This is a genomic window from Stutzerimonas chloritidismutans AW-1, from assembly GCF_000495915.1.
Lineage (GTDB): Bacteria > Pseudomonadota > Gammaproteobacteria > Pseudomonadales > Pseudomonadaceae > Stutzerimonas > Stutzerimonas chloritidismutans.
The window spans coordinates 1-43,722 of the sequence record NZ_AOFQ01000015.1 but is presented as its reverse complement, the minus strand read 5'-3'; the positions used below and the strand labels follow the sequence as shown (position 1 = coordinate 43,722).

General features: G+C 64.2%; 47 protein-coding genes, 4 tRNA genes, 1 pseudogene and 1 riboswitch. Of the genes and pseudogenes, 43 read left to right on the top strand and 9 right to left on the bottom strand.

The genetic code is table 11. The features are described 5' to 3' along the window. Both F753_RS30200 and F753_RS30195 read right to left on the bottom strand, forming a co-directional pair. Positions 1-385, bottom strand: a 385-nt coding sequence (locus tag F753_RS30200) for a Yip1 family protein (protein ID WP_023444387.1), incomplete at its 3' end; no start/stop codon positions are given. Between the two features lie 138 nt (positions 386-523). Then, positions 524-1,117: a DNA-J related domain-containing protein gene (locus F753_RS30195; RefSeq protein WP_023443855.1), complete on the bottom strand. Its 594-nt coding sequence runs from the start codon at positions 1,115-1,117 to the stop codon at positions 524-526. A gap of 134 nt (positions 1,118-1,251) precedes the next feature. On the opposite strand from F753_RS30195, the gene ttcA reads away from it, so the two are divergent. From ttcA to nhaD, 15 genes and pseudogenes are all read left to right on the top strand, one after another. Continuing rightward, entirely contained in the window at positions 1,252-2,076 is an 825-nt protein-coding gene (gene ttcA, locus F753_RS30190) for a tRNA 2-thiocytidine(32) synthetase TtcA (protein ID WP_015277775.1), read from the top strand. 98 nt (positions 2,077-2,174) lie between these two features. Further along, on the top strand, positions 2,175-2,303 hold the full coding sequence (locus F753_RS50155; RefSeq protein WP_023443854.1) for a hypothetical protein: 129 nt from the start codon (positions 2,175-2,177) through the stop codon (positions 2,301-2,303). A gap of 265 nt (positions 2,304-2,568) precedes the next feature. Beyond that, on the top strand, positions 2,569-3,645 hold the full coding sequence (locus F753_RS30185; RefSeq protein ID WP_023443852.1) for a 3-deoxy-7-phosphoheptulonate synthase: 1,077 nt from the start codon (positions 2,569-2,571) through the stop codon (positions 3,643-3,645). Between the two features lie 309 nt (positions 3,646-3,954). Next, on the top strand, positions 3,955-4,626 hold the full coding sequence (locus tag F753_RS30180; protein ID WP_023443851.1) for a DNA-3-methyladenine glycosylase I: 672 nt from the start codon (positions 3,955-3,957) through the stop codon (positions 4,624-4,626). A gap of 58 nt (positions 4,627-4,684) precedes the next feature. Continuing rightward, entirely contained in the window at positions 4,685-5,053 is a 369-nt protein-coding gene (locus F753_RS30175) for a DUF2946 domain-containing protein (RefSeq protein WP_023443850.1), read from the top strand. Positions 5,054-5,158: 105 nt separating this feature from the next. After that, positions 5,159-5,713: a putative natural product biosynthesis protein gene (locus tag F753_RS30170; protein ID WP_023443849.1), complete on the top strand. Its 555-nt coding sequence runs from the start codon at positions 5,159-5,161 to the stop codon at positions 5,711-5,713. Positions 5,714-6,034: 321 nt separating this feature from the next. Next, the gene (gene cydP, locus F753_RS30165; RefSeq protein WP_003283920.1) at positions 6,035-6,214 is read left to right on the top strand and encodes a cytochrome oxidase putative small subunit CydP; all 180 of its coding nucleotides are present in this window, start codon (positions 6,035-6,037) and stop codon (positions 6,212-6,214) included. After that, entirely contained in the window at positions 6,211-7,824 is a 1,614-nt protein-coding gene (locus F753_RS30160) for a cytochrome ubiquinol oxidase subunit I (protein WP_023443848.1), read from the top strand. Before cydP ends, F753_RS30160 begins: the two co-directional genes overlap by 4 nt. 12 nt (positions 7,825-7,836) lie before the next feature. Beyond that, positions 7,837-8,979 carry a cytochrome d ubiquinol oxidase subunit II gene (gene cydB / locus F753_RS30155; RefSeq protein ID WP_014819714.1) on the top strand — a complete coding sequence of 381 codons (1,143 nt, stop codon included), beginning with the start codon at positions 7,837-7,839 and terminating at the stop codon, positions 8,977-8,979. 45 nt (positions 8,980-9,024) lie between these two features. Further along, a complete protein-coding gene (gene cydX, locus F753_RS48930) occupies positions 9,025-9,129 on the top strand; it encodes a cytochrome bd-I oxidase subunit CydX (RefSeq protein WP_003297956.1) in 105 nt (34 codons plus the stop codon). Further along, on the top strand, positions 9,126-9,422 hold the full coding sequence (locus F753_RS30145; protein ID WP_023444386.1) for a cyd operon YbgE family protein: 297 nt from the start codon (positions 9,126-9,128) through the stop codon (positions 9,420-9,422). The genes cydX and F753_RS30145 overlap by 4 nt, the downstream gene beginning before the upstream one ends. 122 nt (positions 9,423-9,544) lie before the next feature. Further along, positions 9,545-10,317: pseudogene (locus F753_RS30140) on the top strand (NAD-dependent protein deacylase). Between the two features lie 67 nt (positions 10,318-10,384). Beyond that, positions 10,385-11,017 carry a C40 family peptidase gene (locus tag F753_RS30135; RefSeq protein ID WP_023444383.1) on the top strand — a complete coding sequence of 211 codons (633 nt, stop codon included), beginning with the start codon at positions 10,385-10,387 and terminating at the stop codon, positions 11,015-11,017. A gap of 76 nt (positions 11,018-11,093) precedes the next feature. After that, positions 11,094-11,618, top strand: a complete 525-nt coding sequence (locus tag F753_RS30130) for a C40 family peptidase (RefSeq protein ID WP_023444382.1) — start codon at positions 11,094-11,096, stop codon at positions 11,616-11,618. Between the two features lie 192 nt (positions 11,619-11,810). Then, entirely contained in the window at positions 11,811-13,064 is a 1,254-nt protein-coding gene (nhaD, locus tag F753_RS30125) for a sodium:proton antiporter NhaD (protein WP_023444381.1), read from the top strand. A gap of 24 nt (positions 13,065-13,088) precedes the next feature. Here nhaD and F753_RS30120 read toward each other — a convergent pair whose 3' ends face one another. After that, positions 13,089-13,892: a metallophosphoesterase family protein gene (locus F753_RS30120; RefSeq protein ID WP_003297948.1), complete on the bottom strand. Its 804-nt coding sequence runs from the start codon at positions 13,890-13,892 to the stop codon at positions 13,089-13,091. Between the two features lie 145 nt (positions 13,893-14,037). After that, positions 14,038-14,253, top strand: a riboswitch (cobalamin riboswitch). A 118-nt stretch (positions 14,254-14,371) separates the two neighbouring features. On the opposite strand from F753_RS30120, the gene btuB reads away from it, so the two are divergent. From btuB to F753_RS30055, 13 genes are all read left to right on the top strand, one after another. After that, complete coding sequence (gene btuB, locus F753_RS30115; RefSeq protein WP_023444380.1) at positions 14,372-16,225, top strand: TonB-dependent vitamin B12 receptor; 1,854 nt, start codon at positions 14,372-14,374, stop codon at positions 16,223-16,225. A 46-nt stretch (positions 16,226-16,271) separates the two neighbouring features. Then, on the top strand, positions 16,272-16,841 hold the full coding sequence (locus tag F753_RS30110; protein ID WP_023444379.1) for a hypothetical protein: 570 nt from the start codon (positions 16,272-16,274) through the stop codon (positions 16,839-16,841). Next, positions 16,838-17,449, top strand: a complete 612-nt coding sequence (gene cobO / locus F753_RS30105; protein ID WP_015277758.1) for a cob(I)yrinic acid a,c-diamide adenosyltransferase — start codon at positions 16,838-16,840, stop codon at positions 17,447-17,449. The genes F753_RS30110 and cobO overlap by 4 nt, the downstream gene beginning before the upstream one ends. Before the next feature lie 124 nt (positions 17,450-17,573). Next, positions 17,574-18,866, top strand: a complete 1,293-nt coding sequence (locus F753_RS30100) for a cobyrinic acid a,c-diamide synthase CobB (RefSeq protein WP_023444378.1) — start codon at positions 17,574-17,576, stop codon at positions 18,864-18,866. After that, positions 18,863-19,510: a 5,6-dimethylbenzimidazole synthase gene (gene bluB / locus F753_RS30095; protein ID WP_023444377.1), complete on the top strand. Its 648-nt coding sequence runs from the start codon at positions 18,863-18,865 to the stop codon at positions 19,508-19,510. Before F753_RS30100 ends, bluB begins: the two co-directional genes overlap by 4 nt. Continuing rightward, a complete protein-coding gene (locus tag F753_RS30090) occupies positions 19,507-20,307 on the top strand; it encodes a cobalamin-binding protein (protein ID WP_023444376.1) in 801 nt (266 codons plus the stop codon). The genes bluB and F753_RS30090 overlap by 4 nt, the downstream gene beginning before the upstream one ends. Then, on the top strand, positions 20,304-21,215 hold the full coding sequence (gene cbiB / locus F753_RS30085) for an adenosylcobinamide-phosphate synthase CbiB (RefSeq protein WP_023444375.1): 912 nt from the start codon (positions 20,304-20,306) through the stop codon (positions 21,213-21,215). Before F753_RS30090 ends, cbiB begins: the two co-directional genes overlap by 4 nt. Beyond that, positions 21,208-22,197, top strand: coding sequence for a threonine-phosphate decarboxylase CobD (cobD, locus tag F753_RS30080; RefSeq protein ID WP_023444374.1), 990 nt, complete (start codon positions 21,208-21,210; stop codon positions 22,195-22,197). The genes cbiB and cobD overlap by 8 nt, the downstream gene beginning before the upstream one ends. Further along, positions 22,194-23,651: a cobyric acid synthase gene (locus F753_RS30075; RefSeq protein ID WP_023444373.1), complete on the top strand. Its 1,458-nt coding sequence runs from the start codon at positions 22,194-22,196 to the stop codon at positions 23,649-23,651. Before cobD ends, F753_RS30075 begins: the two co-directional genes overlap by 4 nt. A 2-nt stretch (positions 23,652-23,653) precedes the next feature. Beyond that, a complete protein-coding gene (cobU, locus tag F753_RS30070; protein ID WP_023444372.1) occupies positions 23,654-24,172 on the top strand; it encodes a bifunctional adenosylcobinamide kinase/adenosylcobinamide-phosphate guanylyltransferase in 519 nt (172 codons plus the stop codon). Between the two features lie 13 nt (positions 24,173-24,185). Continuing rightward, entirely contained in the window at positions 24,186-25,235 is a 1,050-nt protein-coding gene (gene cobT, locus F753_RS30065) for a nicotinate-nucleotide--dimethylbenzimidazole phosphoribosyltransferase (RefSeq protein WP_023444371.1), read from the top strand. Beyond that, on the top strand, positions 25,232-25,810 hold the full coding sequence (cobC, locus tag F753_RS30060) for an alpha-ribazole phosphatase family protein (protein ID WP_023444370.1): 579 nt from the start codon (positions 25,232-25,234) through the stop codon (positions 25,808-25,810). The genes cobT and cobC overlap by 4 nt, the downstream gene beginning before the upstream one ends. Before the next feature lie 9 nt (positions 25,811-25,819). Then, positions 25,820-26,551, top strand: a complete 732-nt coding sequence (locus F753_RS30055; protein ID WP_023444369.1) for an adenosylcobinamide-GDP ribazoletransferase — start codon at positions 25,820-25,822, stop codon at positions 26,549-26,551. Here F753_RS30055 and F753_RS30050 read toward each other — a convergent pair. After that, positions 26,548-27,483 (bottom strand): LysR family transcriptional regulator, encoded by a 936-nt coding sequence (locus F753_RS30050; RefSeq protein ID WP_023444368.1) that lies wholly within the window; start codon positions 27,481-27,483, stop codon positions 26,548-26,550. The two genes, F753_RS30055 and F753_RS30050, sit on opposite strands and share 4 nt — an antisense overlap. Positions 27,484-27,614: 131 nt before the next feature. Here F753_RS30050 and F753_RS30045 point away from each other — a divergent pair, with 131 nt between their 5' ends. Continuing rightward, positions 27,615-28,019: a RidA family protein gene (locus F753_RS30045; RefSeq protein ID WP_023444367.1), complete on the top strand. Its 405-nt coding sequence runs from the start codon at positions 27,615-27,617 to the stop codon at positions 28,017-28,019. A 6-nt stretch (positions 28,020-28,025) separates the two neighbouring features. Here the strand turns inward: F753_RS30045 and modC are convergent, their stop codons facing one another. From modC to modA, 3 genes are read right to left on the bottom strand one after another with little or no spacing between them, the layout of a single operon-like run. After that, positions 28,026-29,123: a molybdenum ABC transporter ATP-binding protein gene (modC, locus tag F753_RS30040; protein ID WP_023444366.1), complete on the bottom strand. Its 1,098-nt coding sequence runs from the start codon at positions 29,121-29,123 to the stop codon at positions 28,026-28,028. Beyond that, a complete protein-coding gene (modB, locus tag F753_RS30035) occupies positions 29,120-29,824 on the bottom strand; it encodes a molybdate ABC transporter permease subunit (RefSeq protein ID WP_209320143.1) in 705 nt (234 codons plus the stop codon). Before modB ends, modC begins: the two co-directional genes overlap by 4 nt. Further along, positions 29,805-30,563 carry a molybdate ABC transporter substrate-binding protein gene (modA, locus tag F753_RS30030; protein WP_031297313.1) on the bottom strand — a complete coding sequence of 253 codons (759 nt, stop codon included), beginning with the start codon at positions 30,561-30,563 and terminating at the stop codon, positions 29,805-29,807. The genes modB and modA overlap by 20 nt, the downstream gene beginning before the upstream one ends. 148 nt (positions 30,564-30,711) lie before the next feature. Between modA and F753_RS30025 the strand changes: the two genes are divergently transcribed. Beyond that, entirely contained in the window at positions 30,712-31,260 is a 549-nt protein-coding gene (locus F753_RS30025) for a glutathione peroxidase (RefSeq protein ID WP_023444363.1), read from the top strand. Between the two features lie 48 nt (positions 31,261-31,308). On the opposite strand, the gene F753_RS30020 is transcribed toward F753_RS30025, so the two are convergent. Together F753_RS30020 and F753_RS30015 are read right to left on the bottom strand one after the other, a co-directional pair. Then, positions 31,309-32,568 carry an OmpP1/FadL family transporter gene (locus F753_RS30020; protein ID WP_031297312.1) on the bottom strand — a complete coding sequence of 420 codons (1,260 nt, stop codon included), beginning with the start codon at positions 32,566-32,568 and terminating at the stop codon, positions 31,309-31,311. A 197-nt stretch (positions 32,569-32,765) separates the two neighbouring features. Further along, the gene (locus F753_RS30015; RefSeq protein ID WP_023444361.1) at positions 32,766-33,611 is read right to left on the bottom strand and encodes a sulfurtransferase; all 846 of its coding nucleotides are present in this window, start codon (positions 33,609-33,611) and stop codon (positions 32,766-32,768) included. A gap of 141 nt (positions 33,612-33,752) precedes the next feature. Between F753_RS30015 and rnd the strand changes: the two genes are divergently transcribed. From rnd to F753_RS29950, 13 genes are all read left to right on the top strand, one after another. Continuing rightward, complete coding sequence (gene rnd / locus F753_RS30010) at positions 33,753-34,877, top strand: ribonuclease D (protein ID WP_023444360.1); 1,125 nt, start codon at positions 33,753-33,755, stop codon at positions 34,875-34,877. Beyond that, positions 34,874-35,167 (top strand): YcgL domain-containing protein, encoded by a 294-nt coding sequence (locus tag F753_RS30005; protein ID WP_023444359.1) that lies wholly within the window; start codon positions 34,874-34,876, stop codon positions 35,165-35,167. Before rnd ends, F753_RS30005 begins: the two co-directional genes overlap by 4 nt. A gap of 87 nt (positions 35,168-35,254) precedes the next feature. Further along, positions 35,255-35,656 carry a hypothetical protein gene (locus tag F753_RS30000; protein ID WP_014819738.1) on the top strand — a complete coding sequence of 134 codons (402 nt, stop codon included), beginning with the start codon at positions 35,255-35,257 and terminating at the stop codon, positions 35,654-35,656. A 105-nt stretch (positions 35,657-35,761) separates the two neighbouring features. Continuing rightward, complete coding sequence (locus F753_RS29995) at positions 35,762-36,211, top strand: YcgN family cysteine cluster protein (protein ID WP_023444358.1); 450 nt, start codon at positions 35,762-35,764, stop codon at positions 36,209-36,211. A 68-nt stretch (positions 36,212-36,279) separates the two neighbouring features. Beyond that, entirely contained in the window at positions 36,280-37,500 is a 1,221-nt protein-coding gene (locus tag F753_RS29990; RefSeq protein WP_023444357.1) for a M61 metallopeptidase family protein, read from the top strand. A 50-nt stretch (positions 37,501-37,550) separates the two neighbouring features. Then, complete coding sequence (gene ltaE / locus F753_RS29985; protein WP_031297309.1) at positions 37,551-38,567, top strand: low-specificity L-threonine aldolase; 1,017 nt, start codon at positions 37,551-37,553, stop codon at positions 38,565-38,567. Positions 38,568-38,737: 170 nt separating this feature from the next. Further along, positions 38,738-41,362, top strand: a complete 2,625-nt coding sequence (alaS, locus tag F753_RS29980) for an alanine--tRNA ligase (RefSeq protein ID WP_023444355.1) — start codon at positions 38,738-38,740, stop codon at positions 41,360-41,362. Between the two features lie 119 nt (positions 41,363-41,481). Continuing rightward, the gene (locus tag F753_RS29975) at positions 41,482-42,720 is read left to right on the top strand and encodes an aspartate kinase (protein WP_003301319.1); all 1,239 of its coding nucleotides are present in this window, start codon (positions 41,482-41,484) and stop codon (positions 42,718-42,720) included. Positions 42,721-42,899: 179 nt separating this feature from the next. Beyond that, positions 42,900-43,085, top strand: a complete 186-nt coding sequence (gene csrA, locus F753_RS29970; protein WP_003283978.1) for a carbon storage regulator CsrA — start codon at positions 42,900-42,902, stop codon at positions 43,083-43,085. Positions 43,086-43,147: 62 nt separating this feature from the next. Then, positions 43,148-43,238 (top strand) — tRNA-Ser (locus F753_RS29965). A 111-nt stretch (positions 43,239-43,349) separates the two neighbouring features. Continuing rightward, a tRNA-Arg gene (locus F753_RS29960) sits at positions 43,350-43,426 on the top strand. A gap of 71 nt (positions 43,427-43,497) precedes the next feature. Continuing rightward, positions 43,498-43,574, top strand: a tRNA-Arg gene (locus tag F753_RS29955). A 71-nt stretch (positions 43,575-43,645) separates the two neighbouring features. Beyond that, positions 43,646-43,722: transfer RNA gene (locus F753_RS29950), tRNA-Arg, on the top strand.

Sequence of the window (43,722 nt, the reverse complement as noted above, 5' to 3'; positions counted from 1 at the left end):
GGGGATAGAGCCCCGCCAGCCCGCCGATGAACAGCGGCGTTGCGGTATAGGCGGCGAAAACGATGCATTGGGTAAGGGTTGGGGTAGCGTCGTAGGTACGTGCCATCCAGTGAATGAAGCCGCCCATCACGGCGACGCCGGCCAGCATGGCGAAGTAGGAAAGTATCGCCAGCTGCATGCAACTGGCCTGGGTCAGTTTGACCGGCTCTCCACCGCCGATGCTCCAGCCCACCTGGGTCGCGCCGATGTAGGCCGATACCGCCGGTATCGCGGCGAGCAGCAGCACATGCGTGAGGTACATGTGGCTGACGGTTTCTTCCTCGCCGCGGATTTCATTCCACTCCTGACCGGGGTGGGTGAACAAACCCCAAACGTGATTGATCATGCCAGCGTCTCCTCAGTTTATGGAGGTCGCCTCGCCTGGCGGTCGTCATCGAGGACGGCGCGTGCGACCTTACGTCGCAGTATAGAAATGCCAATCGGCAATGCATCAGCGGGGTTAGAGCGTTTCGAAGCTATGCCGTCAGCGGTAATAGCGCTCGAGTATTTCCATCGCCAGATTGATTGACTGCAGGCGCTGCGTACTGCCACCTCGATCCGGATGGTGCAGGCCGACCAGCTGACGGTAGCGGCGCTTGATCAGCTCCAGGGTGAGGGGCTGTGAGGCGCCGTCCAGTTCGAACAGTTCGAGTGCCGCGCGTTTCTCGTCGCTGCCCTGCATGCGCGTCCAGAAGCTCGCCAGCAGGCGTTCGACATCGTCTTCGTCGGTATCCCGCAGGTTGGAGAGATCCAGGTAATACGCGCGCAGGGCGTCCTGCTCGGCGAGGCCCGCGTTGGCGCCGGCATATGGCAGCAACTGGACGTGCAAGGGGCTGATCTGCAGATGGCCGCTGCCCTCGGCCCAGAGTCGGTCGCGCAGCAGATAAAGCGCGTTGAACACCAGAAAGTGCGTGCGGAACAGCACCAGCTTGTCGGTCAGCGGCAGGTTGGGCACATGCGTGCTATGCCGGCGCTTGAGCTGTTGAATCAGCTCGTACTCGCTGCAGCCTTCGGGTCTTTCCTGCAGCAGTACGAGCAGGTGGTCTGGCAGATCCAGTGCGGGGGAGAGGTCGTCCATCTGGCGAGACTAGCACAGCACTGCGGGTGTTCATTCAGTGCTGGTTCACATCGGAGCAGGCGGCGAACGGGCTGCGGTGAGGCTTGCTTTGCGCGTAAAATGCGCGCCTTTCGCATCTCACCCGGACACCTGACATGGGCAACCTCTCGGTCAACCAGAACAAACTGCAGAAGCGCCTGCGCCGCCTGGCCGGCGAGGCCGTCACCGACTTCAACATGATCGAGGACGGCGACAAGGTCATGGTCTGCCTGTCCGGCGGCAAGGACAGCTACACCATGCTCGATGTGCTGCTGTATCTGCAGAAGGTCGCGCCGATCAAGTTCGAGATCGTTGCCGTGAACATGGACCAGAAGCAGCCAGGCTTCCCCGAGCACGTGCTGCCCGAGTACCTGAAGTCCATCGGCGTGGAGTACCACATCATCGAGAAGGACACCTACTCGGTGGTGAAGGAGAAGATTCCGGAAGGCAAGACCACCTGCTCGCTGTGCTCACGTCTGCGCCGCGGCACGCTGTACACCTTCGCCGACGAGATCGGCGCGACCAAGATGGCGCTCGGGCATCATCGCGACGACATCCTGGAAACGTTCTTCCTCAACATGTTCTATGGCGGCACGCTGAAGGCCATGCCGCCCAAGCTGCTCTCCGACGATGGACGCAACGTGGTGATTCGCCCGCTGGCCTACTGCAACGAGGCGGACATCGAGGCGTACTCGAAGATGAAGGAGTTTCCGATCATCCCGTGCAACCTCTGTGGCTCGCAGGAGAACCTGCAGCGTCAGGTGGTCAAGGAAATGCTGCAGGAGTGGGAGCGCAAGTCGCCAGGGCGCACCGAAATCATGTTCCGCGCGCTGCAGAACGTGGTGCCTTCGCAGCTGGCCGACCGCAACCTGTTCGATTTCAAGAGCCTGCGTATCGACGACAGCGCCACGCCGCGCTTCGTCGATGTGATGAGCCTGTAATCGGGCGCACCCGGCCTAGCCAGCCACTTTCTTTTGCCGTGCCGGTTGAAAGCCGCAGTCCCGGCAGAGTATGGTTCGGTCATCTTCTGGAGATCAGCATGTCCCTGAACCCTGTAGCCCTGAACGTTGTCGATGCCGGTGCCATTCGCGCCGTGGTCGTTCGTGGGCAGCAGGTTGCAGCCGCTGGTTATTACTTTGGGTATTGGTTTAGCCGCAGGCGCGCCTGATACCCCACAGGCGCCCTAGCAAGCAGGGTCGCCACCAGAGCAGTTTTCGAACCCCCGGTCGGCCACCCGACCGGGGGTTTTGTTTTTTCGGCCACGCGATGGCCCAACGCAACGAGGAACATGCAATGACCACTTACCGCACCGACCGTTATTACCGCTACGACTGGCGATTTAGCCACTTCGACGCCGAACACAAAGCACGCGAACGAACACCCGACTAGCGCCGCCGCGGACCACCCGCGCCGGCAGAAGGAACCGCCAGATCATGAATGCATCCGCCACCGTACTTGCCAAACAACCCGTCGCCACCGCTGAAGCCTCCATTGCTCGCCGCAGCGCACAGCCGCTGCCCAGCCCCGCCGTACTGCGCCAGCGTCTACCCTTGAGCGGCGCCCTTGCTGCACGCATCCACAGCGACCGCAACGCCATCCGCGCGGTGCTCGACGGCCGCGATACGCGCCTACTGGTCGTCGTCGGGCCCTGTTCCCTGCACGATCCTGTCGCCGCGCTCGAGTACGCCGAGCGTCTCGCCGCGCTTGCACCTGACGTCAGCGATCAGCTGCTGCTGGTGATGCGCGCTTATGTGGAAAAACCGCGCACGACCGTCGGCTGGAAAGGCCTGGTCTACGACCCGCATCTGGACGGCAGCGGCAACATGGCCGAGGGGCTGCACCTGTCGCGCCGCCTGATGCTGGATATTCTCGAAACCGGTCTGCCGATCGCCACCGAGCTGCTGCAGCCGCTGGCTGCCGGGTACTTCGACGATCTGCTGGGCTGGGCCGCGATTGGCGCGCGCACCAGCGAGTCGCAGATCCATCGCGAGCTGGTCAGCGGGCTGGGCCTGCCGGTGGGCTTCAAGAATGGCACCGACGGCGGCCTGGGCATCGCTTGCGACGCCATGCGTTCAGCGGAACATCCACACCAGCACTTCGGCATCGACGATCTCGGCCATCCGGCACTGCTGCAGACGTGCGGCAATCCGGATACCCATCTGGTCCTGCGCGGCGGCCACGGCGCACCCAACTACGACGCGGCCAGTGTCGCTACTGCCCGTCGCGCGCTGGAAAAGCAGGGGATTGCCCCGCGCATCATGGTCGATTGCAGCCACGCCAACAGTGGCAAGGACCCACTGCGCCAGCCCGCGGTGCTGGAGTCGGTGATCGAGCAGCGCCTGGCTGGCGACATGAGTCTGCGTGGCGTCATGCTGGAGAGCCATCTGCTCGATGGTTGCCAGCCGCTGTCCGGCGAGCTGCGCTACGGCGTGTCGATCACCGACGGCTGCCTGGGTTGGACGGCGACCGAGGAAATGCTGCGTCAGGCGGCGCAGCGGCTGCGCGGCTGATACCGGGAGCCCGCTGCACGTCTGAGCCGGCTCGCACGCAGAACGACGTTCTGCTCGTAGGGTGGCAACGCGAAGCTTGTCCACCGTCTGCGCGCCTGGTGTCAGGGCAATGGGACGCGTACCACGTGGTGTCACCCGGCTTGCACCGGCTTCACAGTGGAAGCGGGCTTGCCCGCGAACATTCGTTCAGATCAGCCTGCGCGAGCGCCACCTGACCGCTGCCGCCCAGCTGCGTTGATGGCGGCGGACTTGCGAGGCCGGCTCGTCACCGGCACCCTGTGCCGCTGCCGTCACCATCGGATCCGAACCATGCAAGACTACAAATGGCTGCACGAATACTGCCTCAACCGCTTCGGCTCGGCCGCGGCGCTGGAGGCCCGCCTGCCGCAGCCCCACAGCGCCGACCAACTGCGCAGCGTTTCGGATGACCGCTACCTCTCGCTGATCAGCCTGCGCATCTTCCGCGCCGGCCTCAAGCACAGCTTGGTGGATGCCAAGTGGCCGGCCTTCGAGCAGGCGTTCTTCGGTTTCGACCCGGAGAAAGTCGTACTGATGGGCGGCGAGCACATCGAGCGACTGATGCAGGACACCCGACTGATCCGTCATCTCGGCAAGCTCAAGAGCGTGCCGCGCAACGCGCAGTTCGTGCTCGACGTGGCCAAGGAAAGGGGCAGCTTCGGCAACCTGCTGGCCGATTGGCCGAGCAGCGACATCGTCGGCCTGTGGCGTTACTTGACCAGGCACGGCAGCCAGCTCGGTGGCCTGTCGGCGCCGCGCCTGTTGCGTATGGCCGGCAAAGACACCTTCGTCCCCAGCAATGACGTGGTAGCCGCGCTCAAGGCGCAGGAAATCGTCGACAAGGTGCCGAGCAGTCAGCGCGATCAGGCCGCGGTGCAGGCCGCATTCAACCAGTGGCAGGCGGAAAGCGGCCGTCCGCTGTGTCAGCTCTCGGCGATGCTGGCGTTCACCGTCAACCACTGACGAGGCTGCGACGCTTTAGCGCAGCGCCGTGCTCAGGCGCGCGGTGTAAAGTCGAAACATGACCATCGTCAAAGACAAGCGTGCGCAGATCGTATGGGTGCTCTTCACCTGCATCCTGCTCAATGCCTTTGTCTGCAGTCTGAACCACGCCACCCATGTGGGCTTCGGACTGGCCATGGGGCAGGACGCGTTCTGCGTCACCGGCGACGATGGCGGCACCGGTCTCGGCGCGCTTTCCTCCGATTTACATGGCCTGTCGCAGCATGCCCTCGACTGCCCACTGTGCAGTTCGGTTTTCCTCGCCATCGTTGCACTGTTCGCCTTGGCCTGGCTGGGGCAGCGCACGACAGGGGCGACTCCGCTACCACCGATTGAGCGTCATGGCCCGCGCCACCACTGGCCGGCACTGAATCCGCGCGCGCCCTGAGATTTCCTGATTGACGTGATTCGCCGTCCTTCCGCCCGTAGCAGCGGACGAGACGGCTACCTGTCGGAGCTTTCCGACGGCCCAGTCGATTCAGGGGATTTCACCATGACCATGATGGAACGATTCACCCGCGCCGATAGCCGCGTGAGCTATCGGCTGCCTTTTCCCGACTACCCCAGCAACGCCCGCAGCTTCGTGCATCTGGATGCCAAGTTGCTGCCGTACTGGCATGCGCTGTTCGATGTCTGCCCGCGGCTGCTCAAACTTGACCCGCCAGAGGGACTGGAGATCTTTCGTCAGTTCATGACCTGGGCCTACGGCTGCCAGCTGGCGCTGGACTGGACCTTCCACCTCGGCGTCTGCCGCTGGTTGCTGGCCTCCGACTACCGCGAGCTGGTCGAGCCGGAGCATATCGAGGCCATGATGCTCGCCGCCGCAGCGCGTTGGGTCGCCAGCGATGACAGCCCGGCAATCGGCATCGTGCTCGGCTGGCGAGGCGACAGCGAGCATGTATCCGACTGGAAGCCACGGGTGCGCCAGGGCGGCCGCCCGCTCGCCGCCGAGGCGGAGGAGCTGCCGCCGGCGCCCTGGGACTTCGCCTGGAGCCCGCTCTCGAGCACGGCCGGCAACGGATTTCGCCGCTGGCTGCGTGTGCCATGACTGCGACAGGGCGCCGCAGTGTGGCGATCGCGTCGCGCCTGACCCGGCGTCGCTCGCCGGTGTCACTGCTTGTTTGGAGCGCAGCGCCGCTCTGGCACAGATTGCCGCGAGTGGGTGGGCAGGCTGTCGCAGTTGTCCGCTTGCAGGGTGCGCCGGACACTTTGTCTGCCTCGAACCAGAGCAGCTTCCACGGGTGGTTCGGGGCACCGCGATTGAGTCCAGGCGTCGCGCCCGGATGCCGGCCCCCACCCCAAGGGGGCCTTCAATCGCAACATGCTGCCGGAGCGCCAGGCGCTCGGGCGGTCACGCAAGGAGGTAGGCATGTTCAAGTCATCGCTCAGGCGAGACGTCGTGCTGGTAGTGCTGGCCAAGGTCGCGATCCTCATGATCATAAAAAACGTCTGGTTCGATGCCCCCAGCATTCCCGAGAACGGTTCGGTGCGCGTTGCCGACCATTTGCTTGATTCGCGGGGTTCGATCCCCGAGGGAGGGCCGAGATGATCTCGGAAAGCGTTGTCGATCTATCACGCCTGCAGTTCGCCATGACGGCGATGTATCACTTTCTCTTCGTGCCGTTGACCCTGGGGCTGGCGTTCCTGCTGGCGATCATGGAATCGGTCTACGTGATGACCGGCAAGCAGGTCTATCAGGACATGACCAAGTTCTGGGGCAAGCTGTTCGGCATCAACTTCGCCCTGGGGGTCACCACCGGACTGACCATGGAATTCCAGTTCGGTACCAACTGGGCCTACTACAGCCACTACGTCGGCGACATCTTCGGCGCGCCGCTGGCCATCGAGGGGTTGATGGCGTTCTTCCTCGAATCCACCTTCATCGGCCTGTTCTTCTTCGGCTGGGACCGGCTCTCCAAGGTGCAGCATCTGGCGGTCACCTGGCTGGTGGCGCTGGGCTCGAATCTCTCGGCGCTCTGGATCCTCATCGCTAATGGCTGGATGCAGAACCCGGTTGGCTCTGAGTTCAACTTCGAGACCATGCGCATGGAGCTGGTGGATTTCGGCGCGCTGCTGTTCAACCCGGTGGCGCAGGTCAAGTTCGTCCACACCGTGTCCGCGGGCTACGTCACCGGGGCGATCTTTGTGCTGGCGATTTCTTCCTTCTATCTATTGAAGAAGCGCGACCTGGGCTTCGCCCGTCGTTCGTTCGCCATCGCCGCAGTGTTCGGTCTGGCTTCTACCATCTCGGTGATCATCCTCGGCGACGAGTCCGGCTATGAGATTGGCGATGTGCAGAAGGTCAAGCTGGCCGCCATCGAGGCTGAGTGGGAAACCCACCCGGCACCTGCGGGCTTCACACTGTTCGGCCTGCCCAATCAGCAGGAGATGCGCACCGATTACGAAGTGAAGATCCCCTACGTGCTGGGGCTGATCGCCACCCGCTCGGTGGACGAGGAGGTCAGGGGCATCAAGGACTTGATCGCCGAACACGAGCTGCGCATCCGCAACGGCATGCTCGCCTACGAGCGGCTGCAGGTGCTGCGTAGCGGCGACAAGTCGGCCGAAGCCATCGCCGCGTTCAATGAGGTCAAGCAGGACTTGGGCTACGGGCTGTTGCTGAAGAAGTACACCGCCGATGTGGTCGATGCCAGCGAGGAGCAGGTCAAGCTCGCCGCTCTGGACACCATACCCAACGTGTTCAGCCTGTTCTGGACCTTTCGCGTGATGGTCGCCGCCGGCTTTCTGATGTTGCTGCTGTTTGCCCTGGCGAGCTGGGCATCGATCAAGCGCAATGCCGAGACCAAGCCCTGGCTGCTGAAGTTTGCGCTGTTCAGCCTGCCGCTGCCGTGGATCGCCGCGCAGACCGGCTGGTACGTCGCCGAGCATGGCCGTCAGCCATGGTCGATCGCCGAGGTACTGCCGACCCATCTGTCCACCTCGACGCTGGCGGCCGGCGATATCTGGGGCTCGCTGATCGCCCTGGTGGCCTTCTACAGCCTGCTGCTGGTGATCGAGATGTTCCTGATGATCCGCTTCGCACGGCTTGGGCCGAGCAGTCTGCACACCGGTCGTTATCACTTCGAACGGGACGTACGTGAAGCACGGGTGGCGTCGGCGCAGCCGAGCGGCCTGTCTTCCCAACCTGGCAGCGTCTGAGGGAGATACGAGATGTTCGATTACGAAGTGCTCAAGCTCATCTGGTGGGTGCTGATCGGCGTGTTGCTGATCGGCTTCGCCCTGACCGATGGCTTCGACATGGGCGCCATGGCACTGATGCCCTTCGTCGGCAAGACCGACAACGAGCGACGCGTGGCGATCAACACCATCGCGCCACACTGGGATGGCAACCAGGTGTGGTTCATCACCGCCGGTGGTGCGCTGTTCGCTGCCTGGCCGATGGTCTATGCGGTGGCATTTTCCGGCCTGTACTGGGCGATGCTGCTGGTGCTGTTCGCGCTGTTCTGCCGCCCGGTGGGCTTCGACTATCGCAGCAAGGTGGAAGACCCGCGCTGGCGCAGCGCCTGGGACTGGGCGTTGTTCGTCGGCGGTGCTGTGCCGGCGCTGGTGTTCGGCGTGGCCTTCGGCAACCTGTTCCTCGGCCTGCCGTTCCAGCTGGACGAGCTGATGCGCTCGACCTATCAGGGCTCGTTCTTCGCGCTGCTCAACCCGTTCGCGCTGCTCTGCGGCATCGTCAGCCTGAGCATGCTCAGCGCCCACGGTGGCGCCTGGCTGATGCTGCGCACCGACGGCGCGCTGGCTGAGCGCTCGCGGCAGGCCACGCGCCTGTGCGTGCTGGTGTTCCTGTTCGGCTTCGTCGCGGCGGGTGTCTGGCTGGCGCTGGGCATTCAGGGCTTCAGCCAGCTGTCGGTCAGCGATCCGGGCGCCGCGCTCAATCCGCTCCTGGACAAGCAGGTGGCCCAGGACAATATCGGCTGGCTGGCCAACTACGGCCTCTATCCGGTCACCCTGATCGCGCCGGCCGCGGGCATCCTCGGGGCGTTGCTGGCGCTGCTCGGTTCCAGTCGCAACAGCGGCGGGGTGAGCTTCGTCGGAACCAGTCTGATGATCGTCGGCAGCATCTGTACCGCGGGCTTTGCGCTGTTTCCCTTCGTCTTCCCGTCGAGCCTCGATCCGGCCTCGAGCCTGACCATCTGGGATGCGGTCTCAAGTCAGAAGACGCTGGGCATCATGTTCGTTGTGGCCTGCATCTTCGTGCCGCTGATCCTCTGCTACACGCTGTGGAGCTACGTGCGCATGTGGGGCCGGCTCACCCAGAAAACCATCGAAGCCAACCCCCACGGGCTGTACTGACCGCGCGGGCGGGCCGCCGCGCCCGCCCGCCAAGGAGAGACGACTATGTGGTACTTCACCTGGATTCTCGGCGTGCTGCTGGCCAGCAGCTTCGGCATCATCAATGCGCTGTGGCTGGAAGCCACTCAGGACCTGGACGCCGAGCCGTGAGCAGTCGCGCGCAGGGGCGCTGCTACGGCGCGTTCGGTCGCGTACTTTCTCTAGTGCTGGCCGCGCCGCTGGCGCTGGTCCTGCTGATCCATCCGGCGGCGATGCTGGACGGGCAGGGAGGCTACAGTCACCCGCAGCTGATGCTGGTGATGTGGGGTATTTCCGCCGGCTTCGTGCATGGCGTCGGCTTCGTGCCGCAATGGTGGGGCTGGCGCTGGCTGCTCGGCCCGCTGCCGGCCTGGCTGTTGTGTGCTTTGGGCTACGCGGTGCTTTTTCAGGCCCAGCTGGACTGAGCGGGGGCGAATGCCTTTGCAGGCAGGCGCGGCGATTCGTAGGCTGATGGCCGTGGTCGCGACGCGGCCATCGGTTCCCCGCACGATCGGGGGAGTGCCACCGAAACGGGTTCGCGACATTCATGGATATCGACAAGGCCGCCCAGGCGCTGAGCGGCGCCGAACGCATTCTGATCATCACCGGGGCCGGGCTGTCGGCCGACTCCGGGTTGCCCACCTACCGCGGCCTCGGCGGCCTCTATAACGGCGAAACCGAAGACGGCCTGCCGATCGAGGTGGCGCTATCCGGGCCGACGCTGCGGTGTGATCCGGCGTTGTGCTGGAAGTACCTGGCCGAAATCGGCCGGGCGGCGGGCCCTGCCTGCAGGCCGAGCCCAATGCCGGCCACGTCGCCATCGCCGAGCTGCAGCGGCGCAAACCCGGGGCCTGGGTGCTCACGCAGAACATCGATGGCTTCCACCGCCGAGCCGGCAGTCCGCCTGATCGCTTGATCGAGATTCACGGTCAGCTTTCGCCGCTGTCGTGCATGGGCTGCGGTAAGGTCGACGAACGTCCACTGCCTTCGCTGCTGGATCAGCCATTGCCGCCGCGCTGCCTGACTTGCGACGGGGTGTTGCGTCCTGCCGTGGTGCTGTTCGAGGAGATGCTGCCGGAATCCGCCCTGGCTGCATTGCAGAAACAGGTGCAGCTCGGCTTCGACGCCGTGCTGGTGGTTGGAACCACGGCGAGCTTCGGCTACATCCTCGAGCCGGTATGGCGGGTGCGTCAGGCCGGCGGCTCCGTCGTCGAGGTGAATCTGCAACCCACCGAGATCAGCCCGCTGGCGGACGTGCTTCTGCAGGGAAGGGCCGCAGACGTTTTGTCGCAGCTGGTTCGTCACATTTCGTCCGATTGAATTTGATCATCGAAGCGATAGAGGGCATAGTCGCCGGCACTTTGGAATCAATGACACGGCCGTGCCCATGCGCCAACGCTTCGCACCCCTCGTGCCTCTCGCACTCATCGCCCTGCTGACGGCCTGCGCCGGCCAGCCTGTACAGACCGAGCAGCAGATCGAATCGCCTCGGCTGTCGCACAATCATCCTCTTGCAGACTTCGACTTCGCTGCCCTCGACAAGAGTGAAGAGCAGTCGTTGGCCGAACTGACCGACGAACACGACTACCAGCTGCCGCAGCTGGCCGACAGCATCCTCGAGCGCGGCTTCACCCTGGTCGGTACCCCGTATCGCTACGGTGGCAGCTCGGTGAAGAGCGGTTTCGACTGCAGCGGCTTCGTCGGTTTCCTGTTCCGCAAGGAAGCCGGGCTCGAGCTGCCGCGTTCCACCCGCGAGCTGATCAACCTCGACGCACCGGTGGTCAAGCGCAGTGAGCTCGAGCCGGGCGACGTGGTGTTCTTCAACAACCGCGGCCGTGGCCGAGTCAGCCACGCCGGTATCTACATCGGCGACGACCAGTTCATCCACGCCTCCAGCAGCCGCAGCGGCGGTGTGCGCGTCGACAGCCTGGACGACAAGTACTGGCGCGCCAGTTACATGGAAGCCAAGCGTGTGCTCGCCCTGGCTTCGGACCTGGTTCCGCACACGGTCCATCACTGATCCCGCGACCTGCGGGGGTTGCGTCTTCCCGTACATGCCGGCAGAGTGATGGCTCATTTGCCTGGACCGCTCTGCCATGCACTATCCGGCTCGTCTCACGCTCGTTGTTCTGACTGCGCTGCTGACCGCCTGTGCCGGGAAGGCGCCCACGCCGCCACTCGTGCAGACGCCCAAGGCCCATCAGGCCGTACCCGGCGCCGCTGAAGACGTGCTGTTCAGCGCGATTGGCCTGGTCGGTACGCCCTATCGCTGGGGCGGCAACACGCCGGATAGCGGTTTCGACTGCAGTGGCCTGATCGGCTACGTCTACCGCGGCGCAGCCGGCATCCAGCTCCCTCGCACCACTCAAGCCATGAGCAATCTACGCGGCCCGTCGGTACGGCGCGACGCACTGCAGCCCGGCGATCTGGTGTTCTTCGCGACCAGCGGTGGGCGCCGGGTCAGCCACGCAGGCATCTACGTTGGCGAAGACCGCTTCGTTCACGCGCCATCATCCGGCGGCACGGTACGCCTGGACAGTCTTACTGCCGGCTACTGGCAGAAGAGTTATCTGGGTGCCAAGCGCGTGCTCGACCAGGAGCAACTGGCCCGCAACCCCTGAGCCTCATCCGTATAGAACCCCCGTCGTAGACAGCCTGTCTTTAGTCGCATTCATATGCTGAAACATTCTCCGTTTGACATGCGGTGATTCCGCTCGTCTGGCGCTTTGGCTAACATGCGCATCCCCAATTCCTCCCCGTGCGTCGTTCCGTCGCGCACAGACCCTTTTTCCCCACTTCCCATTAGGTGAGATATGCCTGAATTGCTGACGTACGTGCTGATCGCACTGGCGGTTGCGGCGCTGCTTGGCGTCGTGCTCGAAGAAATTACCCACGTGAACAAGGCCAAGGTGACGCTGTTCTTCGGCACCCTGGCCTGGCTGCTCTTGTTCATCTTCACACCGGCGGGCGAGGCGCGGGAAACCGTGCTGGAAAGCCTCAACGAGAACATCGCCGAGATCGCCGGGCTGTGGATCTTCCTGGTGGCGGCCATGACCTTCGTTGCCTACCTGAACAAGAAGGGCATGATCGAGAACCTGATCTATCTGGTGTTGCCCAAGCGGATCAGCGAGCGGGCCTTGCTGTTTCTCACAGCGACCTTCTGCTTCGTGTTCTCGTCGCTCGCCGACAACATCACCGCGACGCTGGTCTCCATCACCCTGATTCTCTCGCTGCAGCTGGATCGGGCGAAGACCATCAAGTTCGCTACCTTGGTGGTTTTCTCCGTTAACTCCGGTGGGGTCGCGCTGATTACCGGCGACGTCACCACGCTGATGATCTTCCTCGCTGGCAAGGTGGCTATCCTCCAGCTGCTGGCACTGGCCGTGCCGGCATTCGTCGCGGTGATGGTGCTGGCCGCCATGCTGTCGATCGGCATGAAGGGCGAGGTGGTGGTGCAGGGCCAGCGCAACGATGTGCGCGGTGTCGACGTGGCGATTGCACTGATCTTCCTGTGCACCATCCTCAGCACCATTGTCGGCAACTTCCTGTTCCAGATCCCGCCGGTGCTGACCTTCCTCGCCGGCCTCTCGGTGATGTTCCTGGTTGCGCGCTTCTTCAGCGACGACAACGACTCCGATCCGATTCTCGAATACGTGCGCCAGGTGGAGTTCGAGACGCTGTTCTTCTTCCTCGGCATCCTCCTGCTGGTAGGCATGCTCAAGGAGATTCGCGTGCTCGACGGGCTGGTGCACATCTATGACCAGGTGCCTGCAGTGATGGCCAACTACCTGATGGGTGTGATGTCGGCGGCCATCGACAACGTGCCGCTGACCGCAGCGCTGCTGAAATCAGGGCTGGAAATGGGTGTCGCCGAATGGATGGTGCTGACCTATGCGGTCGGTGTCGGCGGCTCGCTGCTGGTGATTGGTTCGGCGTCGGGCATCGTCGCCATGAGCAAGGTGCCGGGGCTGACCTTCGGCAGCTACCTGCGCTACATGCTCTACCTGTTCATCGCCTTCAACATCGGCTTCGCCGGTGTCTATCTGGTCGGCCTGTCGGTGGGCTGACCGCGGTTCGCGTGCGAGCGCGGGTCACCAGCTCAGGTTGAAGTGCGATCCCAGCACGAAGCGACCGTCGAGCAGGTCCCAGCGCTCGACGCAGACCTTCTTCTGTTCGCCGGGATGCAGCTTCAACCGGTTGAAGGAGTTTGGCGAGGTGCCACGCAGGCGGGTCGAGAGCGTGGTGCCGGCCTGCACCATCCAGATCTCCCGCGCGAGACCGCTGTACTGCTTGGACAACGGCAGCACGTAGGGCAGATGGATGTGCCCGCCCATGACCAGGTCCAGCCCGTGCTCGGCCCAGCGCTGCAGCGCGGGTTCGGCGCCGTGCTGCAGGTTGCTCAGATCGCTCGGCACCATCGCGCCGAATGGCTGGTGGGCGACCACGATGCGAATCTTGTGCGGGTTGCCATCGGCCAGCCGCTGCGCCACACGCTCCACTTGTCGCCCCGTCACCACGCCGTCCTTGTGCCGGCGCGGATGGGTGGTATTGAGCCCGATCACCAGCATGTCGTCGTTCTCGAATACCGGCTCCAGCTCATCGCCGAAGTGTCGCCGGTAGTTGCCGTATGGCGTGAACAGGCGGGCGAAGAGGTTGTACAGCGGGATGTCGTGATTGCCCGGAATCACCAGCGTCTCACCGACGCCATCGGCCTGCACGCGGCGCACGAAAGCGGCGGCACTGGCGAACTGCCCGCGACGGGCGCGCTGGGTGATGTCACCGGAGAACACCAGCAGGTCGGCCCGGTGTTCGCGTACATGGTCCTCCAGGGCCTGGACCACGGAAGGTTGTTCGGTACCGAAATGGGTGTCGGAAATCTGCACGATGCTGGTCATGGGCGTCGGATATGGGTCCTGGCTGATTGCTGGCATTGTTGCATTCGAAGCCTTTTGGCGTCCGCCGTTCCGAGCGCCGAGATGCAAGCGGAAATTGCAGGGCGCTGCGGCAACCCCGTGGTTGCGCCAAGCCCGGCCTTGGACTAACCTCCGCGTCGCCTCAGGTGCCCCCTCTTCAGCGAGGGGGTGAAACAGGGAAGCCGGTCCATTCTCACGAAGATTCCGGCGCTGCCCCCGCAACGGTAGGCGAGTCGAGAAACCCTAATAGCCACTGTGCTCAACGCATGGGAAGGCGCGGTTTCGGGACGCCGCAAGGCGTACGCTCGCAAGCCCGGAGACCGGCCTGTCGCATTTCACTGACAGTGCGGCGGGCGCTGGGCGGGTGCATATCCCTCGCGGTATTCACTTCCTTTTGCGGTTCCTCCGTCTGTCTTCGTCGACTTTCAGTCGTGCGGGTGGGCACGACGGAGACCTGTACCTTGACTTGCAAGCCCCGTTTCAAGCCAGCGGCCTATGTGCTGTTCGGCAGTTTTCCCCTTTCCATTGGCCAGCTGGCCGCAGCCCCGCTGGATCTCCAGCAGCAGGTGGTGACCGCCACCCGCACCGCGCAGACGGCTCAGCAGAGCCTGGCCGCGGTGACCGTGATCGACCGCGAGCGGATCGAACGCAGCCAGGCGAGTTCGCTGCCCGAGCTGCTCAAGCAGGTGCCTGGCGTATCGCTGGCCAACAACGGCGGCCCCGGCAAGTCCACCTCGCTGTTCATGCGCGGCACCGAATCCGATCACGTGCTGGTGATGATCGACGGCATCAAGATCGGATCGGTCTCGGGCGGCGGCGCGGCCCTGCAGGATCTGCCGCTGGAGCTGATCGAGCGCATCGAGGTGGTCCGCGGTCCGCGCTCCAGCCTGTACGGCTCGGAAGCCATCGGCGGGGTGATCCAGATCTTCACCCGCAAGGGCCAGGGGCAGGGCGTCAAGCCGTTCTTCTCGGTCGGTTACGGCACCCATGACACCTACACGGGCAGCGTCGGCGTTTCCGGTGGTGACGGTCGTGGCTGGTACAGCCTGGGCGTCAGTGGCTCGGACACCGACGGCATCAACGTCAAGTCGGCGGACACCAGCGGCTACGAACGTGATGCTGATGGCTATCGCAACCTGTCCGCGACGCTGAGCGCCGGCTACCGCTTCGACAACGGCCTGGAGCTGGACGCCAACCTGCTGCAGGCCAAATCCCATAACGATTACGACAGCGTAAACCGGGCCCGCACGTCCGGTTTCGGCGCCAATGCCGATGGTGAGTCGAGGGTCTTCGGCACCCGTGCGCGCTTCAGTCCGCTGGAACCCTGGCTGGTGACGCTGCAGGCCGGGCGCAGCGAAGACAAATCGGATGCCTATCAGGACGGGCAGTTCTATTCACGCTTCGACAGCCGTCGCGACACGCTCAGCTGGCAGAACGATATCCAGCTGGCCGCCGGGCATACGCTGATCCTGGGTGCCGACCACCAGCGCGACGAGGTTAACGGCACCACGCTGTATGCCGAGGACTCCCGGGACAACGACGGCTATTTCGCTCAGTACCTGGGCGAGGTCGGCCGCCATGACTGGCAGCTGTCGCTGCGACGTGACGATAACGAGCAGTTCGGCCAGCACGACACCGGCAACATCGGCTACGGCTATGCGCTGACCGACTGGTTGCGCGGCACCATCAGCTATGGCACGGCATTCAAGGCGCCGACCTTCAACGAGCTGTATTTCCCCGACTACGGCAATCCCGAGCTGGATGCGGAAACCTCCGAGAGCCTCGAAGTCGGCCTTGCCGGGCAGCATGGCTGGGGCCACTGGGCGGTGAATGCCTATCGCACCGTGGTCGATGACCTCATCGCCTATGACGCCAGCATTTCCGCGCCGGCCAACGTGCAGGAAGCGCGTATCCGCGGGGTCGAGCTGGTGCTCGGCAGCCAATTGTTCGGTTGGGACTGGAACGCCAACTACAGCCTGCTGGAGCCGGAGAACCGCTCCGCCGGGGCCAACCGCGGCAACGAGCTGGCGCGCCGGGCCAAGCAGCTGTTCAACCTTGACCTCGACCGCCGGCTCGGTGCCTTCAGCATTGGCGCCAGCCTGCACGCCGAAGGGCAGCGTTACGACGACCTGGCCAACACCCGCGAGCTGTCCGGCTACGCCACCCTCGACCTGCGTGGCGAATACCGCATCACCCCGGAGTGGCGCCTGCAGGCGCGCGTCGCCAACCTGCTGGACGCCGACTTTGAGACCGCCGAGGGCTACAACCAGCCCGGCCAGGCCGCTTACCTGACCGTGCGCTACCAGGCGCTGTAAGACCGCGGCGCGGGCATGTCGCCCGCGCCCACAGAAGGAGACTGCAATGATCAAGCTTGCCCCGAGATACCAGCTGCTGGTCGGCCTCGCGCTTGCCGCGCTGCTGGCCATGACCCGCGGACAGCACTTCGCCAGCGTGAACCTGCCCAGCGCGTCCTGGGCGGTGTTCTTCCTCGCCGGCGTGCTGGTGCGGCCGAAGTGGGTGTTTCCGGCACTGTTTCTCGAGGCTTCGCTGCTGGATTTCGCCGCCATCCAGTGGGCCGGTGTCAGCGACTGGTGCATGTCGCCGGCGTACTGGATGCTGGTGCCGGCATACGGTTTGCTGTGGCTGGGCGGTCGACTCTACGCACGTCTGCATCGTGACCATTTCAGCAGCCTGGCGACCCTGGCGCTGTGCGTGATGGCGAGCGCCTTCGTTTGCTACCTGTTCTCCGGCGGCGGCTTCCTCTATTTCTCCGGGCGCTATCCCGAGCCGACCCTGGCGCTGCTGGCCGAGCGCATCGCCACCTATTACCCGCGCTACCTGTCGACCCTGGCGCTGTATGTCGGCGTCGCTGCGCTGCTGTTCGTCGGCCTGCGCGCCTGGGCCGGGCAGCGTGACGAGGCCCGCGCATGAGCGAGTCCAGCGAACGCGACGATCGCCACAAGGCACGCATGCAGCGCAAGAAGGCGCTGATCGACGAGAAGATTGCCGAGGCGCAGGACGAGTACGGCTTGCTGCTGGTGCACACCGGTAATGGCAAGGGCAAGAGCAGTTCGGCTTTCGGCATGGTGGCGCGTGCGCTCGGCCATGGCATCAAGGTCGGCGTGGTGCAATTCATCAAGGGCGCGGCCAGCACCGGCGAGGAGGCATTCTTCCGGCGCTTCCCGGACGAGGTGCGCTACCACGTGATGGGCGAGGGCTTCACCTGGGAAACCCAGGATCGCCAGCGAGACATCGCCAAGGCCCGCGAAGCCTGGGCGGTTGCGGCCGAGCTGCTGGCCGATCCCGAGATCGGCCTGGTGGTGCTCGACGAACTGAACATCGCCCTGAAGTACGGCTACCTGGAGCTGGCCCCGGTGCTTGCCGACATCGAGTCGCGGCCGCTGCTGCAGCACGTGGTGGTCACCGGCCGCGGCGCCCCGCCGGGTCTGGTCGAGGCGGCGGACACCGTCACCGAGATGGCGTTGGTCAAGCATGCGTTCAAGGCCGGCGTTAAGGCGCAAAAAGGCGTCGAATTTTGATGCCGGCGCTCAAAACATTCACGGGCCGTTGCATAGGGTGGATGACGTCTGTTTCATCCACCATCGGCGTGGTCGGTGGATGGGTGAAGCGTCATCCACCCTACGATGCTGATGAGAGACCGCGATGACCAGTAGAAACTGCCCGGCACTGTTGATCGCCGCACCTGCTTCCGGCCAGGGCAAGACCACCGTCACTGCCGCTCTGGCGCGGCTGCATGCGCGGCAGGGTAGGCGCGTGCGGGTGTTCAAATGCGGGCCGGACTTTCTCGACCCGATGATCCTGGCGCGTGCCAGCGGCAAGCCGGTCTATCAGCTCGATCTGTGGATGGTCGGCGAAGAGGAGTCGCGGCGCCTGCTCTGGGAGGCGGCGGGCGAGGCCGACCTGATCCTGATCGAAGGGGTGATGGGCCTGTTCGATGGTTCGCCCTCGGCGGCTGATCTGGCGCGGCGCTTCGGCGTGCCGGTGCTGGCAGTCATTGATGGCTCGGCCATGGCGCAGACCTTCGGCGCCATGGCGCACGGGCTGAGCAGCTTCCAGCCGGACCTGCCGTTCGATGGCGTGCTGGCCAATCGGGTCGGCAGTGCCCGGCATGGCGAGATTCTGCGCGACAGCCTGCCGGAGTCGATCCGCTGGTACGGCGCCTTGTCGCGCAGTGTCGAGGTGGAGTTGCCAAGCCGGCACCTGGGCCTGGTGCAGGCCGAGGAACTGGTTGATCTGGACGCCCGTCTGGATGCCGCGGCCGATGCGCTGGCGCTCAGTGCGGACACCGAGTTGCCTGCCCCGGTCAGCTTCGCCGCGCCGGCCAGTGCGCCGCTCGAACCGCTGCTGGCGGGTGTACGCATCGGCGTTGCACGCGATGCGGCCTTTGCCTTCCTCTACCAGGCCAATCTCGACTTGCTGCAGGCGTTGGGCGCCGAGTTGCTGTTTTTCTCGCCGCTGCGCTTCGCCCGCTTGCCGGCCGTGGACAGCCTGTACCTGCCCGGCGGCTATCCCGAGCTGCATCTGCGCGCGTTGTCGCGCAATGGGCCAATGGCCGAGGCGATCCGTGCGCATCATGCGGCTGGCAAACCGATCCTCGCTGAGTGCGGCGGCATGCTCTATCTGCTCGACGGGCTGACCGACCGCGGCGATGAGCGCGCGCAGATGCTTGGTCTGCTGCCCGGGGAGGCGCGCATGCAGAAGCGTCTGACTGCGCTGGCGTTGCAGGAAGTTGAACTGCCGGAAGGGCGGCTGCGCGGCCATACCTTCCATCATTCGGCGCTGGAGTCGCCGCTCGAGCCGCTGGCTCGTGGCGAGTGTCCGAACTACAAGCGCACAGCCGAAGCGGTTTATCGAGATGGCCGACTGACGGCGTCCTATATCCACTTCTATCTTCCCTCCGATCCGGTGGCGGCCGCGGCGCTGCTCAAGCCATGAGCGCGCATGCCTTCAGCCAGCAGGAGCGCGCGGCGGTCTATCGCGCCATCGGTGAGCGCCGTGACATGCGCCATTTCGCCGGCGGCGAGGTGGCGCCGGAGCTGCTGTCGCGGCTACTCAACGCCGCGCATCAGGCACCCAGCGTTGGCCTGATGCAGCCGTGGCGCTTTATCCGCATCACCCGCGCCGAGTTGCGCACGGCCATCGCCGCTCTGGTCGGCGAGGAACGCCAGCGCACGGCTCAGGCGCTCGGCGAACGGTCCGCCGAGTTCATGCGGCTCAAGGTCGAGGGCATCGAGGATTGCGCCGAACTGCTGGTTGCCGCATTGATGGACGGCCGCGAACAACATATCTTCGGCCGCCGCACGCTGCCGGAGATGGACCTCGCGTCGCTGGCCTGCGCGATCCAGAATCTCTGGCTCGCGGCGCGGGCGGAAGGCCTGGGGATGGGCTGGGTGTCACTGTTCGATCCCGACGCGCTGGCTGCCTTGCTCGGCATGCCGGATGGTGCCAAGCCGGTGGCGATCCTCTGCCTCGGGCCGGTGCAGGAGTTCTACCCGGCACCGATGCTGGCACTGGAAGGCTGGACCACGCCGCGACCGCTGCACGAACTGGTTTTCGAGAATGCCTGGGAGGCGAAATGAGCAAGGGGCCGCAGCGCATCGTCTGCCTGTCCACCGAGACCTGCGAAACGCTTTACCTGCTGGGCGAGCAGGCGCGCATCGTCGGCATCTCCGGCTTTACCGTGCGCCCGCCGCAGGCGCGCAAGGAAAAGCCCAAGGTCAGCGGCTTCACCAGCGTCAAGCATGAGCAGATTCTCGCCCTCGAGCCGGACCTGGTGCTCGGCTACAGCGACCTGCAGGGCGACATGCTCGCCGAGCTGGCGCGCGAAGGACTGGAGGTGCACCTGTTCAATCAGCGCGATATCGCCGGCATTCTGCGCATGATCGAGACGCTCGGTGCGCTGGTGCACGCTGGCGAGCGCGCGCAGGCGCTGATCGGTGAGCTGCAGGCGGGGCTCGATGTCATCCGCGCCAGCGCCGCTGCCTTGCCGCGCCGGCCGCGGGTGTACTTCGAGGAATGGAACGAGCCGCTGATTTCCGGCATCGCCTGGGTCAGCGAGCTGATCGAACTGGCCGGTGGCGAGGACTGCTTCGCCGAGCTGGCATCGTTCAAGCGCGCCAAGCAACGCATCATCGAGGACCCGCAGGAAGTGGTGCGCCGCGCGCCGGAGCTGATCGTCGGCTCCTGGTGCGGGCGCCGCTTCCGGCCGGAGCAGGTTGCCGCTCGGCCAGGCTGGCAGGCGATTCCGGCGGTGCGCACGGGCCAGCTGCACGAGATCAAGTCGCCGGACATCCTCAACCCCGGCCCGGCGGTGCTGACTGACGGCGTACGCCAGCTGCATGCGCTGATCAGTGCCTGCGCGCAGGGTGCCGAGTGAGTCTGTTCCTCACCGTTAGCGCGGCGCTGCTGCTGGATGCGTTGCTCGGCGAGCCGAAGCGGGCACATCCACTGGTAGCCTTCGGTCGCCTGGCCGATCGCCTGGAGCAGCATTTCAACGGATCTGCGGCGCGCGGCTGGCGCAGCCACGGGGTGACCGCCTGGTGCCTGGCGGTGCTACCGCTGACCTTGCTGGCCTGGCTGCTCAGCCTGTTACCGACCGTCGGCTGGCTGGTGGAGATCGTTCTGCTCTATCTGGCCCTGGGCCTGCGCAGTCTGGGCGAGCATGCACTGCCGGTGGCGCAGGCGCTGTGGCGGCATGATCTGCCCGAGGCACGCCGCCGCGTCGGCTGGATCGTCAGCCGCGACACCACGCAGCTGGACGAGGAGGGCGTGGCCCGTGCGGCCACCGAGTCGGTGCTGGAGAACGGCAGCGACGCGGTGTTCGCCGCGCTGTTCTGGTTCATCGTCGCGGGCGCGCCAGGTGTGGTGCTGTATCGCCTGAGCAATACGCTGGACGCCATGTGGGGCTATCGCAACGCGCGCTTCGAGCGCTTCGGCTGGGCCGCGGCGCGCATCGACGACGTGCTCAACTACGTGCCGGCACGGCTGGTCGCGCTGACCTACGCATTGCTCGGGCGCACCCGCCGCGCGCTGCGTTGCTGGCGCACCCAGGCGCCCTTGTGGGACAGCCCCAACGCCGGTCCGGTCATGGCCTCAGGCGCCGGAGCGCTGGGTGTGGTGTTAGGTGGCTCCGCCATCTATCACGGTGAAGTCCACGCGCGGCCCGAGCTAGGGCGGGGCCAGGCGCCACAGGCGCGGCATATCGAACATGCGCTGGACCTGGTCTGGGCTGGCGTCGGTGTCTGGCTGCTGGCCCTGCTGTTTGGTGGCTGGCTCTATGCTTGAGCACGGTGGACGTTTGCGCGCAGCCGCACAGCGCTACGGCATTCCGCTCTCGGATTGGCTCGACCTGTCCACTGGCATCGCCCCCTATCATCCGCCGTTGCCGAGCATTTCCAGCTGCGCCTGGACACGTCTGCCGGAGCCCGACGATGGCCTGGAAGCGGCGGCGCGGCAGTACTACGGCGCGCGTGCAGTGTTGCCGGTGGCCGGTTCGCAGAGTGCCATTCAGGCCTTGCCGCGTCTGCGCGGGCTGGCGCGGGTCGGCATCGTTTCGCCCTGTTACGCCGAGCACGCCGAGGCCTGGCGCCGCCTCGGCCATCGGGTCGTCGAACTCTGCGAGGCCAGCGTGCCGCGTGCGCTGGAGCAGCTCGACGTGCTGGTGGTGGTCAATCCGAACAATCCCACCGGCCAGCTGATTGCGCCGCAGCGCCTGCTGGAATGGCGCAGTGAGCTGGCGGCCTACGGCGGCTGGTTGGTGGTGGACGAGGCGTTCATGGACTGCACGCCGCAGCACAGTCTGGCCGAGCACAGCCATCTGCCCGGACTGATCGTGCTGCGCTCGTTCGGCAAATTCTTTGGCCTGGCCGGCGCGAGACTGGGTTTCGTACTTGCCTACACTGGCCTGCTGCGTTCGCTCGCCAGGCTGCTCGGCCCCTGGGCGGTGAATGGCCCGACGCGGCAGCTGGGCGCAGTGCTGCTGGCTGATCAGTCTGCTCAGCAGCGCCAGCGCGAATGCCTGCACTGCGACGGCCAGCGTCTGACCGACCTGCTACGCCGCCATGGCCTTGCGCCGCTGGGCGGCTGCGCACTGTTCCAGTGGTGGGTCAGCGACGACGCTGCGCTCTTGCATGACTTTCTCGCCCGTCGCGGCATCCTCACCCGGCTGTTCGCACAGCCATCCAGCCTGCGTTTCGGGCTGCCGACCGACGCCGGTTGGCAACGTCTGGACCATGCACTGCAGGCCTATCGGGAGCAACATTCATGACCACGCTGATGGTGCAGGGCACCACGTTCGACGCCGGCAAGAGCACGCTGGTGACCGCGTTGTGCCGCTGGCTGGCGCGCCAGGGTATCGCGGTGGTGCCGTTCAAGCCGCAGAACATGGCGCTCAACAGCGCGGTGACCGCCGACGGCGGCGAAATCGGCCGTGCCCAGGCGGTACAGGCGCAGGCCGCCAACCTTGCGCCGCACACCGACATGAACCCGGTGCTCCTGAAGCCCAACAGCGACATCGGGGCCCAGGTGATCGTCCATGGCCGCGCGGTGACCAGCATGGATGCCGTTGCCTACCACGACTACAAACGCGTCGCGTTGCAGGCCGTGCTCGACTCGCACCGGCGGCTGTCCGCTGCGTATCGCGTGGTGATGGTCGAGGGCGCCGGTTCGCCTGCGGAGATCAATCTGCGCGCCGGCGATATCGCCAACATGGGCTTCGCCGAGGCGGTGGATTGCCCGGTGATCCTGATCGCCGATATCGACAAGGGTGGGGTGTTCGCCCATCTGGTCGGCACCCTGGCGTTGCTCTCGGAAAGCGAGCAGGCGCGGGTTCAGGGCTTCGTCATCAACCGTTTTCGTGGCGACATTGCGCTGTTGCAGCCCGGTCTCGACTGGCTGGAGCAACGCACCGGCAAGCCGGTACTGGGCGTGCTGCCGTACCTGATGGATTTCCATCTGGAAGCGGAGGATGCCATCGACGTGCGCCAGTCCGGCAAGGCCGGCGACGCGCTGACGGTGGTGGTGCCGGTGCTGCCGCGCATCAGCAACCACACCGACTTCGACCCGCTGCGCCTGCACCCGCAGGTCGACCTGCAGTTCGTCGGTCCCGGGCAGCCGGTGCCGCCTGCCGATCTGATCATCCTGCCCGGCTCGAAAAGCGTGCGCGCCGACCTCACCTGGCTGCGCGCCAACGGCTGGGAAGCAGCAATCCAGAAGCACCTGCGCTACGGCGGCAAATTGCTGGGCATCTGTGGCGGCCTGCAGATGCTCGGCACGCGCATTGTTGATCCGCTCGGGCTGGAAGGTCCGGCGGGGGAGAGCGAGGCGCTCGGGCTGCTGGATATCGACACGGTTCTTGAGGCAGACAAGCAGCTGCGTAACGTCACCGGCCGGTTGCTGCCGGGCGGCGTGCCGGTCAGCGGCTACGAGATTCATGCCGGCGTCAGCAGCGGCCCGGCGCTCGAGCAGCCAGCGGTGCAGCTCGACGACGGCCGCTGCGATGGCGCCATCAGCGCCGACGGGCAGGTGCTCGGCACCTATCTGCACGGCCTGTTCGAGGGGCCCGAGGTCTGTGCTGCGCTGCTGCGCTGGGCAGGCCTCGATGCGGTGGAAACTGTCGACTACCACGCGCTGCGCGAGCGCGACATCGAGCGCCTCGCCGATTTGGTCGAGACACATCTGGATACCGCGCGGTTACGCGCGCTCTGCGGGCTGGAAGACTGAGCATGCTGGAACTGATTCTTGGCGGCGCCCGCTCGGGCAAGAGCCGCTTTGCCGAGCGTCTGGCTGCCGATAGCGGCCTGGCGGTTACCTATATCGCCACCAGCCAGCCGCTGGACGGCGAGATGACCGAGCGCATCGCCCATCACCGTGAGCGGCGCCCGGCGCACTGGACACTGGTCGAAGAACCCCTGCAACTGGTGCGGGTGCTGCGCGAGCAGGCTGCCGCGAATCGCTGCCTGCTGGTCGACTGCCTGACCCTCTGGCTAACCAACCTGCTGATGCTGGACGACGCGGCGCGGCTCGCCGAGGAGCGTGATGCCCTGCTCGAATGCCTGGACGGGCTGCCGGGGCGGATCCTGCTGGTCAGCAACGAGACCGGCCTCGGCGTGGTGCCGCTGGGCGAGCTGACCCGTCGCTATGTGGACGAGGCCGGCTGGGTGCACCAGGCCGTGGCGGAACGGGCGCAGCGGGTGACCTTTATGGTCGCCGGGCTGCCCATGACATTGAAGAACGCACATTGAAGGAAGCGCATTGATGCACGAGTGGTGGAACGAGCCATGCCAGATGCTGGATGAATCCGTTCGCGCCCAGGCATTGGCGCGCCAGGACCAGTTGACCAAGCCACGTGGTGCGCTCGGCCAGCTCGAAGCCCTGGCGGTGTCGCTGGCAGCCATGCAGGGCAGCGAGCGGCCGCAGGTCGAGCGCCTGCATGTCAGCGTGTTCGCCGGCGACCATGGCGTGGTGGTGGAGGGCGTTTCGGCGTATCCGCAATCGGTGACCGGGCAGATGCTGCGCAATTTCGTCGGCGGCGGGGCTGCACTGAGCGTGTTGTCGAAGCGCCTGTGCGCGCCGCTGGAGGTGATCGACCTCGGCACGGTGGAACCGCTACAACTGGCTGGCGTGAGCCATTTGCGACTCGGCCCCGGCACGGCCAACCTGGCTCGCGAAGCGGCGATGAGTGACGAGCAAATGCGTCTGGCCCTGGCAGCCGGACGCGACAGCGCGCAGTGTGCTGCGGAGGGTTCTGCCCAGCTGTTCATCGGTGGCGAAATGGGCATCGGCAACACCACCAGCGCCAGTGCCTTGGCCGCTGTGCTGCTGCCGCGCTCGCCGTTGACCCTGGTCGGGCCGGGCACCGGGCTCGATCTGGCCGGTGTTCGACACAAGGTTCAGGTGATTCAGGACGCGGTTCGGCTGCACGCCGAGCATTGTGTCGCGCCGCTTGAAGCCTTGCGCCGACTGGGTGGTTTCGAGATCGCGGCGCTGGCGGGGGCCTATCTGCGCTGCGCGCAGCTGGGCATTGCGGTACTGGTCGACGGCTTTATCTGCAGCGCTGCCGCGCTCTGTGCGGTGCGGCTGAATCCGGCCTGTCGACCTTGGTTGATCTTCGCCCATCGTTCTGCCGAGCCCGGCCATCTGGCGGTGCTGGAAGCACTTGGCGCCGTGCCGTTGCTCGATCTCGGCTTGCGCCTGGGTGAAGGCAGCGGGGCGGCGCTGGCGGTGCCGTTGTTGCAGCAGGCCTGCGCACTGCACAACGACATGGCGACGTTCGCCGAAGCCGAAATTTCGGGCCGAACTGCATGATCACGAGCATCGATTTGCTGCGCCATGGCGAGACCGAGCAGGGCGGTGGCTTTCGCGGCAGCCTCGACGATGCGCTGACTGAGCGTGGCTGGCAGCAGATGCGCGATGCGGTTGCTGGCGCCGGTCCCTGGGACGTGCTGGTCAGCTCGCCGCTGCAGCGCTGTGCCGCCTTCGCGCACGAGATCGCCACACAGCACGGCCTGCCGCTGCAGCTGGAGCCGGATCTGCGCGAGTTGCATTTTGGCGACTGGGAAGGCCATAGCGCCGCCGATCTGATGCAGCACAGCGCCGAGGCGCTCGGCCTGTTCTGGGCCGATCCCTATGGTTTTACGCCGCCTGGCGGTGAGCCGCTGGCGCAGTTCGAGGCGCGCGTGCTGGCTGCCATCGACTGCCTTGGGCAGCGCTTTGCCGGCCGGCGGCTGTTGGTCATCTGTCATGCCGGCGTGATGCGCCTGCTGCTGGCGCATGCGCGGGGCTTGCCAAGGGAGCGGCTGCTGGATGTGGTGGTGGCCCACGGTGAGTTGCTGCCGCTCAACGCTTCTCCGGCGGGCGAACCGGCCGCCGTCGAGGTATAGGACCTGCCGATGCTGCCGCTATTGATCGCCCTGCAATTTCTCACCAGCCTGCCGATCCGCTTGCCGGCAATGCCGGAGCCAGAGCAGCAGGGTCGTTCGTTGCTGTATTACCCCGTGGTCGGTCTGTTGCTCGGCGCGTTGCTCGGTTTGGCCGCGTTTGTGCTGGATGGGGCTGCACCGCTGTTACAGGCGGTCTTGCTGCTCACCCTCTGGGTCGCGCTGACCGGCGCCTTGCACCTCGATGGTCTGGCCGACAGCGCCGACGCCTGGCTGGGTGGCTTCGGCGACCGCGGCCGCACGCTGCAGATCATGAAGGACCCGCGCAGCGGCCCGGTCGCCGTGGTGGTTCTGGTGCTTTTGCTGTTGCTTAAATTCACCGCGCTGTTGGCGTTGCTCCAGGCGCAACAGTACTCCGCACTGTTGCTGGCGCCGGTGCTAGGGCGGGCCGCGCTGCCAGCGCTGTTTCTCTGCACGCCATACGTGCGGCCCGGCGGCCTTGGTCATGCGCTGGCGGCGAATCTTCCACATGGCGGGGCGCGCGGCGTACTGGCACTGGTCGCGGTGGGTTGTTTGCTGTTCGGCAGCAGCGGGCTGATCGCCCTGTCATTGGCTGCCGTGACATTCCTGCTGGCGCGTCGCGCCATGCTGCGCCGGCTCGGCGGCACCACCGGCGATACCGCCGGCGCGCTGCTGGAACTGGTGGAGTGCACGGTATTGATAGGGCTGGCGCTGCAGCTCTAGCGGTCGGCCACCGGTCGGCGGTCGAGCACGGGCGCATGCTGCGCCATAAGTTCGATGACCCAATCGATGAACACGCGCAGCTTGGCGCTGACATGCCGATTCGGTGGGAATGCCAGGTACAGCGGCATTTCATCGAGCCGCCAGTCTTCCAGCAGTGGCAACAGCTCGCCGTTGGCCAGGTGCGTTCTGACCATGTACTCCGGTAGCCAGATGATGCCCAGCCCGGCCAGGCCCGCGGCCAGGCAGGCGTTGCCATCGTCCACGGCAAGTGCATAGCGGCCGTGCACCTGAACCTGCTCGTTCTGCCGCTGCATGATGTACGCCGTCGGTTTGCCGGTGCGCGCCCAGAGAAAGCCGACGACACGGTGGTGGCTGTTTTCCAGCTCGCTCGGATGTGTCGGCACGCCGGCGCGTTCGAGGTAACCAGGGGCCGCGTAGACGCCAAGGCGCAGGTCGCCGACGTGGCGGGCGATCAGTGACTGGTCGGTGATTTCCCCACCGCGCACGACGCAGTCCACGTTCTCCCCGATCAGGTCCACCCGCCGGTCGCTGACGCCCATGTCCAGCTGGATGTCCGGATACTTCGCATAGAAGGCCGGCAATGCCGGAATCAGGATCATCCGCGCCAGTGGGCTGGGGACGTCCACGCGCAAGCGCCCTCGGGGCACTGCCGCGGCGGCGGACAGGCTGGTTTCGGCGTCGTCCAGATCGGCCAGCAGCCGCAGGGCGCGCTCGTAATAGGCGGCACCGTCGGCGGTCACGTTGACCCGGCGCGTGGTGCGGTTGAGCAGCCTGACGCGAAGCCGCGCCTCGAGTTGCTGGACCTGCTGGGTGACGCTGGTCTTGCTGATGCGCAGGGTCTCGGCGGCCTTGGTGAAGCTGCCGGTCTCCACCACGCGAACGAAGGCCTGCATCGCATCGAAACGGTCCATCTGAACTCCCGCGGATTGTTTGGATTATGCAAATAGTGTTGAGCGACCTGGCGCGTTTATCCAGCGCTTTGCGACTTCTACAGTGAGGCCTTCATTCATCGGGTCGCTCCGACCCTTGCTGGAGGTTGCACATGACACCGCGTGACGTTGTTTTTCCGCCTGGCCGCCAGGCGCTCTACGAGCGCAATCGCTATTCCCCGGCCATCCGTGCCAATGGCTTGCTGTTCGTCTCCGGCCAGGTCGGCAGCCGTGAGGACGGCTCACCCGAACCGGAGCTGGAGGCGCAGGTGCGGCGCGCCTTCGATAACCTGAACGCGATTCTCGGGGCTGCAGGCTGCACCTTCGACGACGTCATCGACGTCACTGTGTTCATGGTCGATCCGCAGGCGATCTTCGAGCGGGTCTGGAGCGTCGTGCCCGAATACTGGGGCGCTGCGCCGCATCCGACGCTGACCGCGGTCGGGGTTACCTGGCTTTACGGCTTCCAGTTCGAGATCAAGGTCATTGCCAAGCTGCCGGAACCGACCGAGGCTTAACTCGCCTCAGCCCAGCAGCGCCACCGTCTTGATCTGCGCCCAAAGCGCCTGACCGGGCGTAATGGCCAGCTGATCGGCCGAGCGCCGGGTGATGCGTGCCAGCAGCAGCGTGCCGCCGGCATCGAGGCGGATCAGTACGTGGGCCGGCGTATCGGCCGCGACCATCGCCTCGACCCGAGCGGGGAGCAGGTTGGTGATACTGCTGCCTTCGGCGCGCTGCAGCGCCAGGCTCACGTCGCGGGCGTGCACACGAAAACGCAGACGCTGACCCAGAGCTTCCGGACGCTGCGAGACCAGCACTTCGCCGCCGGGGAAGGTCAGCCGGGTGAGGTGGTAGTGGGCGTCGTGGCTGGCGATCTCGCCTTCGATCACCACACCGGCGTCGTCGCTGAAGGCGGTCGGCAAGTCCAGCCGCGCGAGCGTCTCGCGCAGTTCGCCCTGAGCGATGGCCCGCCCCTGTTCCAGCAGCACGACGTGGTCGGCCAGCCGCGCCACTTCGTCCGGCGAGTGGCTGACGTAGAGCACGGGGATATCCAGCTCGTCATGCAGGCGTTCCAGATAAGGCAGGATCTCACTCTTGCGCTTGAGGTCGAGCGCGGCCAGCGGTTCGTCCATCAGCAGCAGGCGCGGGCTGGTCAGCAGCGCGCGGGCGATACCGACACGCTGGCGCTCGCCGCCGGAAAGCCGATCCGGCATGCGCTCGAGCAGGTGATCGATGCCCAGCAGTTCCACCGCTTGCTCCAGCGCTACACGGCGCTGTGGTGCCGGTACTCGGCGCATGCCGAACTCCAGATTGCGCCTCACCGATAGATGGGCGAACAGGTTGGCCTCCTGAAACACATAACCGATTGAGCGGCGATGCGGTGGCACGAACAGGTTCTGCGCGTTGTTCTGCCAACGCTCGCCATTGACGGTCAGCTGGCCCAGGCCTGAGCGCTCCAGGCCCGCCACGCAGCGCAGCAGGGTGGTCTTGCCCGAGCCGGAGTGACCGAACAGCGCGGTCACTCCACGGCCGGGCAATTGCAGATCGACGTCCAGGCTGAAGTCGGCATAGTCGAGGCAAAAACGTGCATGGATTCCGCTGTTGGTTGCAGCACCGCTCATCCGCGCCACCCTTGCTTCAACCGACTGCCATAAAGCACCAGCAGCACCAGAAATGAGAACAGCAGCATGCCGCCGGCCAGCCAGTGCGCCTGGGCATACTCCATGGCTTCGACATGGTCGTAGATCTGTACCGACACCACGCGCGTCTGCCCCGGAATGTTGCCGCCGATCATCAGCACCACGCCGAACTCTCCGACGGTATGCGCGAAACCGAGGATGCTGGCGGTTATGAAACCGGGACGGGCGAGTGGCAGCACCACACTGAAGAAGGTGTCCCAGGGGCCGGCACGCAGCGTGGCGGCGGCTTCCAGCGGCCGCTCTCCAATGGCTTCGAAGGCGTTCTGCAAGGGCTGCACCACGAACGGCAGCGAGTAGAACACCGAGCCGACCAGCAATCCGGCAAAGGTGAACGGCAGGGTGCCGAGCCCAATACTCTGAGTGATCTGGCCGATGAAGCCATTGGGACCCATGGCCACTAGCAGATAGAAGCCCAGCACCGTCGGTGGAAGCACCAGCGGCAACGCGACCACGGCCCCGATCGGACCCTTCATGCGCGAAGTGGTGCGCGCCAGCCACCAGGCGATGGGCGTGCCGAGCAGCAGCAAGACCAGCGTAGTCACGCTGGCCAGTTTGAAGGTCAGCCAGATTGCTGCCAGGGCCACGCTGTCCAGCGGCATGCTGCTACTCCAGCCCGTAGCCATAGGACTGGATCAGCGCGCGGATCTGCGGCTGCGCCAGGTAATCCAGCAGCGCTTTGGCTGCAGGGTTGTCTTGCCCTTTGGTCAGCAGCACGGCTTCCTGGCGGATGGCCGGGTGGATGTCGGTGGGCACAACCCAGCCCGAGCCGGCAGCGATCCGGCCACCCTTCGCCACTTGGGACAGCGCGATGAAGCCCAGCTGCGCATTGCCGCTGGCGACGAACTGGTGGGTCTGCGCGATATTTTCGCCCTGCACCAGGCGGCCGCGCAGGGTGTCGTCGAGCCCGAGATGTTCCAGTGTGGCCTGGGCGGCAGCGCCATAGGGCGCAGTTTTCGGGTTGGCCATGGCGAGGTGGCGGAAATCGCCCTTGCGCAGCAGGTCAGGGCCGTCCTGCACCAAGTCCGCAGTCGGCGACCACAACACCAGGCGGCCAACGGCATAGGTGAAGCGGCTACCGGGTATGGTCGCGCCTTCCTGCTCGAGCCGCCCTGGCGTGGTGTCATCCGCTGACAGCAGGACCTCGAACGGTGCGCCATTGCGAATCTGCGCATAGAACTTGCCGGTAGCGCCGAAGGCAAGTCTGGCCTGGTGGCCGGTGTCACGCTCGAAGCGGCCGGCGATTTCCCGCATCGGTGCGGTGAAGTTGGAAGCGACCGCCACCTGCACCTGAGCCGCGAGGGCATTGCCGAGCGGCAGCAGGAGGAGAGTCAGTGCGTAGCGGAGTGCTCGAGATGGATGCATGCGGCCTCGTTCGGTGCAGAGCGGCTGGGGCGCATCATATTGCAGTTTGGCCGAGCTGTGAATGACCGGACGCGCTTCGGCCTGCGCGGGCATTGTCGCGGGCACGGCGGCGGAGTAGCGTTGTGAGCCCGCGACCGGAGAACTGGCCATGAATATCACTCGTCCCCTGGCGGCACTGTCGCTGGTCTTTGCCAGCGCCTCGGTGATTGCCGCCGAATGCCCGGCACTGCTGCAGCACGAGTTGCCCAAGCTACGCTCCAAGGAAACCGTCGATCTGTGCAGCCAGTTCCAGGGCAAGGCCTTGGTGGTGGTCAACACCGCGAGCCATTGCGGCTTCACCGGGCAGTTCAAGGGACTCGAAGCGCTCTATCAACGCTACAAGGACGACGGCCTGGAGGTGCTCGGCGTGCCCTCGGATGACTTCTTCCAGGAGGCCGATGACGAGGCCGAGACGGCCGAGGTCTGCTACGTGAATTACGGTGTGACCTTCACCATGACCCAGACGCAGCCGGTACGGGGTGGAGATGCGACACCGTTGTTTCGCCAGCTGGCCGAGCAGGCCGGAACAGCGCCGCGCTGGAACTTTTACAAGTACGTGGTCGATAGGGAAGGGCGCGTTGTCGGGCATTTCTCCAGCAAGGTCGCGCCGGATGACCCGCGCCTGATCGCAGCGGTGGAGAAGGCGTTGGAACGGTAGAAGCAAAAAAGCCCCGGCGGACCGGGGCTTTTTCGTTCTTTCGCTACATCAGAAGCGGTAGCTCAGAGCAGCGCCAAAGCCGTGGGCGCTGTTTTCGTAGTCTGCGTTGTAAACGCCGCGCGCGCTGTCCCGACGAACCTTGGTGTCTTCTTCCCAGAGGTAGGAGTAAGCCAGGTCGACGGTGACGTCTTCCGTAGGGTTCCAGGCCAAGCCGAAACTGACCGCAGTACGGTCACCGCTAGGAATGCGCGGCGAGCGATGTTCGTTATTGGTCGGGCTTTGATCGAACGCCAGACCGGTACGTAGCGTCCACTCGCGGTTCAGTTTGTAAGCCGCACCGAGCGCGTAGGACCAGGTGTCATGCCAATCCTGTTCTTCGATGATCGTGTCGAACGGAGTTGAAGAAAGCCCTTCATTTTCAATGACGATAGCTTCGAAACGGCTCCAGCGGGTCAGCATCGCACCGGCATACAGCGTCCACTGATCATTGAGTTCATGCGTGACAGAGACGTCGATGGACTCGGGTGTCGTCAGATCCAAGGAGGCATCGTATTTACCTCCCAGCGGAGTTGGGCTGAAACCTTCTTTCAGCTCGGTGTCACCTTCAAGGGTGTATTCGACTTTCGAGCGATAGGACAGACCCAGGCGGGTGTGCGGGGTGAATTCGTAGAGTATGCCGGCATTGAAGCCGACGGCTGTATCGTCGCCCTTGACCTGTACGCGACCGTCAGTCGCCCCTGTGAAAACAGCGCTTTGGAGCTCGCCATCAATTCGGTTCAGCGTCGGGCCAAAGCCTACCGACAGCTTGTCGTTGAAGCGGTAGCTAACAGTTGGCTGCACGGTGATGACTCGCACTTCACTGTAGTCGCCGTGGTAGCGACCTTGGAAGCCGCTTTCGTAGTCGGTAATCAGGCCGAACGGTACATACACACCGATACCCAACGCCCACTTATCATCAACTGGTTTGACGTAATAACCCATCGGAACGGCGGTGAAGGGGACCATATCGCCATCGTTGCTGCCGCTAACGGGTGTGCTAAATGCAGTGGTAGCTGATGTGTCTTTGATATCCGTCTTCGCATGAATCGCCGCCATACCGAAGCTGACTTCCTCACGCTTTAGGCGGGACATGCCGGCAGGGTTGCCGAACAGGGTGGTGGCGTCGTCGGCGGAAGAGGAGCGACCTGCGAAGGAGGTGCCCATGCCGCTGATGCTTTGTTCGTTGAGGGCAAAACCGGCGGCCATGGCCTGGGTGGACAGGGCGCCTACGGCTACCGCGAGCGCGGTCTTCAACCATGTTGTTTTCATTGTTCTACTACTCCGGGATGAAAGCGGGTCGGAACCTAGCAACTTTCTCCGACAGGTAGCAAGACAATGAATTGCAATTTTTCGTAAAGATGACGACTAACGGTCGTGAAAACAAATGTAACTTCGGTGAAAACCCCTTGGACGTATTCTGACTGGCGAGCCACGCTGCGCGCTGGGCGCAGCGGCTTGTCTCGGCATCATGCCCGCGGCCGGCTTGGGTCGGTGATCCACTCGCTCCATGAGCCCGGATACAGCCTGGCCAGTGGGTAACCCGCGAGACAGAGCGCGAACAGGTTGTGACAGGCGGTGACACCGGAGCCGCAATAGGCCACTGCAACTTGCGGTGACTTGCCGTCTAGCAGCTGATCGAATCGGCCGCGTAGCTGCTCGGCATCGAGAAAGCGACCATCACTGCCCAGGTTCTCGCTGAAGGGCACGCAAACGGCACCGGGAATATGCCCGCCGATCGGGTCTATGGGCTCGACCTCGCCGAGGAAACGCGGCAGGGCGCGTGCGTCGAGCAGTGCCAGCTCGGGGCTATGCAGGCGTTCTTGCAGTCGCGCTGCATCGACGACCATGCTGTCGTCTGCGTTGCCGTCGAAATGGCCCGGCTGCACCTCGGGCGTGGTGCTTTCCATTGGCAACCCCGCTTCTCGCCAAGCGTTTACGCCCCCGTCCAGCAGGTAGACGCCCTCACGCTTGCCCAGCCACAGCAACAGCCACCACGCCCGAGCGGCAAACGCGCCGGGGCCGTCGTCATAGAGCACCACTTCGCTGCCGCCATCGAGGCCCCATTGGCGCAGGCGAGTCAGCAACTGCTCAGGATCCGGCAGTGGGTGGCGTCCGGTGGTGCCGGGGATCACCGGGCCGGACAGGTCTTTTTCCAGATCGGCGAACTGCGCGCCGGGAATATGCGCCTCCCTGTAACTACGCTCGCCATAGGCCGGATCTTCCAGGGCGAACCGGCAATCCAGAATCAGCAGGTTGGGGGTGTGCAGGTGTTGGGCAAGCTCAGCGGCGGTAATGAGTTGGGCCAGTGGCATCGGTGCGGCTCCAGGCGGATTGATCGGTCAACACTACCAGCGCGCGTGGCGGTCATGAATGCCCCGGCCGCTCGGATGCTCGATATATACTGCGCGCCTCGTTCGGCCGTGCGCCGGTCGTCAGCCGAAAAGGAGGGCCGTGTGGCCATCGAAACTCAATGGGTTCTGGATGATGAACATCTGACCCGCCTGTGCGCCGAATGGCGCCAGCTGCCCTATGTGGCAGTGGATACCGAATTCATGAGGGTCGATACCTTCTACCCCATCGCCGGGCTGATACAGGTCGGTGACGGGCGGCGTGCCTATCTGATCGACCCGCTGAGCGTACGTGACTGGTCCGCGTTTGCCGCGTTGCTGCAAGACCCGGCGGTGGTGAAAGTGCTGCACGCCTGCAGCGAAGACCTCGAAGTACTGCTGCGTCTGACCGGTAGCCTGCCGCAGCCGCTGTTCGACACCCAGCTGGCGGCCGGTTACCTGAATATCGGTTTCTCCATGGGCTACTCGCGGCTGGTCCAGGCGGTACTCGGCATCGAGTTGCCCAAGGGCGAAACGCGCTCGGACTGGTTGCAGCGGCCTCTGAGTGACATGCAGGTGCGATATGCCGCCGAGGATGCCCAGCATCTGGCCGAGTTGTACGAAGCGCTGCTGCCGAAGCTGTCCGAGGACAAGCGTGCCTGGGTATTGGAGGATGGTGCCGAGCTGGTGGCCAACCTGCAGCGCGAATCCGATCCCGATGAAGCCTACCGTGATGTGAAGCAGGCCTGGCGGCTCAAGCCGCAGCAGCTCGCCGTGCTCAAAGTGCTGACGGCCTGGCGCGAGCGTCAGGCCCGTGCGCGCAACCAACCGCGCAATCGCGTACTGCGCGAAGCCAGTCTCTGGCCGCTGGCGCGCACCCAGCCGCGCGATCTGGTGACGCTGGCCCGGATCGAGGACATGCATCCGCGTACCGTGCGCCAGGATGGTGAATTGCTGCTGGAGATGATCCGTGAGGCCGCGGCGACGCCCGAACAGGATTGGCCGGCACCGCTACCGGAGCCATTGCCGCTGGAGGTGTCGTCCGTACTGAAAAAGCTGCGTGCGGTCGGCCAGCGCGAAGCGCAGGCGCTGGATATCGCACCGGAGCTGATGTTGCGCAAGAAAACGCTCGAGGCGCTGCTCAAGAGCGGCTACCCCGATGGACCCTATGAACTGCCCGAATCGCTGCGCGGCTGGCGCCGTGAGCGAATGGGGCAAGCCCTGCTCGATGCTCTGGAAAAACGACCATGAAAGTCATCTGTTCCATCTACAAAAGCCCACGCAAGGACGGAATGTACCTTTACGTCGAAAAGCGCGATGCGCTCAAGCGTGTCCCCGAAGGTCTGATCGCGGCGTTCGGGCCGCCGCAGCTGGCCTTCGAAATGGTGCTGACGCCCGAGCGCCAACTGGCACGCGAAGACATCACCAAGGTGCTCGCCAATCTCCAGGCACAGGGTTATCACCTGCAGATGCCGCCCGCCGATGACGATTACATCGAGCATCTGCCCGAAGAGCTGCTGCGCATGAACGATCCGATGTAAACACCTGCTCGATCCTGACGCTGGACAAGATGCGTCGGCCGGATCGGAACTACGCTCTTCTGACCGTACATGCATAAGGAGACGACGATGAAAACGCGTTCTTTGGTGATCGGTTCGGTAATGGCGGCTCTGGCGATGTCGGCCGGCGCGCAGACGCCCTCCAGCGATAACGAAGCCTGGCAGCAGCATTGGCAGAAGATGCAGGAGTACCGGCAGGCCTGGCAGTCTGCGAAGACCCCGCAGGAGCGACAGAAACTTCGCGAAGAGCATTGGCAGAGCATGCAGTCCGGTATGGGTGGCATGGCCGGGTGCCCGATGGGCGGGCCCGGCGGCGGGATGGGCAAGCAGGGTGGCAAGCCGATGCAGGGCGCCATGGGTGGCGGCATGATGGGCGCGCCGTCCAAGGAGATGCTCGACATGCGTATCCAGCACATGGAGCAGATGCTCGAGCAGATGCGCAGTCACCGGCAGATGCTCGACAAGCAGTAGCGCTCGAAGTGGCCGCCGGCTCCTACCGGCGGCATCTGCCTGGCGGCTCTTGGCCGGATATCCGACAGTGGCTAGACTTGCCGGTTTTTATCGGTAGTGACAATCATGGCGGCCAAGGTCGAACCCTTCTGGATGCGCAAAACCCTTGCCGAACTCGATGCGGCGGAATGGGAGTCGCTGTGCGACGGATGCGGCCTCTGCTGCCTGCAGAAGCTCGAGGACGAGGAAGACGGCGCCGTTTACTACACACGTATCGCCTGCAAGCTGCTCGACCTGAAGACCTGTCGCTGCAGCGATTATCCCAACCGGCGCGCCAGTGTGCCGGACTGCATACAGCTGAACGCTTCCGATGCTGCTCAGTTCAAATGGCTACCGCCCACCTGCGCCTACCGCCTGGTGGCCGAGCGCAAGGACCTGCCGCTCTGGCATCACCTGGTCTGTGGCGACCCTGAAGCGGTGCACGTCGAGCGGATTTCCCAGTCGGGCCGGATGCTCGCCGAAGGCAGCGTTGCCGAGGAGCACTGGGAAGACCACCTGATTTTCCGTGCCGGTTGAATCTAAGCCTCGTTTGCATCGTCTCAAGATCAGCACACCCCCGCGCGTTTCCGATGGAGTTCTCTTCGATGCTTGTTCGACTGCTGTCGCTGTTCGCTCTTGTTCTTTTCGTCAGCGCCGAGGCCCACGCGGCCAAGCGGGTCGACCTGGACTATCACGTGCGTTTTCTGCCCGACGAGGATCAGGCCGAGGTGCAACTGATTCTGGAGAAAGGCGAAGCGGTTCGTAGCCTGGAGTTCAATCTGGGCGCTGACGGCTACTACAGCGATTTCGTAGCGGATGGCGAGTGGTTGCAGGCGTCGCCGGAGCGTGGTGCCTGGCGACCCGCCGAAGGCAAGGCGCGTCTCAGCTACCGCGTGCGTATCAGCCATCCGCGCGACAACGGACGCTACGACGCACGGATGACCAGTGATTGGGCGCTGTTCCGTGGCGATGATCTGGTGCCGCCGGCCCGGCTCGATCAGGTCGACGGTGTGAAACTGGTTTCGCGCATCACCTTCGAGCTGCCCGAGGGTTGGAAGAGCATCGAAACCGGCTGGCCGCGTGTCGGCAAGAATCGCTTCCGCGTGGATAACCGTGAGCGGCTGTTCGACCGGCCGACCGGTTGGATGCTCGCCGGCAAGCTCGGTACCCGTCGCGCCAAGCTCGGCGAAACGGACGTCACCATCGCGGCGCCGGTTGGCGAGGGCGTCCGGCGGATGGATATTCTGACGATGCTGACCTTCGTCTGGCCGCAGGTACAGAATGTCTTTCCCCGCGACCCGGCGAAGCTGCTCATCGTCGGTGCCGGCGACCCCATGTGGCGTGGCGGGTTGTCCGGTCCGAACTCCCTGTACATGCACGCCGATCGGCCGATTGTCAGCGAGAACGGTACAAGCTCGCTGGTGCATGAGCTTGTTCACGTCTTCAGCCGCATCAAGGACAGCGACCGCAGCGACTGGATCACTGAGGGGTTGGCCGAGTACTACGCCATCGAACTGGTGCGTCGCGCCGGCGGCATGAGCGAAGACCGCTACCAGGCGGTACGTGAGCATCTGACCAAGTGGAGCCGCAAGGTCGATAGCTTGCGCACCGAGCGCTCGACAGGGCCGATCACCGCCCGTGCCGTGCTGCTGTTGCAAGAGCTGGACAAGGAGATCCGTCAGCGCAGCAAGGGCCGCCATTCGCTCGACGACGTCAGTCGTGGCTTGATGCGCATGGATACGGTCAGCACCGACGCCTTCATCGAAATGACCGAGACGCTGCTGGGTGGTGGCTCGAAGGTGCTCGATACGCGCCTGCTGCGCTGACGGCGGCCGCGGTAGCGTCGTTGGCCTTGCCCTGAGCCCGAGGAGATCTCATGTCCGTGATTGATCTACGAAGCGACACCGTTACCCAGCCTAGCGCAGCAATGCGCGAAGCGATGCTTGCCGCCGAAACCGGTGACGATGTCTATGGCGAAGATCCAACGGTCATTCTGCTCGAACGGCGCCTCGCAGCCGACCTGGGCTTCTCTGCGGGGATATTCGTGCCGTCCGGTACCATGAGCAATCTGCTGGCGCTGATGGCGCACTGCGAGCGTGGCGATGAATACATCGTCGGGCAGCAGGCCCATACCTACAAATACGAGGGCGGCGGAGCCGCCGTGCTCGGCTCGATCCAGCCCCAGCCGATCGAAATGGAAGCCGACGGAACGCTGGATCTGGCGCGTGTCGAGGCCGCGATCAAGCCGGACAATTTCCACTTCGCCCGCAGTCGCCTGCTCGCGCTGGAAAACACCATGCATGGCAAGGTTCTGCCGCTGGACTACTTGGCCGCGGCTCGCGACTTCAGCCATCGTCACGGGCTGGCGCTGCACCTTGATGGCGCGCGGCTGTACAACGCTGCGGTGAAGCTCGGCTGCGATGCGTGCGAGATCACCCGGCATTTCGATACGGTATCGATCTGCCTGTCCAAGGGCCTCGGCGCGCCAGTCGGCTCGGTGCTGTGCGGCAGCGAGGCGTTCATCGCCAAGGCCCGGCGTTTGCGCAAGATGGTCGGCGGCGGCATGCGCCAGGCCGGCATTCTCGCCGCCGCCGGCTTGTACGCGCTGGAGCACAACATCGGGCGATTGGCCGATGACCATCGTCGTGCACTACAGCTCGCCGATGAGTTGGCAGCCCTCGGCTTCGCTGTGGAGCCGGTGCAGACCAACATGGTCTATGTCGAGATGGGGGAAAAGGCAGCGGCGCTGACGGCCTTCTGCGCGCAGCGTGGCATCCGCCTGACGCCTGCGACTCGGCTGCGGCTGGTTACCCATATGGACCTGCACGACGAGCATCTTCCGGTAGTGGTGAATGCATTCGCCGAATTTGCCGAAAACATGGGCCGTTGCTGACGTCGAATTGCTTGATTCAATCGCCTTTATCCCCTATACCCGGCGCGCAGGCCCGATATAATGCGGCCCTTTGCCGGCTATCCGTTGGGTAGTTGCGAACCGGTTTTCGGTAGTCTCGCCTCGCCGTGTCGTTTTGCAGCCGTTCGGCCGCAGTCCTCTGGAAGAAATCTATGAAAAGCGCAGAAATCCGTGAAGCCTTCCTCCGCTTCTTCGAAGAGAAGGGCCACACACGCGTGGCCTCAAGTTCGCTGATTCCGGCGAACGACCCGACCCTGTTGTTCACCAACGCCGGCATGAATCAGTTCAAGGACTGCTTCCTCGGCCTGGAAAAGCGCGCCTACACCCGCGCCACCACCAGCCAGAAGTGCGTGCGGGCGGGCGGCAAGCACAATGACCTGGAGAACGTCGGCTACACCGCGCGTCACCACACCTTCTTCGAGATGCTCGGCAACTTCAGCTTCGGCGACTATTTCAAGCGCGACGCCATCACTTACGCCTGGGAGTTCCTCACGTCCGAGAAGTGGCTGAACCTGCCCAAGGAGAAGCTCTGGGTCACCGTCTATGCCAGCGACGATGAGGCCTACGACATCTGGACCAAGGAAGTCGGCGTGCCGGCCGAGCGCATGGTGCGAATCGGTGACAACAAGGGCGCCCCTTACGCGTCGGACAACTTCTGGGCGATGGGCGACACCGGCCCATGCGGTCCCTGCACCGAGATTTTCTTCGACCACGGCGAGCACATCTGGGGCGGACCACCCGGCTCGCCGGAGGAAGATGGCGATCGCTACATCGAGATATGGAACAACGTCTTCATGCAGTTCAACCGCACGGCCGATGGCGTCATGCATCCGCTGCCGGCGCCGAGTGTCGACACCGGGATGGGCCTCGAGCGCATCAGTGCGGTCCTGCAGCACGTCAACTCGAACTATGAAATCGACCTGTTCCAGAGCCTGCTCAACGCAGCAGCGGATGCCATCGGCTGCGCCAACGAAGGTCAGGCTTCACTGAAGGTCGTCGCCGACCATATCCGCTCCTGCGGCTTCCTCATCGCCGACGGCGTGACCCCGTCCAACGAAGGCCGTGGATATGTGCTGCGCCGCATCGTTCGCCGTGCCTGCCGTCACGGCAACAAGCTGGGCGCCAAAGGCAGCTTCTTCCACCGTATCGTCGCCGCACTCGTTGCGGAAATGGGCGATGCGTTCCCTGAGCTCAAGCAGCAGCAGGCGCATATCGAGCGTGTGCTGAAGAACGAGGAAGAACAGTTCGCCAAAACCCTGGAGCAGGGCCTGAAAATCCTCGAGCAGGATCTGGCGGGCCTGACCGGCAGCGTCATACCCGGCGATGTGGTGTTCAAGCTGTACGACACCTACGGCTTCCCGGTCGACCTGACCGGCGACATCGCCCGCGAGCGCAATCTGACCCTCGACGAAGACGGTTTCGAACGTGAAATGCAGGCGCAGCGTGAGCGTGCGCGTTCGGCCAGTGCCTTCGGCATGGACTACAACAGCCTGGTCAAGGTGGAGGGTGAAACCCGCTTCATCGGCTATCAGGGCACGTCGGGCGCCGGCAAGGTATTGGCCCTGTTCAAGGAAGGCATGGTGGTCGACAGCCTGAATGCCGGGGAGGAGGGCGTTGTGGTACTCGACCAGACGCCGTTCTATGCAGAGTCAGGCGGTCAGATCGGTGACTGTGGTTATCTCAAAGCTCAGGGCTTGCGTTTCGATGTTCGCGATACCAGCAAGGCCGGCAGCGCCTTCCTGCATCACGGCATCGTCGACAGCGGCACGCTGCACGTAGGTGCGGATGTCGAGGCGACTGTGGATGCGTCCGTGCGCCAGGCCACTGCGCTCAACCATTCGGCAACCCACCTGCTGCATGCCGCGCTGCGAGAAATTCTTGGCGAGCACGTCAGCCAGAAGGGCTCGCTAGTGGACAGCCAGCGCCTGCGCTTCGACTTCAGCCACTTCGAGGCGATCAAGCCAGAGCAGCTGCGCGCGCTGGAGGATCGGGTCAACGCCGAGATTCGCCGCAACTCCGCCGTGGAGATTGAGGAAACCGATATCGATACCGCCAAGGCCAAGGGCGCGATGGCGTTGTTCGGTGAAAAGTACGGTGACTCCGTGCGGGTGCTGACCATGGGCGGTGGCTTCTCGGTCGAGTTGTGCGGCGGTACTCACGTAAACCGCACTGGCGATATCGGGCTGTTCAAGATCACCAGCGAAGGCGGCGTGGCGGCTGGTGTTCGGCGGATCGAGGCGGTCACTGGCGCACCTGCATTGGCCTATCTCAATGCAGCCGAGGAACAGCTGAAAGAGGCGGCGAACCTGGTCAAGGGCAGCCGTGACAATCTGCTCGACAAGCTCGGTGGCATCCTCGAGCGCAACCGTCAGCTGGAGAAGGAACTCGAGCAGCTCAAGGCGAAGGCGGCCAGCGCTGCGGGCAATGACCTGGCGGGCTCTGCAGTCGAGGTGAAGGGCGTACGCGTGCTGGCTGCGCGCCAGGACGGGCTGGACGGCAAGGCGTTGCTGGCGCTGGTCGACCAGCTGAAGAATAAGCTGGGCAGCGCCGTCATCCTCCTGGGTGGTGTTCAGGACGATAAGGTGGTGCTGGTCGCGGGCGTAACCCATGACCTGACTGGTCGTTTGAAAGCCGGCGACCTGATGAAGCAGGCCGCGGCAGCGGTTGGCGGCAAGGGGGGCGGTCGTCCGGATATGGCGCAAGGCGGCGGCAGCGAGCCGGCCAAGCTGGATGATGCGCTGGCACTGGCGGTGCCATTTACCGAGCAGGGGCTTTGATTCAGTTACCGTGCTGCGTCCCGCCGGCGCCGTCGAGCGGGTCTGGTTGAGCCGGTGCTTGGCAGGTTTCGGGGTTGTTTGATTAATGATCGCCCTTCAGGGGCTCTAGGCGGCTAACAATGGCTTTGATCGTACAGAAGTTTGGAGGCACCTCGGTCGGCACTGTCGAGCGGATCGAGCAGGTGGCCGAGAAGGTCAAGAAGTTCCGCGACGGTGGAGACGATATCGTCGTGGTCGTCTCGGCAATGAGTGGCGAAACCAACCGCCTGATCGATCTCGCCAAGCAGATCAGTGATCAGCCGGTCGCCCGAGAATTGGATGTGATGGTTTCCACCGGTGAGCAGGTGACCATTGCCCTGTTGGCGATGGCGCTTATCAAGCGCGGCGTACCGGCGGTGTCCTACACTGGCAATCAGGTTCGTATCCTCACCGACAGCGCCCATACCAAGGCACGCATCCTGCAGATCGATGGCCAGCGGATCCAGCGCGACATCAAGGCTGGGCGGGTTGTTGTGGTGGCTGGCTTCCAGGGTGTGGACGAGAAGGGCAATATCACTACCTTGGGTCGTGGCGGCTCGGATACCACAGGCGTGGCGCTGGCCGCTGCGCTGAAGGCCGACGAATGTCAGATCTATACCGATGTGGATGGCGTCTATACCACCGATCCTCGGGTCGTGGCCAAGGCTCAGCGACTGGACAAGATCACCTTCGAGGAGATGCTGGAAATGGCCAGCCTCGGCTCCAAGGTGCTACAGATTCGGGCGGTTGAGTTCGCCGGTAAGTACAGCGTCCCGCTGCGCGTACTGCACAGTTTTCAGGAGGGTCCGGGTACCCTCATTACCCTTGATGAAGAGGAATCCATGGAACAGCCCATCATTTCCGGCATCGCCTTCAACCGCGACGAGGCCAAGCTGACCATCCGTGGGGTCCCGGATACGCCCGGTGTGGCGTTCAAGATCCTCGGTCCGATCAGCGCCGCGAACGTTGAAGTGGATATGATCGTGCAGAACGTCGCGCACGATAACACCACCGACTTCACGTTCACTGTGCATCGCAACGACTACAACAATGCGTTGCAGGTATTGCAGGGCATTGCATCCGAGATGGGCGCTCGTGAGGTCATCGGCGATACGGATATCGCCAAGGTGTCCATCGTCGGCGTAGGCATGCGTTCGCATGCCGGCGTAGCCAGCCGCATGTTCGAGGCCCTGGCCAAGGAAAATATCAACATCCAGATGATTTCGACGTCGGAAATCAAAGTGTCGGTAGTGATCGAGGAGAAGTACCTCGAGCTTGCCGTGCGTGCTTTGCATACTGCGTTCGAACTTGATGCGCCCGCCGGCAATACTGCGGAATGATTCGCAGAAGGCGCGCTAGTCCGCGCCTTCTGTCGTATTGGGTCATGCGAAAAGGAACTTTAGGCTCCTGCGCGCGGGTCAATACCTGTTGAAAGGCTCTAGCTTCATGTTTTACGGACATTTTCCGTATTTATCTTTGCAGACTGTTTACTGAACTGAATCCGTTTAAGGAGAAAGGAATGCTGATTCTGACTCGCCGGGTTGGAGAAACCCTGATGGTGGGTGACGATGTGACTGTCACCGTGTTGGGTGTGAAAGGAAACCAAGTACGTATCGGCGTCAATGCGCCCAAGGAGGTGGCGGTGCATCGCGAGGAGATTTACCAACGGATCCAGAAAGAGAAGGATCAGGAACCAAGCCACTAATTTTTCTGTAATTTTCGGCTTTGCAAACGGGGCAAAGATGGGTATTATGCGCCCCGTGTTGCGGAGAGGTGGCCGAGTGGCCGAAGGCGCTCCCCTGCTAAGGGAGTACACCTCAAAAGGGTGTCGGGGGTTCGAATCCCCCCTTCTCCGCCATTTTGCATTCTAGGGTTCAGGGTTCTCGCGGCAGCCTGCTTTCATACAAGAAAGCGCCACGGCAAAGTGCTTGACCGTCAATGTTTACTCCCTATAATGCGCACGCTCAGCGCACTCATAGCTCAGCTGGATAGAGTACTCGGCTACGAACCGAGCGGTCGGAGGTTCGAATCCTCCTGAGTGCGCCACACTTCGAATGATCGGCAGAAATGCGGATCACTCAAGCCACCAGCGGTGATCTGGTCTAACAAGCACTTACGCACTCATAGCTCAGCTGGATAGAGTACTCGGCTACGAACCGAGCGGTCGGAGGTTCGAATCCTCCTGAGTGCGCCACACTTCGAATGATCGGCAGAAATGCGGATCACTCAAGCCACCAGCGGTGATCTGGTCTAACAAGCACTTACGCACTCATAGCTCAGCTGGATAGAGTACTCGGCTACGAACCGAGCGGTCGGAGGTTCGAATCCTCCTGAGTGCGCCA

Coding starts and splice junctions, on each gene's coding strand:
- F753_RS30195 (WP_023443855.1), bottom strand. CDS start 1,117: ATGGACGACCTCTCCCCCGCACTGGATCTGCCAGACCACCTGCTCGTA.
- ttcA (WP_015277775.1), top strand. CDS start 1,252: ATGGGCAACCTCTCGGTCAACCAGAACAAACTGCAGAAGCGCCTGCGC.
- F753_RS50155 (WP_023443854.1), top strand. CDS start 2,175: ATGTCCCTGAACCCTGTAGCCCTGAACGTTGTCGATGCCGGTGCCATT.
- F753_RS30185 (WP_023443852.1), top strand. CDS start 2,569: ATGAATGCATCCGCCACCGTACTTGCCAAACAACCCGTCGCCACCGCT.
- F753_RS30180 (WP_023443851.1), top strand. CDS start 3,955: ATGCAAGACTACAAATGGCTGCACGAATACTGCCTCAACCGCTTCGGC.
- F753_RS30175 (WP_023443850.1), top strand. CDS start 4,685: ATGACCATCGTCAAAGACAAGCGTGCGCAGATCGTATGGGTGCTCTTC.
- F753_RS30170 (WP_023443849.1), top strand. CDS start 5,159: ATGACCATGATGGAACGATTCACCCGCGCCGATAGCCGCGTGAGCTAT.
- cydP (WP_003283920.1), top strand. CDS start 6,035: ATGTTCAAGTCATCGCTCAGGCGAGACGTCGTGCTGGTAGTGCTGGCC.
- F753_RS30160 (WP_023443848.1), top strand. CDS start 6,211: ATGATCTCGGAAAGCGTTGTCGATCTATCACGCCTGCAGTTCGCCATG.
- cydB (WP_014819714.1), top strand. CDS start 7,837: ATGTTCGATTACGAAGTGCTCAAGCTCATCTGGTGGGTGCTGATCGGC.
- cydX (WP_003297956.1), top strand. CDS start 9,025: ATGTGGTACTTCACCTGGATTCTCGGCGTGCTGCTGGCCAGCAGCTTC.
- F753_RS30135 (WP_023444383.1), top strand. CDS start 10,385: ATGCGCCAACGCTTCGCACCCCTCGTGCCTCTCGCACTCATCGCCCTG.
- F753_RS30130 (WP_023444382.1), top strand. CDS start 11,094: ATGCACTATCCGGCTCGTCTCACGCTCGTTGTTCTGACTGCGCTGCTG.
- nhaD (WP_023444381.1), top strand. CDS start 11,811: ATGCCTGAATTGCTGACGTACGTGCTGATCGCACTGGCGGTTGCGGCG.
- F753_RS30120 (WP_003297948.1), bottom strand. CDS start 13,892: ATGACCAGCATCGTGCAGATTTCCGACACCCATTTCGGTACCGAACAA.
- F753_RS30110 (WP_023444379.1), top strand. CDS start 16,272: ATGATCAAGCTTGCCCCGAGATACCAGCTGCTGGTCGGCCTCGCGCTT.
- cobO (WP_015277758.1), top strand. CDS start 16,838: ATGAGCGAGTCCAGCGAACGCGACGATCGCCACAAGGCACGCATGCAG.
- F753_RS30100 (WP_023444378.1), top strand. CDS start 17,574: ATGACCAGTAGAAACTGCCCGGCACTGTTGATCGCCGCACCTGCTTCC.
- bluB (WP_023444377.1), top strand. CDS start 18,863: ATGAGCGCGCATGCCTTCAGCCAGCAGGAGCGCGCGGCGGTCTATCGC.
- F753_RS30090 (WP_023444376.1), top strand. CDS start 19,507: ATGAGCAAGGGGCCGCAGCGCATCGTCTGCCTGTCCACCGAGACCTGC.
- cobD (WP_023444374.1), top strand. CDS start 21,208: ATGCTTGAGCACGGTGGACGTTTGCGCGCAGCCGCACAGCGCTACGGC.
- F753_RS30075 (WP_023444373.1), top strand. CDS start 22,194: ATGACCACGCTGATGGTGCAGGGCACCACGTTCGACGCCGGCAAGAGC.
- cobU (WP_023444372.1), top strand. CDS start 23,654: ATGCTGGAACTGATTCTTGGCGGCGCCCGCTCGGGCAAGAGCCGCTTT.
- cobT (WP_023444371.1), top strand. CDS start 24,186: ATGCACGAGTGGTGGAACGAGCCATGCCAGATGCTGGATGAATCCGTT.
- cobC (WP_023444370.1), top strand. CDS start 25,232: ATGATCACGAGCATCGATTTGCTGCGCCATGGCGAGACCGAGCAGGGC.
- F753_RS30055 (WP_023444369.1), top strand. CDS start 25,820: ATGCTGCCGCTATTGATCGCCCTGCAATTTCTCACCAGCCTGCCGATC.
- F753_RS30050 (WP_023444368.1), bottom strand. CDS start 27,483: ATGGACCGTTTCGATGCGATGCAGGCCTTCGTTCGCGTGGTGGAGACC.
- F753_RS30045 (WP_023444367.1), top strand. CDS start 27,615: ATGACACCGCGTGACGTTGTTTTTCCGCCTGGCCGCCAGGCGCTCTAC.
- modC (WP_023444366.1), bottom strand. CDS start 29,123: ATGAGCGGTGCTGCAACCAACAGCGGAATCCATGCACGTTTTTGCCTC.
- modB (WP_209320143.1), bottom strand. CDS start 29,824: ATGGCTACGGGCTGGAGTAGCAGCATGCCGCTGGACAGCGTGGCCCTG.
- modA (WP_031297313.1), bottom strand. CDS start 30,563: ATGCATCCATCTCGAGCACTCCGCTACGCACTGACTCTCCTCCTGCTG.
- F753_RS30025 (WP_023444363.1), top strand. CDS start 30,712: ATGAATATCACTCGTCCCCTGGCGGCACTGTCGCTGGTCTTTGCCAGC.
- F753_RS30020 (WP_031297312.1), bottom strand. CDS start 32,568: ATGAAAACAACATGGTTGAAGACCGCGCTCGCGGTAGCCGTAGGCGCC.
- F753_RS30015 (WP_023444361.1), bottom strand. CDS start 33,611: ATGCCACTGGCCCAACTCATTACCGCCGCTGAGCTTGCCCAACACCTG.
- F753_RS30005 (WP_023444359.1), top strand. CDS start 34,874: ATGAAAGTCATCTGTTCCATCTACAAAAGCCCACGCAAGGACGGAATG.
- F753_RS30000 (WP_014819738.1), top strand. CDS start 35,255: ATGAAAACGCGTTCTTTGGTGATCGGTTCGGTAATGGCGGCTCTGGCG.
- F753_RS29995 (WP_023444358.1), top strand. CDS start 35,762: ATGGCGGCCAAGGTCGAACCCTTCTGGATGCGCAAAACCCTTGCCGAA.
- F753_RS29990 (WP_023444357.1), top strand. CDS start 36,280: ATGCTTGTTCGACTGCTGTCGCTGTTCGCTCTTGTTCTTTTCGTCAGC.
- ltaE (WP_031297309.1), top strand. CDS start 37,551: ATGTCCGTGATTGATCTACGAAGCGACACCGTTACCCAGCCTAGCGCA.
- alaS (WP_023444355.1), top strand. CDS start 38,738: ATGAAAAGCGCAGAAATCCGTGAAGCCTTCCTCCGCTTCTTCGAAGAG.
- F753_RS29975 (WP_003301319.1), top strand. CDS start 41,482: ATGGCTTTGATCGTACAGAAGTTTGGAGGCACCTCGGTCGGCACTGTC.
- csrA (WP_003283978.1), top strand. CDS start 42,900: ATGCTGATTCTGACTCGCCGGGTTGGAGAAACCCTGATGGTGGGTGAC.